This window comes from Coprococcus sp. AF16-22, assembly GCF_003461545.1.
Taxonomy (GTDB): domain Bacteria; phylum Bacillota; class Clostridia; order Lachnospirales; family Lachnospiraceae; genus Coprococcus; species Coprococcus aceti.
Genome location: NZ_QTXH01000001.1, coordinates 403700 through 461370, shown reverse-complemented (window position 1 = coordinate 461370; position 57671 = coordinate 403700). Strand labels below are relative to the sequence as shown.

Here is a 57671-nt window from a genome sequence, read left to right as displayed (position 1 = left end):
ATCTACTCGTTAATTTCTCTGTGTGCCAGAGCCAGAAGGCTGTGCAGTGGCAATTTCTCAGTAGAGAAAGCAGTTAAGAATCAGAGCGCGTACGTGGTCATTGTGGCAAAGGACGCTTCTGACAATACGAAGAAACTTTTCGACCAGAAATGTAATTATTATGGGATTCCTTATTATGAGTACGGGACAAAGGATGAGCTTGGCAAGTACAGTGGCAATGAGATGAGAACATCCATTGCGATACTTGACGAGGGATTCGGAAATCAGATCATAAAGTACATGAATGTAAATGAAAACATGGAGGTGTAACATTTGGCTAAAATCAGAGTACACGAATTATCAAAACAGTTAAACATTTCAAATAAAGATATCATAGATACACTTGGCGCAAAGGGAATAGAGATCAAGAGTCATATGTCCAATCTGGACGATTCGATGGTTGGAATAATTAAAGCTAAGTTTGGAGCAAAGACTGCGCCAAAGGCCGAGGCTCCAAAGGCTGAGACCCCAAAGCCTGCAGCACCAAAGCAGGAGGCTCCAAAGGCAGCGCCTAAGACAGAGCAGCCAAAGCCTGAGACAGCAAAGCCTGCTGCAGCGCCAAAGGCGGACGCGCAGAAGCAGAATCCTTCAAGGAATGACAATTCAGCAGCCAGACAGGGTTCTGGCAATCATGTAAGATTTGCCAGGGAGGACAGAAACGGCGGCAAGATGAATAACAACGGTAACAGAGTCAGATTTAACAACGACAGACAGGGCGGTTCAGACAGAGCCAGATTCAGCAACGACAGGAACCAGGGCGACAGAAATCAGGGTGACAGACCAAGATTCGGCAGAGATGGCCAGGGCGACAGAAATCAGAGTGACAGACCAAGAGTAGGCAGAGACGGTCAGGGCGACAGACCAAGGTTTAACAGAGATGGTGACAGAAACCAGGGTGACAGACCAAGATTTAACAGAGACGGCCAGAATGACAGACCAAGGTTTAACAGAGATGGTGATAGAAACCAGGGTGACAGACCAAGATTTAACAGGGACGGCCAGGGTGACAGACCAAGGTTTAACAGAGACGGAGACAGAAACCAGGGTGGCGGACGCTTCGGCAATGGCGATAGAAACCAGGGCGGAAGAGGCTTTAACAGAGATGGTGGCAACCGTTTCAGCAACCGTATCAATATGCCATTTGGCAAGGATGACGAGGATGACAGCCCAGCTCAGAAGAGAGCACCATTCAAGAGAGACCGCAAGGACTTCGATGCGAAGGAGATGCCGGGTAAGGATTTAAAGAGCCAGAACAGAGATAACTACAACAGAGATAAGAACAAGCCACGTAAGGGCAACAGAAGATCACCTGAGGAGGTCGAGGCTGATATCAGCAGACTTGCGAAGAATGTGAAGAACAAGCCACAGAAGAAGCAGCAGGCACCACAGGAGGATCCGGATGCAATCAGAACCATCACACTTCCTGAGGTTGTAACACTCAAGGAGCTGGCTGATGCGGTAAAGACTCCTGTAACAGCACTTATCAAGAAGCTGTTCCTCGCAGGTAAGATGGTCAATGTGAACTCAGAGCTTCCATTTGACGAGGCTTCAGAGATCGCACTTGAGTACAACTGCATAGCTGAGGAAGAGGAGAAAGTTGATGTGATCGAGGAGCTCCTTAAGGAGGATGAAGAGGACGAGAAGGATATGGTTTCAAGACCTCCTGTAGTCTGCGTTATGGGTCATGTTGATCATGGTAAGACATCACTTCTGGATGCCATCAGACAGACAAAGGTAACATCAGGTGAGGCTGGTGGAATCACACAGGCCATCGGTGCATCAGTTGTCGATGTAAATGGCCAGACTATAACATTCCTTGATACTCCTGGACATGAGGCGTTCACAGCAATGCGTATGCGTGGTGCACAGAGTACAGATATCGCTATCCTTGTTGTAGCTGCCGATGATGGAGTAATGCCACAGACTATCGAGGCTATCAACCATGCAAAGGCTGCTGGGATTGAGATCATAGTAGCGATCAACAAGATCGATAAGGAAAGTGCCAATATAGAGAGAGTTAAGCAGGAGCTTACAGAGTATGAGCTTATCCCAGAGGATTGGGGTGGTTCAACAATATTCTGTCCTGTATCTGCACATACTAAGGAAGGTATTGACAATCTCCTTGAGATGATCCTCCTCACAGCGGATGTGCTTGAACTTAAGGCAAATCCTAACAGAAAGGCAAGAGGTATCGTCATCGAGGCTGAGCTTGACAAGGGACGTGGACCTGTTGCGACAATGCTTGTACAGAAGGGAACACTCCATGTTGGAGATTACATCGCTGTCGGAGCGTCACATGGTAAGGTACGTGCCATGACCAACTCAAGAGGTGAGAGAGTTACAGAGGCTCTTCCATCAACACCTGTACAGATCCAGGGTCTCAACACAGTTCCTGATGCAGGCGAGATATTCATGGCAGTTGACAATGAGAAGGAAGCAAGAACCATATCAGAGACATATATCTCGCAGGGTAAGGAGAAGCTTCTTGCAGATACAAAGCAGAGAATGTCACTTGACGATCTGTACAGCCAGATCCAGGCCGGCAACCTCAAGGAGCTCAAGATCATCATCAAGGCAGATGTACAGGGTTCAGTTGAGGCCGTTAAGCAGAGTCTCTTAAAACTCTCAAATGACGAGGTCGTTATCAAGTGCATACATGCAGGTGTAGGTGCTATCAACGAGTCAGATATAATTCTTGCATCAGCATCAAATGCCATCGTAATCGGTTTCAATATCAGACCGGATGCGAGAGCAAAGGATATGGCTGACAGCGAGGGGGTAGATGTTCGTCTGTACAGAGTCATTTACAATGCAATAGAGGATATTGATTCAGCAATGAAGGGTATGCTTGATCCTATATATGAGGAGAAGGTCATCGGACACGCAGAGATCAGACAGACATACAAGGCTTCTGGTATCGGTGTCATTGCCGGTTCATATGTTCTCGACGGAACAATCAACAGAAACTGCAGCGTAAGGATTACCAGAGAGGGCAATCTTATATTTGAAGGAAAGCTTGCTTCACTCAAGAGATTCAAGGATGATGTCAAGGAAGTTAAGTCCGGCTTTGAGTGTGGTATGGTATTCGAGAACTTCCAGGACGTTGCAGAGGAAGATCAGATAGAGGCATACGAGATGGTAGAGGTGCCTAGAAAGTAGTAATAGATATGAGAAAAAACAGTGTAAAGAATAACAGGATCAACGGTGAGGTCCAGAGAGAACTCAGCAGGATCATCAGCCGTGAGATCAAGGATCCAAGAATATCACCTATGACTTCGGTCGTTGATGTGGTTGTCACACCTGATCTCAAGTTCTGTAAGGCATATATCAGTGTCCTGGGTGACAAGGATGCTGTTGATTCCACATTTGCAGGGTTGAACAGCGCAATGGGATATATCAGAAGAGAGCTTGCTCATTCTGTAAATCTGCGCAATACACCGGAGATAACATTTATCATGGACCAGTCCATAGAGTATGGTGTCAGTATGTCCCACAAGATAGATGAGGCTCTCGGAAAGCATGGCGATGCTGATGAGAGTACAGATGAAAACTCAGAGAGTGAAGATGAGTTTGAAGAGTAGGATATAATATGAGAATTTAAAAGGAGGTATATCATGAACGATCTTATAAGGGAGATAGAGAACGCAGACAGCATAGCCATAACAGGACATATCAATCCTGATGGTGACTGTATAGGTTCAACACTTGGAATGTATAACTATATTACAAGCAATTACCCTGACAAGAGGGTTCAGGTATATCTTCAGGAATTCCCGGATGTATTCATGTTCCTGAATGGTGCATCTACTGTAAAGCATGAGGCAGATGACGAGACCTATGATCTGTTTATGTCGCTTGACTGCGGAGATATGGACAGATTCACACCATTTGTCAGATATTATGAGACTGCGAAGAGAACTCTTTGCATAGACCACCATGTGTCTAACAAAGGCTTTGGTGATGTGTGCTATGTGGAAAGTGATGCATGCTCCGCTGCGGAGGCTATATTCAAGCTCCTGGATGAGAAAAAGATCAACCAGCAGTGCGCAGAGTGTCTGTATACCGGTATAGTCCACGACACAGGAGTGTTTAAGCACAGCAATACCACCAGAGAGTCCATGACCATAGCGGGAATCCTGATAGAGAAGGGAGCGAGACCAAGCTTTGTCATAGATGAGACATTTTACAAGAAGACGCTCACACAGAATAAGCTTCTGGGCTATGCGCTTCTCAACATGAAGCAGTTTGCAGATGGAAAGATAACCCATACACTTCTGACAAAGGAGGACTTCGACAGATTTGGTGCCAGCAAGATGGATACGGATGGAATAGTGGATCAGCTCAGACTGACATCAGGTACTGAGGTTGCTTTCTTCATGTATCAGGCTGGTGAGGATAATTACAAGATATCCCTCAGGGCAAATGATATCGTGAACGTGAGTGAGATCGCGTGCAGCCACGGCGGTGGCGGCCATGTGAAGGCTGCGGGATGCAATATGTCAGGTGATCCGGAAAAGATAGTTGCGGAGATAGTTGCGGATATAGAGAAACAGCTTGGCTGATAAATTGCAGAAAAGATGTGATCTGGAACAGGTACTGATACAGCGGACTGATGTAAAAGACTTTGGATTGGATTTGAAATAGTTATGATAGATGGATTTATCAATATATATAAGGAGCAGGGGTTCACGTCATTTGATGTGGTGGCAAAGCTCCGTGGTATATTAAAACAGAAAAAGATAGGTCATACCGGAACTCTCGATCCCATGGCGGAGGGAGTTCTTCTTGTGTGTCTGGGAAGTGCTACGAAGATGTGCGATCTGCTCACTGAGAAGAACAAGACATACACATGTTCCATGCTTCTCGGAAAGACTAGCGACACCGAAGACGTGACAGGAGTCATGACAGACGTGACAGATGTATATCCTGATGAGAAGACAGTCAGGGCTGCGGTGATGAGTTTTGTAGGCGATTACATGCAGATCCCGCCTATGTATTCAGCCATCAAGGTAAATGGTAAGAAGCTCTATGAGCTGGCGAGAGCCGGACAGGTTATAGAGAGAGAGCCGAGACTGGTCACGATACATGGTATCACCATACAGTCGGTAGAACTTCCGAGGGTGACATTCGATGTGAGCTGTTCCAAGGGAACATATATCAGAAGCCTGTGCAGGGATATAGGAGAGAAGCTTGGCTGCGGTGCGGTGATGGAGAAGCTTGTCAGAACCGAGGTGAAGGGCTTTACTATAGAAGAAAGTCTGACGCTTGATGAGGTGGAGAAGGCAAGGGATGACGGGACACTCATGCAGCATGTGCTCACAACAGACAAGCTTATGCCGGATATTCCAGAACTCCATATATCAGCAAAGGGTGAGAAACTTCTTGCAAATGGAAATAAGCTCAGTGCGGATGCATTTGCCGAGAATAAGATACACAGGGATACCTATGTCAAGGTGTTCGATGAGAATGGAAGATTTGCGGCACTGTATGAATACAGCGATGAGAAGAGGCAGTATGTGCCGTTCAAGATGTTTCCGGTGAGCAATTAAGGACAGACAGTTATGATTCATATAAAGGACACGAAGAAGGTAAAACTGAATAGCACAGAGCGCACGGCGGTTGCCCTGGGCAAGTTTGATGGTATCCATCAGGGACACATGCTGTTGATAGAGCAGGTGTTGAAGCTTCAGAGACAGGGATATATGGGCGTTGTGTTCACATTTGACATGAGGGAGAATCATGTGTTTGATGTGAGCAATATGAAGACCATATACACATCTGACGAGAAGGCACAGGTGGTATCGGATACCGGAGTTGACGTCCTGGTTGAATATCCGTTTGACGATGCATTTGCGGCTACAGAGCCGAAGGCGTTCATCAGAGATGTTTTGGTGGACATGATGCGGGCCGGATATGTCGTGGTTGGAAGCGATTACAGATTCGGCAGAGACAGAAAGGGCGATGTGGATACCCTCAGAAGCTATGCGGACGAGTATGGATATAAGGTCATAGTCATAGACAAGCTGGAACAGGATGACGAGGTGGTCAGCTCAACTGTCATCAGGAAGAATATTTCTGAGGGAGATGTGAGGTCGGTCATTCCGATGCTCGGCAGACCGTACAGTATGACAGGTGAAGTGGTGTCCGGTAAACAGCTTGGAAGGACAATAGGAATACCGACTGCGAATATGCTGCCGGAGGAGCGCAAGCTGTACCCGCCGGCTGGTGTGTATGCTTCAAGGATCAGGATAATCCGGGGGAAGCATACGGGACATGAGGATCCTTTCAGAGTCTATATGGGAATCACCAACATAGGAGACAATCCTACAGTTAACGACAAGGGAAATATCACCATAGAGACGAATATCTTTGACTTTGACAGGAACATATATGGACAGGTCATCAAGGTGGAGCTTATCGAGCAGATCCGAGGTGAGAAGAAATTTGGAAGCCTGGATGAGCTCAAGGCCCAGATGGCAAATGACATAGAAACTTCAAAAAGAATACTTGCTAAAAAAGTATTGGTAAAATAGCACAGAAAACATTGGTAATTATGCGCATAAATAATGACGGATTATTGGGTCGCATGAAGATGTTTTCTGTGCTATATTTTTAATAATAGGGTATTTTTTAGGAGGAAAAAGGAAGTACAAGGAGGAAAAGTAAAATGAGAAAGAAAGCAGCGAGCAGGATCCTGGCATATGTTCTCACCTTATGCATGATCATCGGCAGTATAACCTGGCCGGAGATCACAGCTAAGGCGGAGAGCATCACGCTGGATCTGAAACCGGACACCGGCTGGAAGACGGTGACTGCGGCAACAGATGAGTGGAGTGATTATGGAAAGGCGGAGATCAGATTTTCGCCTTCATCAGATCTGGCATCCATGAAGGCTATTGCGGATGCGGGATACAAGACGCTCAAGATCACATATGCGGTTGACACATTTACCGCTGCAAGTGGACAGAATGCGGGAGTTATGCCATTTGCATCATATGGATCTTCATGGTCGAATAATGACAAGTGGATAGATCTGTCCAAGAGCGGTCAGTTTGAGACCGTACTTGATCTGTCATCTATCAGCACAACAAGCACGGAGAAGGTGGCATTTGGAATACAGGTTGCCAATCTTCAGGAAAACAGCACGATCAAATTCAGGATCGTGTCAGCGGTTCTCTCAGGAACAAAGAGCACCTCTGGTGGTTCATCAGGGGAGTCAGGCGGTTCAGGCGACAGCGGATCAGGCAGTGCGGACCTTGATTCAATTGGAAACACAAGTTCAAGCGTAACCGCAAGTCTTGCTGATGGAGATGGAACAGCCAAGGGAGACGGCTACTACGAGACAGAGATAACGATAAATAACAAGAGCAATTCATACATAGCAGACTGGATAGCGGTGGCTGATGTGAGTGGCTCTGTAACTGCAGTTAAGGATTACAGCAGCTGGTCAGCCCTCAAGGGTGTATTCAGTGATGGAAAGCTGTACATATATCCAAACACATCCAAGAAGTCAGGTGCAGTAAATGCAGGTTCGAGCGTGAGCTATTCAAAGCTTGGCTACACAGGTACGGCAAACGGTGTGTCTATAACAGGTGTCAAGGTGTACTACAGCTCACAGTCAGGTGCATTTGACTCATTTATCGGTTCACTTTCATCATCATCTGGCGGAGCCGGGGACAATACAGGTGAGATCAATACGGATGTTGAGTACAACTATGCAAAGCTTCTTCAGGAGTCACTGTATCTTTATGATGCGAATATGTGCGGAAGTGATGTATCTGCAAAGAGTGAGTTTTCTTGGAGATCAAACTGCCATACTGAGGATGCAAAAACAACATATAATGGAAAGACTGTGGATGTCAGCGGTGGATACCATGATGCGGGAGATCATGCCAAGTTTGGTCTGCCACAGGCATATTCGGCTACAGTTCTAGGACTTGCGCACATGGAGTTTGCCGAGGCATTTGCGGATACTGCTACAGAGGCACACTATAAGAGGATCATGGACAGATTCGTTGCTTATTTTGAGAGATGCACAGTCCTTGGAAGTGATGGCTCGGTTCAGGCTTTCTGTTATCAGGTCGGTGATGGAAATGTCGATCATGGATACTGGGGAGCTCCGGAAAAGCAGTCATCAAGAAGTGGACAGGCAACATTCACATCTGATTCGGATACGTGTACAGATATCGTTTCAGAGACAGCGGCGGCACTTGCGGCATATTATATAAATTACAAGGATAAGAAAGCGCTTTCCTATGCGGAGAAGCTTTTCACATATGCGGATACTAAGGCTAAGAAGAACAGCTCGGGTCCGGCATCAGGTTTCTATAGCTCAGATTCATGGGAAGATGACTATGCCCTTGCGGCGGCTCTTCTGTACAAGGCTACAGGTAAATCGGCATATGCAACAAAATACAATAATGTATATGGTGGCAGAACAAATCCTAACTGGGCTCTTTGCTGGAACAATGTGGCTCAGGCGGCTCTGCTTTACAGTCCTAACTCATCAAAGAAGAGTGTGTTTGTAGAGAACCAGTCAGGACTTATAGCGAGCAAGACACAGTCAGGAGATAACAACTTCTGTCTGATAGATAGCTGGGGATCGGCGAGATATAACACCGCTCATCAGATGACAGGTCTCATGTATGACACGATATATGGAAAGACTGATTATTCATCATGGGCAAATGGTCAGATGAAGTACATACTTGGCAACAATGCTGGTTCAAAGTGTTTCGTTGTAGGTTACAACAAGTATTCATCAAAGTACCCTCATCACAGAGCCTCAAGCGGATATCAGGGTTCTGTAACTGGAAATGCATATACAAAGCAGGCACATGTACTAGTCGGCGCTTTGGTTGGCGGACCGGCGGGTTCGAGTACAACCTATGTAGATAGCTCAGAGGACTATAACCAGAACGAGGTTGCACTGGACTATAATGCAGGCCTTGTGGGTGCAGCAGCCGGACTTTATCTGTATGTGAAGAACAGCGGAACAGATGAGGAGAAGGCAGCACAGAAGGTAGTTCCTAAGAGCGAGGTGTCGTCAGAGCTCAGGACGATAAGCGGGGAGTCAGGTGGAGGCATGACAACAGAGGACGACACGAAGGATCCTTCAACTGGCTCAACCGGCTCAACCGGATCGACTGGCTCAACTGGATCAACAACGGGTTCAACGTCTGAGAAAGACACAGAGACTCCGTCAGAGCCCCCAGCCGTAAAGGTTACAGGAATCTCATTTGACAAGACATACATAACACTTAATGTGGGCGACAGTGATGAGATCAAGGCAACGATAACACCTGCTGATGCAAAAGATACATCCCTTGTGTGGTCAAGTTCAGACAAGGCTAAGGTATCCGTACAGAATGGCAAGATAACAGCCCTCGCAGCCGGAACGGCGACTATCACAGCTACGGCTAAGGATGGCTCGGGAATAAAGGCGGCGTGTGTTGTCAAAGTGCTCACTCCTGGAAAGCTGTCATGTAGCAGTGCTGACAAGTCATGGACAGACCTCGTATATGGCTATTCAAATGCGAATCATGCAGCTATTGAACTGTCAAACTCCGGGGAGACAACCCTTACAGATGTAAAGGCCAAGCTTAAGGATGGAACGGCATTCCAGATCGTTTCATCACCGGCAGGGCAGATTTCTGCAGGAAATAAAACAACAGTAGTTGTAAAACCGGTAAATGGACTTGGTGCCGGAAGCTACAGCGATACACTGGTTATATCATCAGCAAATGGCTCAGCGAACATAACACTCAAGGCGACAGTGGCAAAGAGAGAAAATACCGCAGTTGTCACTGTGACAAAGACATCAGTAACATCTGATGCGGTGACTGTCAGCGGCAAGGTGTCAGGTATAGTGGGTGAGATCGAGTATGCAATATCCAGTGAAAAGGATGCTGATGCATCAAAGCTTGTATGGCAGAATGGTGCTCAGTTTACCGGATTCAAGGAATTTACTACATATTATGTATATGGCAGGGTAAAAGAAACTGCAAATGTCAAGGCTGGTCAGATCAGCCAGGCACTTGAGGTGACTACACCTTTATCAGATCCTTTCGTAATTGACATCGGAAGACTGAATGACAGCAGATATGTTGGAGCATTCACAGACAGTGAGGAAAATCCAACTGTAAAGGTATCACAGTCTGGTGGAATCATATCAGTTTCATTTACCGAGAATAAGGATTACACGATCACAGGAAATGGTGAGGATGTAATTGTAGATACCGGAAATGCAAGTGGAATAACCGTGGACAATGCTACTGTAAAGAAGATCACGGTTCGTCCGGGCAATTCTGAAACATTTGTCATAAAGGTAAGCGGAGAAAATAAGATTGCTGATGGTATAACATGCGTCAGCGATAACAGTAACGCAGCGGATGTAAAGGTATCTGGAAAGGATACATCTTCCAAGATATCAGCGACAACCCCGGGTGCGTCTGCGATCAAGACAGATGGAAATCTTGAGATAGACAACATACAGATAAAGTCCGATGGTAAGGGAATCGAATCTGCGGGAACTGTGAAGATAGCAGGTGGAAGCAACAGCATAGATTCTGTATCTTCGGCAATATTGGCATCGGATGTGGAGATCACAGGAGGCTCTGTTGATGCAAAGTCATCAGGACTTGGCGATGGGGAGTCGGTAATCTCAGCAGACAATTCTATCAAACTGGTTGGTGGAAGTGTTACGGCGGATGCATCCGGATCAACCGGTGGAAATTCATTTGGCGTAAAGTCAGATGATGGAACGATCATTGTTGATGGCGATGTGTCAATAGGTGGAGATCCAATTTATTCCAAGGATCCGGTAGACAGCAAGGGCGACAGTGTAACCATGGTAAAGGTTGTGTTCACAGATGAGAATGGCAACCAGTTGTATGCGTCATCTGTAAACAAGGGATCAACTCTTGATCTGTCGAAAATAAATATCACCATGTCTGATGGTACTGATTACAAGACATCGAGGGCTGGATATGCGCTGGCATGGCAGGATGAAGCCGGAACAAGCTATAATGCTGATTCTGCATACGGCGCTGTATCAGAGGATATAACATTTAAGGCTGTATGGACATGGATAGTTGTGGATATAAGCGTTGATGCAAATATTACATTTGCGGCAACTGGAAATGCTTCGTACAAGACTACATATACAGGCGCAGCGATAAGACCGGCCGTAAAGGTTGTATCACGTGGAAGAACACTTGATGCGGGAACTGACTATATAGTTTCATATAGCAGCAATACCAATGCCGGTACAGCAAAGGTAGTTGTCAAAGGTCATGGCAGATATAAGGGCTCAAAGACTCTTACATTTGCAATAAACAAGCAGGCGATAAGTAAAGCCTCTGTGACAATCACAAAGTCGGCTGTATATACAGGCAAGGCTATAACACCAGCGGTGAAGGTGACTAGCGGTAAGCGGACACTCACAGCGGGCAAGGATTACAGAGTTGCATATTCGTCAAATAAAGACTTTGGCAAGGCAAAAGTTGTGATAATGGGAATCGGTAATTACAGTGGAACACAGACAAAGTATTTTGACATAACTGCGGCTGTTGGCAAGATCTATGCAAATGGAAATTACAAGTACAAGATCACAAATGCATCCCTGAATGGCAAGGGAACGGTAACTCTCGTATCTGTTGTCAAGAAGACCAAGACAGTTGTGGTTCCTGACACTATAAAGCTTGGTGGCAAGACATTTAAGGTCACAGCGATAGGAAAAGCGGCGTTCAAGAAGAATGTAAAGGTTACAAAGGTGACCTTGGGCAAAAACGTCAAGACTATAGGTGCCAAGGCGTTCTATGGATGTAAGAAGCTCAGGACAGTAGTGATAAAGAATACACAGATGACAGGAAAAACAGTTGGATCTGGTGCATTTACAGGGACATACGCCAAGATGACCGTCAAGGTTCCGTCGAAGAAGCTTAAGAGCTATAAGACAATCCTTCTGAAAAGAGGAGTGTCAAAGAAAGCAGTCATAAAGAAATAAAGGCTCAATAAAATAAAGAATAATTGGAGATCCGGGGTGGTTCATATGATCCCGGATCTTTTTTGTGCGTATGGGGGTGACCGAAGTTCGATTTGACATGGGTAAAAATATGTGTATAATATCGTTAGTGTTCTAATAATTAGAATTATAACTATCTGGAGAGGAGAATCCATATGGACGAACATACAAAATCCATACATTATCTGCTGATGGCGGATCATTTCATGGTGCAGAAGGCATTGCTGAGTCAGATAAAGGATACAGAGCTCACCATGGGACAGCCCAAGGTGCTGGACTATCTGAAGGATCATGATGGGGCGTGTCAGAAGGATATCGCGGCGGGATGTCATATAGAGCCGGCATCGATAACCGCTGTGTTGAGTGGCATGGAGAATAAAGGATATATACAGAGAAGTACAAAGTCAGGGGACAGAAGATCCCTGTACGTGTATTTGACAGATAAGGGCAGAGAGTATGTGGAGATGCTCAATAAGAAGTTTGACTTAGTTGAATCTGTGGCGCTGAGGGGATTTACAACGGAAGAGACGGAAGAATTGCAGTCACTTCTTGTAAGGGTGTACGATAATATGAAGGGCAGCGAAAAAGACAACAGAAAAGAGGAACGTAAGAGATGAAGAACATGAAGGTAAGAATTCCAATGTATTTCGTTGGATTGTTTATTATGACTATAGGAATTGCACTGTCGGTAAAATCCAATCTCGGTGTGTCGCCGGTGAGTTCCATACCATATACCATGACCTGTGTATGGGGAATAGAGATGGGAAAGGCTACGATCATATTCCATGCGGCACTTGTGCTTATACAGATCCTATTACTCAGGAAGCGGTTCAAGCCGATCAATCTGCTTCAGGTGGTCGTGGGAATCGTGTTCGGATATTTTACAACATTCTGCAATTACCTGGCTACATTTCTGCCGAGCACTGATAATATAGCGATGAGAATTGTGCTTATGCTTGTGAGTACTGTATTCATAGCGGTTGGAATCTTTTTCTATCTGCCGGCCAATCTTATTCCGCTTGCCGGAGAGGGTGTCATGCAGGCTGTATCAGAGGTCACACACATTGAATTTTCAAAGGTAAAGATCGGATTTGACTGTTCTATGGTGGCTGTGTCGGTCGTAACATGTCTGATCTGCATACATAGTCTTGGAAGTGTGGGAGCCGGTACGGTTATTGCCGCATTCCTTGTTGGATTCAATCTGGGTAAGTTAAATAAGGTATTTGGCGGAAAACGAGACAAACTTCTTGGAAAGCACACATACACTGAGAAGGAAGTTCTCAGGGAGAGAATTGACGGAACGAAGTAGCAAGAGATGTGTATGTTCCAGGGGACAAGGTGTTCCATATCTGATATTTTCCCTTCATAAATGGCTAGCCTGGTGAGTTTTATTTGTTTGCTTTTGATATTACGTGGTGTATAATTTATAGCATACAAATTTTGGTTTGTTGTACGTGTAAAGGAGAATGCAAATGATAACAGGGGATTTGAAGAATAAAATAGACAGTTTATGGGACATATTTGCCGCAGGCGGACTCGTCAATCCACTTGAGGTTATAGAGCAGATAACATATCTTATGTTTATCCATGATCTTGATGATGTGGACAACAAAAAGGCTAAGGAATGTGAGATGCTAGGGCTTCCATTTAGCAGTATATTTGCTGATGAGGTGAAGATAGGAGACAGAAACATTGATGGAAAGCAGCTCAAATGGTCTGCATTCAGGGATTTCCCTGCTGAGAAAATGTACAGTGTCATGCAGGAATGGGTATTCCCATTCATAAAAAATCTGCATAGTGACAAGAACAGCGCATATTCAAAATATATGGATGATGCCATATTCAAGCTTCCGACACCGATTCTTCTTTCAAAGGTTGTTGACTCGCTGGATGAGATATATAAATTGATGAATGAAATCCAGTCAGTTGACGTGAGAGGCGATGTATATGAATATTTGCTTTCAAAGATAGCACAGTCTGGAAGAAACGGTCAGTTCAGGACACCAAGACACATCATCCGTATGATGGTTGAGATGATGGATCCGGCAGCGGACGAGATGATATGTGATCCTGCGTGTGGAACATCCGGTTTCCTTGTTGCGTCAGGGGAGTACCTCAGAGAAAAGAAGAAAGAAGACATCTTTTATAACAAAGCAAATAGAGATCACTATATGAATCATATGTTCTATGGATATGATATGGATAGAACGATGCTTCGTATAGGTGCCATGAATATGATGACACATGGTATAGACAATCCATGTATTGAATATAGAGACAGTTTGTCAGATCAGAATAGTGATAAGAATAAATATACACTTGTTCTTGCAAATCCGCCATTCAAGGGAAGTCTCGATGCCGAATCGGTTTCAGCAGATCTTCTCAAGATGTGCAAGACAAGGAAGACAGAATTGCTGTTCCTGACATTGTTCATACGAATATTGCAGGTAGGCGGCAGATGTGCATGTATAGTTCCGGATGGAGTTTTATTTGGCTCGTCTGCAGCACATAAGGCAATCCGTAAAGAAATAGTGGAAAATCAGAAACTTCAGGCGGTCATATCCATGCCATCGGGAGTGTTTAAGCCATATGCGGGAGTGTCAACTGCGATACTGATATTCACAAAGACAGATCACGGCGGAACAGATAAAGTTTGGTTCTATGATATGACGGCAGACGGATACAGTCTGGATGATAAGAGAACACCGATAAATGATAACGATATACCTGACATAATAGAGAGATTTGCACATCTTGACAAAGAAAATGACAGAAAGCGAACGGACAAGTCATTCTTTGTGTCAAAGGAAGAGATAGTGGACAATGCTTACGACCTCAGCATCAATAAGTACAAGGAAGTGGAGTATACACCGGTAGAGTATCCACCTACATCTGAGATAATGGCAAATATAAGAGATCTGGAGAGACAGATAAGTCAGGAAATGGATGAACTTGAGAAATTACTGGCTGATGATAACCAGTAATTGATTGAAAATATTAGGAAAGGGGAAAACAAACTCGACTTTAGCAAATTCGTATTTGTATGAGTAAATGACAATCGAATATATGTTTGACATGAAAGCGGTTGGATGCTAATATATTATTAAAAGGTGCTACCGATAGACGGTTAGCCCTGATATTACGCTTACAAAAAAGTAACCGCCAAGTTTTGTCAGGACAGGGCGGTTACTTTTTTGTCTTATTTCTTATCATTGCTCTTAGAGCCAACGGCATAACCAAGAGCAAAGCATGTAATGCATAAGCTGATGATGGCTATAAAAAGTTCCGTTGTAAGCATAAGCACAAACCTCCGTATAGATTTCCACAAGTGGATTTATCTATGTTAACACAGGCTATAAACTCCTGTGGCGAAGGCTAACCGCCTACCGAATAGGGTAGCACCAAATATACTATAACAAACATATGTTCGGCATACAACATAAAAATAAATGGCGAGCTTGTGGAATAGTGTAGATGAAATTGAAATTAGAAGATGTATGTGAAAGAGGTTCTTCTAGTTTAAAACAATCAGATATTTTGGGGATGACAGGTGATTATCCAATTTATGGGGCCTCGGGTTATATAGGAAATGTGGATTTTTATCATCAGGAAAAACCATATGTTGCTATTGTTAAAGATGGGGCAGGAATTGGAAGAACTACGTTTCATACGGCTAAATCGTCTGTTATTGGAACAATGCAATATCTTTTGCCAAAAGATAATGTGTTGCCAAAATATCTATATTATGTTGTAGGGCATATGCATTTGGAAAAGTATTTTTCTGGTGCGACAATACCTCATATTTACTTTAAAGATTATAAAAGTGAAGAGTTTAATTATGATTCACTCGATAAGCAAAAAAATATCGTGGAAATCTTAGGACGATGTGAAAAAGTAATTAGTGCAAGAAAAAGGGAGTTAGAGTTATTAGATAGCCTTATCAAAGCCCGATTTGTAGAGATGTTTGAAAACGAAATAGAATATAATAAAGTTAAATTGGAAGAAATTGCAGATATTGTTTCAGGAATAACTAAAGGAAGAAAAACAAAATGTGGGGAATTGCGAGAAGTGCCATATATGGCTGTTTCAAACGTAAAAGACGGATATATAGATTGGACAACTGTTAAAACAATATTAGCAACAGAAGATGAAATAATTCAGTATAAATTATTGCCAGATGATGTCTTAATGACTGAGGGGGGAGATCCAGATAAATTAGGAAGAGGAGCTATTATATCTTTGCCACCGAAAGATTGTATCCATCAGAATCATATATTTAGAGTACGATTAGATGAAACGCAAATATTGCCACGATATTTTGCTGCATATTTACAGAGTTCACAAGCAAAGACCTATTTTTTAAGAGCAGCAAAACAAACGACAGGTATAGCAAGTATAAATATGAGTCAATTAAGGGGATTGCCTACAATTGTACCACCTATAGAACTTCAATTAAAATACTCATTATTTAGTGAGCAAGTCGACAAATCAAAATTGCTCTCTCTCATCAAACTACTGGAACAACTGATTACTTACCTATATAATGTGTTTATAATATACCGACAAGACAAAGGGGAGGAGGTAGAAAAATATGAATAATTTCGACTTCTTAAGGGATGAACCAAGATTTGCCGCATTTGCTGGGGTTGCAATATCGGCTGAGAGAATAATTCTTATAGATCCTGATGTGTGTATACTCAATTGCCGCAGGGCTATGGAGTTTGCAATAAAATGGATTTATTCAGTTGAGACTTCACTTGAAACGCCGTATCAGGATAATCTTCACAGTTTATTGAATTCAGAGGACTTCAGAGATTATGTGGGAAATGACCTGTGGAGACGATTGGATTATATACGAAGAAAAGGCAACAGTGTGGCTCACAATAACAGGCGTCAGGGATTTGACGAGGCTATGCTTTGCCTGGAGAATCTGCATATATTTATGGACTTTATTTCATGTTGTTATGTACGGGGATATGAGCAGAGAGAATTTGATAGAAATGCCATATTGAACAGACGTGAAAATGCCAAGAAATTCAGGGAGAATGCTGAGAATGCAAAGAGCCAGCTCAAAGAACAGGAAGAGTTGATTCGCCAGAATCAGGAAGAGATTGAAAGACAGAAGATAGATCTAAAGACATTGGCTGAGGAAAATGCAGATCTCAAGGAGAAGTTATCTGCACGCAGTCAGGTACAGAGGCAGCGTTATAAGCAGCATCCGCTTGATATATCTGAGTTCGAGACAAGGAAACTCTATATAGATGCTATGCTTGAGGACGCAGGATGGGTACAGGGATCAGACTGGATCGATGAAGTTGATGTTGATGGTGTTCCTAGCAGGTCAGGAAATGGACGGGTGGACTATGTGCTTTACGATGATACACAGATACCACTTGCTATTATAGAGGCAAAGAAGACATGTGTCGGAGTTGAGGCAGGCAGATATCAGGCGAAGGAGTATGCAGACAGCATTGAGAGAAAGTATGGCAGAAGACCTGTTATCTTCCTTACAAATGGGTTTGAGACGCATATTATTGATGGACAGTATCCGGAGAGAAAGTGTTCGTGCATTTACTCCAAAAGGGATCTGGAAAAGTGGTTTAATCTGAGGTCTATGAGGACAAGTCTCAGAAACGTAACGGTAGATAAGACAATTGCCGGACGTTATTACCAGGAGGCAGCGATAAAAGCAGTGTGCGATGCATTTGACCAGAAGAACAGAAGAAAAGCATTGCTTGTCATGGCTACAGGTTCTGGTAAGACACGAACAGTAATCGCACTTTGCAAGATACTGATAAATGCCGGATGGGTGAAGAATATTCTGTTTCTGGCAGATAGAAATTCGCTTGTTACGCAGGCTAAGCGTAATTTTGTGAATATGCTGCAGGATTTATCCTGTACGAATCTGGTGGAGGAGAAGAATAATTATAATGCAAGGTGTGTATTTTCCACATACCAGACCATGATCGGATGCGTTGACAGTGCAAGTGACAAGGGTGGAAGAATATTTACCTGCGGACATTTTGATCTGATCATATGTGATGAGGCGCACAGGTCAATATATAACAAGTATAAAGATATATTCACTTATTTTGATGCACCGCTTGTGGGACTTACGGCGACACCGAAGGATGAAGTGGACAAGAATACTTATGATATATTTGAACTTGCAAATGGAGTTCCTACATATGGCTATGATCTTGCACAGGCTGTTGAGGATGAATATCTTGTTGATTATATGACAATTGAGAGCAAGGTAAAGTTCCTTGATGAGGGAATTGTATATGAAGAACTTTCGGACGCAGATAAGGAAGAGTATGAGAAAACATTTGTGACAGAGTCTGGGGATGTACCGGATAAGATAGAGTCCGCTGCGCTTAATTCCTGGTTATTCAACAAGGATACAATAAGAAAAGTCTTACGTGTATTTATGGATAATGGAATCAAGATAGATTACGGGCAGAAGATAGGAAAAACAATAATATTTGCAAAGAATCATACTCACGCAGAGAAGATATTTGAAGTATTCAATGAGGAATATCCGCATCTTGTTGGGTACGCGGAAGTTATAGATAATCAGACAAAATTTGCGCAGAAAGCAATAGATGACTTTTCTGATCCTAACAAATTGCCACAGATAGCCATATCAGTTGATATGCTTGATACAGGAATAGATGTTCCAGAGATACTCAATCTGGTATTTTTCAAGAAGGTAATGAGTAAGGCAAAATTCTGGCAGATGATAGGAAGGGGAACCAGACTTTGCGAAGGACTGCTGGACGGTAAAGATAAAGAGTTGTTCTATATATTTGATTTCTGTAGTAACTTTGAGTTCTTCAGGGTAAAGAAAAAGGGCAAAGAGGCTGTAAATGTGATGCCTATACAGGGTGCGATATTCCAGAGAAGATTTGAGATAGCGTATAAGCTGCAGTCACTTACTGATAGGGACGGCAGGGTGAATTTCTTCTTGGAAAAACTGATATCTGACATGAGCAGTGAAGTGCAGAGATTGTCGAGGGATAACAGGGATAATTTTATAGTAAAGCAGCATCTGAGATATCTGGACAAATACTCGGATGAAGTTAACTACCAGAAAATAACGTTCCCTGATGTCAATATCGTAAAGGAAGAGGTATCGCCTTATATCATGGCAGATGGTGATGAGCCGAGTGCTTTGAGATTTGATGCGCTTATATATGGCTTGGAGCTTGCACATGTGGCGGGAAAGAATGACGAGAGAGCAAAGAGAGATCTTATAAAAAGGGCTAATGCACTTTCAAGACTTATAGGAAAACATATTGATGAGATTGATTGCAGAAAAGAAATCATAGATAAAGTATTGTCGGATAGCTATGTAGATGGTGCTGGAATTATAGAGTTCGAAGAGATAAGGACAGGACTTAGGGATATCATGAGCTTTATAAAAAGCACAGTACAAACATACGACACTAACTTTGATGATGATATCCTATCTACTGACTGGCATGAATCAGAACTTGAGAACGATGATCTGAAGAATTATAAAGCAAAGGCTGAATTCTATATAAAACAGCATCAGGATAATATTGTAATTGCAAAACTCAAGACAAATAAGCCACTTACTACTGGGGATGTGAAGGCACTTGAGGATATCCTTTGGAATGAGATTGGAACGAGAAAGGATTATGAGGGTGAGATCGGTGACAAGCCTCTTGGTGAATTTGTCCGTGAGATAGTAGGGCTTGATATGAACGCTGCAAAGGAGGCGTTTAGTGAATATCTGAATGAAACAAATTATGACAGCAGGCAGATATACTTTGTCAATCAGATAGTTGAGTATGTGGTGCACAATGGAATGATAAAGGATATGTCAGTGCTGATGGAGTCGCCATTTACAGACAGGGGAAGTATAACGGATATATTTAACGCGTCTGTATGGATGGGCATAAAGAAAGTAATAGATCAGATAAATGCAAATGCTAATGTGGCTTAACAGACGCTATTATTCAATATGTGCAATTTTGCACAAGTTGAACATTTATTTCAGTATGTGCAATTTCTGCACAATGTGAATATACATATAACAAGATTTCGGGGGAATCACATGACTTTATACATGAACATAAAACAGCTTGGCAAGCGGAAAAACACAGTGCACAAGGTCCCATTTGAATATGACACAGCACCGAGCACGCTGCGGGAACTCATAACAGAGACAGTAAAGATCTGCGTGGCACAGTACATATCCCACATGGATCGCGGCGATGCAGTGCTGACAGATGAACAGATCGATGATATGGGAAGAATAGGAAAGATAGCGTTCGGGATCGTCTATGGGGAGAAGAAACCGGATGTGGATGAAGCAGTGAAGACAGCCATTCAAGGATTTGAGGATGGACTGTTCAGAGTGTTCCGCGGTATGGATGAATTAACGGAGCTGGACAGGGAAGAGAAGTTTAACGAAGGGGATGAGATCACATTTATCCGCCTCACAATGTTGGCGGGCAGAATGTGGTAGAACATAAAGAAAGGGGTTACAATGGCGGTGGACAAGAAGACAAGGTTTGAGCTTGAGGAGCAGAAGAAGATCGCAGATGAAGTGAGAGAGGCATTTGACGAGAATTCCACGAAGCTCAGAAAGAGCTACAGTGCGGATGCGCAGAAGCTTCTTAAGGAGATGGATAATTACTATGGAGATGTAAAAGAGTCAACGATCGGCAAGAGACTTGAGACATTTCTTGAGAATGAAAAGAATGTTCCTTCGGAATTCTTCAGGAACGAGCTGAAGCATTTGCCGGGGTGGGTGCCAGATCATCTGATGGAAGATTTCTACACTTCTATAGACAGCATAATCAAGTGGCAGACAAGCCAGTATTATTACAGAAGAACCATGCGTACGAAGAGGTATGGGGCATTTCTTGACAGATATTTCAGGATCATGAATGAATATCACTCCATGGGGATATACGGATGCGACATAGTATCTCTCTACAAGGAGAAATTACCGCAGGATATATTGTGCTATTACAGGGATGGCAACAGCAATGGGTATAGAATAGTATCTGAATATTGGATACAGGCGGAGCTCGACAGGGGAAATGCAGAGCTTGAGGAAGTGCTCATGGACATCATGTTCGGTGAGAGTGCGCAGACAAGGCTCACGACTAATATCCTCAGGGGAATATATATGAGCTCCAACACAAGACTCCATGAGGCTGTAGGCAAGCTGCTCGTTGCGGCAAAGCTTCAGGAGGGACTCAGGCAGGCGATATGTGAGAATATGGATTATGGAACGGCAGGTGCATTTATGACCCTGTTCCATGTGATAAAGGAGAATGATCTTCTGAGATTCTCATCTGTCATGAGGGCTGTAGCCACCTGGACAGGACTTGTGACTGACGAGGAGAGCAAGCTTGACCGTATACAGAAGAAACAGCTGCTTCTTATAGATACATATCTGAATGATGAAAATGCAAGGCGTGAAGCTTTATCCGGCGAGGATGCCATGCAGATCTATCTTGCGCTGTGGAGCTATGGTTTCTTTGATGTGGACGAGGCATGCCATGTGATGAACAAGCTGGCGCTTGATGGCAGCAGACACCAAAGACTGGTATTTGGCACGTATATCAGGGCAATGAGTCTGGGAAAGGTGTACACACACAGCGTTGCAAAGGAATTTATCAAGAGATTCCCAGACGAGATGGACACCATGGCGGTCATCATGCCAAGCTTTATGTCGGATTACCAGCCTTATATGAATAGTCTCATATATAAAGACGGCAGATCGTACAACAATGAACTTAAGAAAATGACATTTGCCGAGGTGGACAAATATTTTGACAGCAGGAAAGAATGTCATGAGATGTACGATATCCTCATGGGCATACTTGAGCGCATGCCGAAGAAAAGGCTTGAGTTTGATCCGTGTGTATTTCCATGGAATGCCGAATATCTGGACAGATCCGCAATCATCATGAGACTTGCGGTCTGCGCAAGCGCTCTAAAGGATGAGGACAAGATCACTTACATAGCGGAGATGGTTCCTGAGATAGATTCCGCAAGGTATAGCAGAGATGCGCTTTTGCTTCTGCTTGTAAGGCAGCCGGCAAATGACAGACAGCGTGCCATACTGGTGGATGCGGTTGCCGACAAGGAGACATATACCAGAAACAAGGCGGCGATGATCGTTAAGGATATGAAGCTTTCGCCGGAGAATTATGTACAGCTTGAGAATATGCTCAAGTACAAGAAGTCAGACATAAGGGAGACTGTACTGTCTATATTATATAAGCTTGATGGTGATGACATGGATGATCTCATCGGAAGACTTCTCGCAGATTCCAAGGAGGAGAAGAGAACAGCGGGACTTGACCTGCTGCTCCAGCTCAAAAATGATGAGAACAGGCAGAAACTTTTTGCAGATTGTGTTGGTCATATAGACGCTATGCAGAGGGAGTCTGCGAATGGAAGATCCAGTGTTACAACTAAGGAGCAGATTCTTATACGTGAGATTAAAAATGTTGGCACAGACCGGGCTGGTGCAGATGAGGGGTATGGACTTTATGATGTAAATGCGGACTATGAGCCGGTATTTGACAAGAGTTATCTGGCTGAGTGCCTTGAGCTGTACAAAAAGTATTTCCCTGAAAGCGGGATTGCAAATGATAATGTGTGCAGGACTGCCAAGAGCGAGGGTGCATTTGCAAAACTCAAATCAAAGATTGTGCCTAAAAAGAAAGACACGACATCTGATTCAGAAGTTATAAATATATTAAGAAAATTTGATGCATTTGTGGATGAGCACAAAAATGATGAGTATGAGATGGCTGACGGAGAGATCGGCCTGCTTGGTGAGGCAGGTGGGAACATATATGTGAGCTGTGACAAGGTGGCATGTGAGGAATTGTGGGTAGATTTCTACGAGAAAAATATTCAGACTCCGTATATGTGCATGCAGCTATACGTGTATCTGAATGGCTACAACAGTGACAAACAGGATTTCAAGAAGTACTGCGAGAGTTTTATGGCGGATATGTTTGGAAATATATATATAGAAGAATGTCCGGCATTCGGATATCTTGCCATTGTCAGAGCTGTAATAGGATTCCTGTATAGAAGATATGTGATGGATAGTGACAAGATGAGACTTGCCGTTGTGGCAGCAGACTATCTGCTTGGAAGAAACGATGAGCTCATATATACATTTGGCGGGAATAAAGGTGGCAGCAGTATATCTGGTGATGATTCAAAGGTATATCACAGAAGTGTGCTCACAAATGAGCAGATCATGATAATAACAAGGTGGCTTGCAATCGATGGTGACAGCGATATATTGGACGTAAAAGAGGATTCTGACGAGGCAAGGCAGAATGAAGAGAATTTCAGGCATTTGTTCCCATACAACTATGCCCTTGCAAAGTGTCATAACTTTAATATACCTTCAGACGTTGTAAATGATAGAAATTCATATTACTGGATACACACAGGAAGTGTCATGCCGGTTCCTGGTCTCCTGAACTATATTGCCGCATACAGTCGTGGCATTATATCCAGGGATTATATGTACAAGATGGCATTTGAGGGGAATTCCCTGGATAGGAGCCTCAAATGTGTATCTGACGTGATGCGTTTTATAACGGAGCGCAACAGGAAGGTGCAGACCAGAGGCTATGAGTGGGGATATACTGAGCGTGAAAGGCTGAGAAGTGTGCGGCAGATACTTCTTCACAGTCCGGAAGGAGAGTTCTCAGAGACGGACGAGAAAAGGCTGGATATAGCTAAGAAGCTGTACACTGATATGTCAGAGCTTGTGCTTTCTGCAGAGCTCACAAGGGGAGACACGGAGACAGAATTCTCTCCATATATATATGGGCTTACAAGAATATTCGGAGCGGAGTATTTTGTCAGGATACTGTCAGCCCTAGGCAAGGAGACGTTGGAGAGATCAACGTATTTCAATACCGGTTATTACTATAATCGTCAGAAGGTCAGCAAGAAGAACAGTATGTCTCATCTTCTTCAGGCGTGTGTGCCTGATGCAAATGACAGTGCGGAGACTTTGAAGGCCTATCTTACAGGTACGGATATAAGTGATGCCAGGCTTATAGAGGCGGCTATGTATTCTCCAGAGTGGATAGATATAGTTGGAGAGTATCTTGGATGGGATGGATTTACTGCGGGATGCTATTACTTTATGGCGCACATGAACGAGTCATTTGATGACAAGAGAAAGGCTATGATAGCGAGATTTACACCGCTTGAGGTGGATGAGCTGAACGACGGCGCATTTGACAGGACGTGGTTTACCGAAGTCTATGAAAGGTTGGGTGACAAACGTTTCCAGCTCATATACAAGGCGGCGAAATACATTTCGGACGGTGCAAAGCATACCAGGGCGAGAAAATACGCGGATGCGGCACTTGGCAAATATGATGAGCCCGAGCTGATGGCTGAGATCGAGGCAAAGAGAAACAAAGATCTGCTCATGGCGGTGGGAATCCTGCCGATAGAGAATGAGGAGCAGATAAAGGACAGATACATGTTCCTTCAGAAGTTCAAGAAGGAGAGCAGGCAGTTCGGAGCACAGAGGAGAGCCAGCGAGGCGGCAGCAGTTTCTACAGCTATGCGCAATATGGCGATCAATGCCGGATATCAGGACGTGACGAGACTTACCCTACGTATGGAAAGCCTTGTGGTTCAGGGCATGACAGAATATTTTCAGCCGCATGAGGTCGGAGAAGTGACCGTATGGCTTGAGATGGAGAACGGCGGCAAATGCGCTGTCATCTGTGAGAAGAACGGCAAACAGTTAAAGTCCGTTCCGGCAAAGATCAAGAAGGATGAGTATGTATTGGCTCTGATGGATGCCAAGAAGCAGATGGCGGAGCAGTCAAGGCGTACAAAGGCGATGCTTGAGGATGCGATGGAGAGTCAGGAGGAATACACCTGGGCTGAGATCAGGGGCATGCTGGAGAATCCTGTTATACATGACATGGTAGCTGCGCTGGTGTTCAAGGTGGCGGAGCCGGATGGCGTGAAGGCAGAGCTTGATAATGCGGCTGGCAGTATTATGTCAGGGGCAAATGAACTTTATGATAGCAAGAATGTTGTGCTGGGATTTGCGACTGAGGATGGATTGAATGTGTTTGGTGAAAATATAAAGCTGTCAGATGACACAAAGCTCACAGTTGCACATCCATTTCACATGTACAAGACTGGCAAATGGCATGATATACAGAAGTATGTATTTGACAACAAGATCGTTCAGCCGTTCAAGCAGGTGTTCAGAGAACTCTACGTGAAGACCGAAGAGGAAATGAACATGGAACATTCCCTCAGATACGCGGGCAATCAGATCCAGCCGAAGAAGACACTTGGCTGCCTGAAATCAAGACACTGGGTAGCTGATATAGAGGATGGACTTCAGAAGGTGTACTACAAGGAGAATATAGTGGCGCAGATCTACGCTCTTGCAGACTGGTTTTCACCTGCGGATATAGAATCTCCGACACTTGAATGGGTGGTATTTTCGGATAGAAAGACAGGAAAGAATATGAGAATCAAGGATATCCCAGATATCATATTCTCTGAGGTCATGAGGGATGTGGACATGGCTGTTTCCGTGGCGCATGCAGGAGGCGTGGATCCTGAGACCTCACACTCAACTGTTGAGATGCGAAAGGCGATAGCAGAATTCACCATGCCGCTTTTCAGGCTGACAAATGTTACATTTACAAAGAACCATGCAGTGATAGAGGGCAAGCGCGCCAATTATACAGTCCATCTTGGAAGTGGAGTGGTACATCAGGAGGCAGGTCCTATGATAAATGTACTTCCTGTACACTCACAGAGGAGGGGCAGAATATTCCTGCCATTTGTGGATGATGATCCAAAGACATCGGAGGTGCTCACGAAGATACTGTTCTTTGCCGAGGACAATAAGATCAAGGATCCATATATACTGGAGCAGATCGAGGCGTAATGTCAGCATAATGATAAGATGGTCTTGCCATGCTGTCGTATCGGATTATGTGTCTGAGGCGTAATGTTAGCATAATGATAAGATGATGGTTCAGAATGTATATTGTCAGTTGTTTACATGGTATGTATAGAGGTGGATATAGTGACTGGAAAAAGTTTTATTTCAAAATTAAAGTCAAAACACAAGGGGAACGCAAAACTGTTCCCTTATGACGAGGCAAAGCATGAGGCTGTCATCAGATGTTCTATCTGCACCGGAGAACAGGTAGCTGGATTCAGGAGCAGAGAGGACGGGAACTTTGTGGGTGTGATGGTGATACAGTCGGAGAAGGATCTGGAGAATTTTAAGAGACTTTACCGGGTGGATGATGTGAAGAAGATATATTGAATACAGTTTGTAAAACTATCGCTGTAGCGATATAACAAACATACAGGGTTTTGTGTTGTAAGACGGAGGATTTGCTACAAATATAAATATAATTCACTTTGTCAAGAAAAAACACTTGACAACCCACCCTGCCTGTATTAGAATAGCCCATGGTAAAGCAAAAACACTTTACATGCAAGTGCGTTACGGAGAGTTTGTTATGGAGAAGATAGTCAGACAGTCTATGTTATATGATTTTTATGGTGAGCTGCTCACAGAGCATCAGAAGAGCGTGTACGAGGATGTTGTGAACAATGACATGTCTTACTCAGAGATAGCGAGACTCAACAACATAAGCAGACAGGGCGTATATGATATGGTAAGGCGCTGTGACAAGATTCTCGAGGAGTATGAGGAGAAGCTTATGCTGGTACATAAGTTCATGAAGGCACAGGAACAGGTTCAGAAGATCAAGGAATGTGCGGATGAGCTCAAGGCGATGAACTCGGATGAACGGCTTGCGGGCAGAATTGAAGATATAGTGAATTATTCAGATAAGATACTCGAAGATTTCTGATGATAGATAATATCAGAAGGGAGAATGTCTATGGCATTTGACAGTTTATCAGATAAACTGCAGAACGTTTTTAAGAAGCTGAGAAGCAAGGGCGTACTTACTGAGGATGATGTCAAGGAGGCTATGAAGGAAGTCAAGAGAGCACTTCTCGAGGCGGATGTCAACTTCAAGGTCGTAAAGTCATTTGTCAAGTCGGTGAGTGACAGAGCTGTAGGAGAGGAAGTCCTCAAGGGTCTGAATCCTGGACACATGGTCATCAAGATCGTAAAGGAAGAGATGGATAAGCTCATGGGCTCTGAGATGACAGAGATCAAGCTCAGACCATCCAATGAGATCACGATCATCATGATGTGTGGACTTCAGGGAGCAGGTAAGACCACCACGGCGGCAAAGCTTGCATATCAGTTCAAGAACAAAGGCAAGAAGCCACTTCTTGTGGCATGTGATGTATATAGACCGGCGGCTATCAAGCAGCTGCAGGTGAATGGTGAGAAGGTTGGAGTTCCTGTGTTTGCCATGGGAGACAACAACAAGCCACTGGATATTGCGAAGGCGGCTGTACAGCATGCAGCCAAGAACAATATCAATCTGGTGTTCCTTGACACCGCAGGACGTCTTCATGTTGATGAGGACATGATGAACGAGCTTGCAGAGATAAAGGAGAATCTGGACATTGCCTACACCATACTGACTGTGGATTCCATGACAGGTCAGGATGCAGTCAATGTAGCGACAACGTTCAATGACAAGATAGGTATAGATGGTGTCATCCTCACAAAGCTGGATGGTGATACCAGAGGCGGTGCCGCACTGTCGATCAAGGCAGTAACGGGCAAGCCAATCCTGTACTCAGGTATGGGAGAGAAGCTTACCGATCTGGAGCCATTTTACCCGGATCGTATGGCGAGCCGAATCCTCGGAATGGGTGATGTAGAGTCACTTATTGAGAAAGCCCAGTCGGCCATCGACGAGGAGAAGGCCAAAGAGATGGAACAGAAGTTCCGCAAAGCAAGTTTTGATTTCAACGATTTTCTTGATCAGATGGCTCAGCTCGAGCAGATGGGCGGCATGCAGGAGATCCTTTCGATGATGCCTGGCATGGCAAGTCAGATGAAGAATGTTGAGATAGATGAGAACGCTGCTAAAACACCAAAAGCAATCGTTCTGTCCATGACACCTAGAGAGCGTTCACTCCAGGATCCGATATCGCCGTCAAGAAAGAAGCGTATCGCAGATGGAGCAGGTGTCCAGATAGCAGATGTGAATCGCTTCCTTAAACAGTTTGAACAGTCTAAGAAGATGATGAAGCAGATGTCAGGCATGATGGGCGGAAAGAGAAGACGCGGTGGTTTTAAAATGCCTTTTGGCTTAAGATAATTAATATTTAGGAGGAACAAGAACAATGGCAGTAAAGATTAGATTAAGAAGAATGGGTTATAAGAAGCATCCTTTCTACAGAGTGATCGTAGCAGATTCAAGATCACCAAGAGATGGTAGATTCATCGAGGAGATCGGAACATATGATCCTAACCAGGAGCCATCAGTAGTAAAGATTGACGAGGAGGCTGCTAAGAGGTGGTTAGCTACTGGAGCACAGCCAACTGAGTCAGTTGCAAAGTTATTAAAGCAGGCAGGTATCGAGAAGTAATTTTACGGATGTATCAGCTTTTCTATGAAAAGCTGATATGCAGCGCCAGCCATCGACGAAGTCGATTTTGCATGGCTGGTGTTCCATTTGGGAGGTATAGAGATGAAAGATTTAGTAGAAATCATTGCAAAGTCCCTAGTAGATCATCCTGAGCAGATAGCTGTAACCGAGACTGAAGAAGACGGCATAATAAAGATAGACCTTACTGTCGCACCAGAGGACATGGGTAAGGTAATCGGCAAGCAGGGCAGAATAGCCAAATCCATCCGTACAGTTGTCAAGGCAGCTGCTTCAAAGGGTGATAAGAAGGTTGTCGTTGATATTAAGTAGAACTGCATAGGCAGGATAAGTGGTATTTCTTAATCTTCATATGACAGAGGATTTATTACCGAGTTAAGAGGGGGAGTTTATACTCCCCCTTATATTATATATGAGTTATATATAGGAGATAGAATGGAACACAACACAGAAGACAGACTCAGAGTAGGAGTGATAACCTCAAGCCATGGTATAAAGGGCGAGGTTAAGGTATATCCGACAACGGATGACAATGATCGTTTCAAGACCTTGAAGAAGTGCTATCTGTCAAATGGCAGAGAGACTTTGGCGGTCAATTGTACATCTTGCAAATTTTTGAAAAATATGGTTATTCTAAAGTTCAAAGAATACGATAACATAAATGATATAGAGCGTTTTAAGAACTATGACATACTTGTTGACAGGGAGGATGCAGTCTCTCTCATGGATGGAGAGTTCTTCATCTGTGATGTCCTTGACGCTGATGTATATGATCAGAATGACGAGCACATAGGAATCCTTGACGACGTGCTGGAGACTCCGGCAAATGATGTATTTGTCGTTAAGAAGGATGATGGCAGCGAGATCCTTATACCTGTAGTACCGGATTTCGTGTTCGATGTTGACACAGAGAATAAGAAGGTCAAGGTCAGAACATTTGAGATGGTAGAAGCAGATGATTCAGATGACGAGGATTGATCGCATACAGACGTTTGGTGAGATGATGAACATATACTAGGAGCGGACTATGAATTTTTATATTTTGACACTTTTCCCCGAGATGGTTATGAAAGGACTTTCAACGAGTATCACGGGAAGGGCCATAGAGTCGGGAAAACTTCATATAGAAGCTATAAATATAAGAGATTACACCCAGGATAAACACAATCATGTGGATGATTACCCATATGGGGGAGGTGCAGGCATGGTCATGCAGGCGCAGCCTGTGTATGATGCATACACGGCACTGGTGGAGAAGCTTGGCAGAAAACCATGGGTCATATATATGACTCCGCAGGGAAGAACCTTCAATCAGGGTATTGCACAGGAGCTCTCGGAGAAGGAGGACATAGTTCTTCTGTGTGGCCATTACGAGGGAATAGATGAGAGGGTCCTTGAGATGATAGTCGATGACTATATGTCCATAGGCGATTTTGTGCTGACTGGCGGAGAACTTCCAGCCATGGCTATCGTGGATGCTGTATCCAGACTTGTTCCAGGTGTGCTGAACAATGAGGACAGTGCTGAGATAGAGACATTTTATAACAATCTGCTTGAGTATCCGCAGTACACCAGACCTCCTGAATTCATGGGGAAGAAGGTTCCGGATGTACTGCTTTCGGGCAACCATAAGCTCATAAATGAGTGGCGACTTGAACAGTCTATCACCAGGACGAAGGAGCACAGGCCGGACATGTACGAGAAGTATATGATCGAGAATCCTCCTAAGGAGAAAAAGAAACGAAGAAAATAGCAGGTTGCCACCTGTGGTCTTAAGGTGGTATACTAAGAGATGGCAGAATTCGAGGTTATTCGAATTCTGCCATAACCTTGTGGAGACGCGACTGCAGGGCATACACAAATACAAGGAAGAACAAGGAGACAAAAGATTATGAAACGCAGATTACTTATGACTATGATGGCTATGGTTCTTGCATTCTCATTTACAGGATGTGGAAACAAGAAGGCAGACGAGACGACGGCAACCACAGAGGCTGCATCAGAGGTGAAGGATGAGTTCATCAAGTTTGTTGGAACAGATATCCCTAAGATGGATACAGAGGAAACGGAGATCATGAAGAAGTTCAACTCATATTTTGCTGAGGGAACTGCTGTTGATACAGATGCTCTGCTCAAGGATTTGACAGACAATCTGCTTCCAGATTATAAGACATTTCTTGACAACGTACAGGCTATAGAAGTCAAGACCGACGAGGTGAAGGCGCTCAAGGATCAGTATTATGATGCCATGAATGCACAGTATGAGGCTATGCAGAAGGTTGAGGCTGCTGTCAAGGATAAGAACAAGGACATCCAGACAGAGGCACAGAAGCTTCTCTCAGACGCCCAGAGCAAGTATACAGCATACAATGACGCGGTATATGCACTTGCCCAGAAGGAGAATGTAACGTTGAACGGCGAGATAGCAACAACTGCAACCAGTGAGGCAGGAAGCACAACAGAGGCCAACACAGAGGCTATAGATCCAAGCGAGGCCATGACAGATGAGGTTGAGACAACAGAGGCAGCGCAGTAGTATTTAAGATATAGAAGAATATTTTGAAAAGCAGTGGATACATGAGTGTGTTCACTGCTTTTTTGCTGTGGTATACTGTAAAAAATATGCTCAGTTCACATTTTTTACAAATATCAATGTTATATTGAGATAAATTGGATATTATTCTATATGTGGAGGTACGATATGGATTCAATAAAGGTTCTTATGGTTGATGATGAGAGCAGAATGAGGAAGCTTGTCAAGGACTTCCTCACAAGAGAGGGGTATATGGTTCTTGAGGCCGGAGATGGTGAACAGGCCCTGGATATATTCATGAATGACAAGAATATATCTCTTGTAATACTTGATGTCATGATGCCTAAGATGGACGGATGGGAGACTCTTAAGGAGATAAGAAAGTTCTCACAGGTTCCGGTTATCATGCTTACCGCGAAGGCAGATGAGCGCGATGAGCTCCAGGGCTTTGATCTGGGAGTAGATGAGTACATAACGAAGCCGTTCAGTCCCAAGATACTTGTTGCCAGAGTTGCAGCGATACTCAGAAGAACAACGGATGCCGCTTCAGATGAGAAGCTTGTAGCCGGAGGTATTGAGATGGATCTGTCGGCTCATGTGGTGACTATAGATGGCAAGCCTATTGAACTCAGCTTCAAGGAGTTCGAGCTGCTGCAGTATTTTATCATGAATAAAGGTGTGGCACTGTCGAGAGAGAAGATACTTAACAATGTGTGGAATTATGATTACTTTGGCGATGCCAGAACCATAGATACTCATGTCAAGAAGCTCAGAAGCAAGATGGGCGATAAGGGCGAATATATCAAGACCATATGGGGAATGGGCTATAAATTTGAGGTGGAGTGATGACCGGATCAAAGAGAACTTCTATCAGAACAAAGATAACTTTATCGCTTGCGGCGACTATACTATTTATGGTTGTCATGTCGTGTGCCATAACCATGCTTTTTATCAAGAAGTATTTCTATCACGGCATGGAACAGATGCTGCTGGATACATACAATTCCTGCAATGAACTGTTCGGCCGGGATGAGGATATAGACAGTAAAGAGCTGGCAAATGATGTGATCAATCAGTCAGGTGCGATGATATTTATCTTCGACAGCGTGAATATGCATGTGTACACGACGGTGAACGAGGAGGCTGCGGTATATAACAACCTGTCATTTATAGCGGACTACTTCAATTACAGTGGTGGCAAAAATCCGGATAATCCGAAGATAAAGAGAAAGCAGATTGAAAAGACAGATAAATATGATATACAGATCACAAATGATAAAAATACCGGAAACAGCTATTATGACGTGGTAGGATTTCTTGACAATGGTTTTGTGGTTGTAATCAGAAAACCAATCTCCAGCGTAGACTCAACGATAATTATATCACTAAAGTTTTTCTTTTTTGTATTCTCGGTTGTTGCGATACTTGGATTTGCCGTGATCTATTTTATCAGCAATGCGGTTGCAAAGCCGATAAAGAATCTTGCGTTGGTTGCCAATCGTATGGCACAGCTTGATCTCGATGTGAAGGTGGATCACGCATCCAACGATGAGATTGGTGAGCTGGCGGACAGTATGAACGAGATGTCATATCAGCTGAGAAACACGCTGACAGAGCTTCAACAGGCAAATGCTAAGCTGCAGACGGATATTGATGAGAAGGTACAGATAGATGAGATGAGGAAGGAGTTCCTGTCCCATGTGTCCCATGAACTCAAGACTCCTATAGCTCTCATACAGGGATACGCCGAGGGCCTTAAAGACAATGTTATAGAGGATGATGAGAGCAAGGAGTTTTACTGCGATGTCATTCTGGACGAAGCTGGCAAGATGAATAAGCTTGTCAGACAGTTACTTGATCTGAATGAGCTTGAATTTGGGGTGGACAGGGTTCATCCTGTGGTATTCGATATAGATGCACTCATAAAGAATGTAGTGGATTCATCATCCATTCTGGTGGAGCAGAACCATGCGGAAGTTGAGCTGGCGGATGAGCTGAATGATGTGTGCAACGTATATGCAGATGAGTTCATGATAGAGCAGGTATTCACCAATTATTTTACAAATGCACTTCATTACTGCAACGATGGAGGCAAGGTCAGAGTGTGGACTGCGAATAAGGACTATGATCAGCCGAGGAGGACTGAGGATGGACTCGTCACAGGCAACTTGAGAGTATTTGTATATGATGAGGGACCAAACATTCCTGACGATGAGCTTGATAAGGTATTCATTAAGTTCTACAAGGTGGACAAGGCGAGGACGAGAGAGTATGGTGGAAGCGGTATTGGACTTTCTATAGTTGCGGCGTCCATGGCGGCTCACAACAAGAACTATGGTGTTTACAATGTGGAGAATGGAGTGGTATTCTACTTCGACCTTGATATCATACAGCAGGATGATGGCGAACCGGAAATGATACCGGAGAATAGCGCAGATAACACGTCAGAACAATAAATACTTTGCAAGAAGGAAACTTTTAGGCTATAATTCTAAGGGTTTCCTTTTTCTGTTGGATTCTGGCATCTGCAAATATATTTATAAAATGGGAGAAGATTATGTCATACAGTGCAAAAAACATTGAGGTGTTAAAGGGCCTTGAGCCGGTAAGACTGAGACCGGGAATGTACATCGGCAACACAGGGCGAAGCGGACTGAACCACCTCATACAGGAGCTTATAGACAACTCGGTGGATGAGCATCTGGCGGGGTATTGCAACAATATATGGGTGAGCATCAACGAGGATGGCTCGGCAACCGTGTCTGACGATGGACGAGGCGTTCCTGTCGATATACATGAGCAGGAGGGAATTCCTGCGGAGCGTGTTGTATACACAGTATTGCATGCAGGTGGTAAGTTTAACAGCTCCACCTACAAGATAAGCGGCGGACTTCACGGAGTAGGTTCTGCAGTTGTAAATGCACTGTCTAACAAGCTTATAGTAGATGTTGCCAGGGATGGCTATCTCTATCACGATACATACGAGAAGGGAATACCGACAACTGAACTTGTTGACGGTATGCTTCCAAAGACAAAACTCAAGGAAAAGAGAACAGGTACAACTGTGACACTCTATCCTGATGATACAATATTTGAGACAGTAAAGTTCAAGGCGGACGCCATCAAGCAGAGGATCAAGGAGACAGCATATCTGAATCCGAATCTTACGATCACATTCCAGAACAAGAGGGATGGCGAGGAGCCTATAGTGTTCCATCAGCCAGGGGGACTTGCAGCATTTGTTGAGGATATATCCCAGGGACTCACACATACATCACCGGTTGTCGCCATATCGGGTGAGAAGGACGGAATCGCCGCAGATATCGTATTTCTGATGACGGAGGACGGTGAGGAGAATATCATAGGATTTACCAACAATATCACGAATCCTGAAGGTGGAACCCATGTGACAGGATTCAAGTCAGCATTTGCCAAGCTTATCAATAATTATGCGAGAAATGAGCTTGGAACTCTGAAAGAGAAGGATTCCAATCTGACAGGTGCAGACATAAGATCTGGCATGCAGGCTATCATATCCGTGAAGCATCCGGATCCTCAGTTTGAGGGACAGACAAAGACAAAGCTTTCAAATACGGACGTGTCAAAGGCCGTTGACGATATCGTGAAGGAACAGCTCACAGTTTATTTTGACAGAAATTATGATGTGCTGAAGGATATAGTGGACAGGGCGGTGGCTCTCTCCAAGAGAAAGGCGCTTGAGAAGTCCAAGATCAATATAAACAAGTTTTCATTTGAGGGAAATGGCAAGCTTGCAAAGCAGGAGTCCTCAGATTCGTCTAAATGCGAGATATTCATAGTCGAGGGAGATTCGGCGGGAGGTTCAGCCAAGACCGCGAGAAACAGAAAGTATCAGGCAATACTTCCACTTAGAGGTAAGATACTCAACGTGGAGAAGAAGCCTGTTGCAAAGGTGCTTGAGAATGCCGAGATCAAAGCGCTCATCAATGCGTTTGGCTGTGGCTTCATGCAGGGCTACGGCAATGATTTCGATATAAGCAAGCTGAATTACGACAAGATAATCATCATGACGGATGCCGATGTGGACGGTGCCCACATAGCGACACTTCTGCTTACATTCTTCTATAGATTTTATCCTGACCTTATCAGCGAGGGACATATATACATAGCTATTCCGCCTCTCTACAGAGTTGGCGAGGGCAAGAACATCAAATATCTGTACTCAGATGATGAGCTTGCAAAGTACAGAAAGACACACACGAACAAGTTCACGATCCAGAGATACAAGGGACTCGGTGAGATGGATGCAGACCAGCTCTATGAGACGACCATGAACCCTGAGACAAGACTTTTAAAGCAGGTATCAGTGAACAGCCGTGTTGAGGCAAATCAGCTCACACAGACGCTCATGGGAACTGAGGTTGCGCCTAGAAGAGAGTACATAGAGACACACAGTGCGGATGCGGTGCTGGATATATAAAAGTTATATTGGAGAATACTTAGCAGCGCGTTTTCACAGTTTGTATTATGAAAGGGATAGATCATGTCGGAAAAGATATTAAATGTAGATTATGAGAGCGAGATGGGACAGTCCTATGTGGATTATTCCATGTCGGTTATAACAGAGAGAGCGCTCCCGGATGTAAGGGATGGATTAAAGCCTGTCCAGAGAAGAATACTTTACTCACTGGATGGTCTTGCAGGTTCCGACAAGCCACACAGAAAATGTGCGAGAATAGTCGGAGATACAATGGGTAAATACCACCCACACGGAGACAGTTCCATATATGAAGGACTTGTAAATATGGCACAGAACTGGAAGCTGCCGATACCACTTGTTGACCCACACGGAAACTTTGGTGCGGTGGACGGTTCCGGTGCGGCTGCCATGCGATACACTGAGGCGCGTATATCTAAGTACACAGAGGATGTGTGTATGAAGGACCTTCCATTCTTTAAGGATCAGTTCATACCAAACTTTGACGGAACGGAGACAGAGCCGACCTTCCTGCCATTCCAGGTGCCAAATATCCTGGTGAGCGGTTCAACTGGTATCGCTGTAGGTATGGCGACAAATATTCCTACACACAATCTCGGTGAGGTCATAGATGCCACAGTTGCATATCTGAATGATCCTGAGATACAGCTTGAGGATCTGCTTGCGCTCATGCCGGGACCGGATTTTGCCACAGGTGGAATCATCAATGCAACACCTGAGGAGTTGTATAATGTGTATGCCACAGGACTTGGCAAGATCAAGGTGCGCGGTAAGGTAGAGGTCAGGGATATCGGATACGGAAGAAAGAGTATATGTGTCACAGAGCTTCCATATACAATGATCGGAGGTACTGCCAAGTTCCTTGATACTGTCGCAGAGCTTGTCAGAAACAGAGAGCTTCCAGCGGTCGTGGATATCGCGGACAGAGGAGACAAGAACGGTGAATGCCTGTGTATAGATGTGAAGAAGGGAACTTCTGACGAGGAGATACAGAACATCATCAATATATTATATAAGAAGGCAGCCCTTGAGGATACATTTGGCGTGAATATCAACTGCATCAACAACGGCAAGCCGGAGGTCATGGGACTCAAGAAGATACTGAAGGTATACACAGATTTCAAGTACGGTCTGTATGACACGAAGTATAGAAAGCTTCTGGCACAGCAGGAGGAGATCAGGGAGATCAAGATGGGACTTCTCACAGCGGTTGACTGCATAGACCTGATCATAGAGATACTCCGCGGAAGTACAAAGGTTGCAGATGCAAAGGCGTGTCTCATGCACGGCGATACATCGAATATCAAGTTCAGATTCAAGGGCTCAGAGGCGGACGCAAAGTTCCTGTGCTTCACAGAGAAGCAGGCGGATGCGATACTTGCCATGAGACTTCAAAAGCTCATTGGTCTGGAGATCAATGCCTTAAAGAAAGAGCTGGCAGACGCTGAGAAGCTCATCAAGAAGTACACAAGGCTTATGGAGTCCAGGGATGCCATGAAGCAGCAGATGATAGATGACATGCTTGAGATCAAGGCAAAGTATGCCATACCTAGAAGGACTCAGATTCATAACTATGGAACTGTTGTTGTGAAGAAGGCTGAGGTCGTGGCTACAGATGTGGCTGTACTTCTCGACAGATTCTATTACATCAAGGTTGTAGATGCAAATGTATACGAGAAGAACATCGACCAGATCACGAAGGATTACAGATTTGCGGTTAAGTGTCAGAATCTTGACAGGATAGCGGTATTTGCTGACAATAATCAGGTGTATACGATCAAGGTTGCAGACATCATTAAGCTTCAGGCGAAGAAGAACACCAGCAAGAAGGGCGGAGGAAGCCTCATAGGACGTCTTGCCGACAAGGGAATCCAGGTGTTCGAGTTCTGCAACATGAATGGTGACGAGAATATCCTGTTCATGGACTGCATAGAGCATTTTGTGACTGACAAGCTGCTGTTCGTCAGTAAGCAGGGGCTTGCCAAGGTTGTTGACGGCTCCGCATTTGACACCACAAGGCGTGCTGCAAATGCTTCAAAAGTCGGTGATGATATCATATATATCGGCAAAATCTCCGAGGGCGACTTCATAATCGCACAGTCAGAGAAGGGCTATTACATAAGAGTTGACGCAGCGGAGATTCCTGAGAAGGGCAAGGGCGCAGCGGGAGTCAAGCTCATCAACTTAGAGGGTGACGATGTCCTTGAGTCGGTATTTGTGGGAAGCACAAAGGATACCTTCAAGGTTGGAGATAACGAGATAATCTTTACCAGAGTTAAGCCGGGCAAGCGCGGCGGCAAGGGAAGCAAGCTGAGGTTCTAAAGAATTACATGCGAGAGCAGAATATCTATTATAACATAGGCATAAGATAATACAGGTACTTGACGTACGGTTTTCTGTACAGTACAATATAAGTACAGAAAACTGTACATGAATTTGAGGAGGTGTTCTTATGTTAGCTGTTAATTATACAAACTTACGCGACAATATGAAAAAGTATATGGATAAAGTTACAGATGATTATGAAACCATGATTGTAACCCGTAAGGATAATAAAAATGTTGTTATGCTTTCAGAAGAGGCATATAACAATCTGATGGAAAATGTATATGTGATGGGAAACAAAGCAAACTATGACTGGCTTATGGAGTCAAAGACCCAGCTTGAGAAAGGAAATTTTGCTGTTCATGATCTGACGGAGGTATCTGCCGATGAATAAAGTCTTTACTGATAATGGATGGAAAGACTATGTCTATTGGCAGACGGAGGATAGAAAGACACTAAAGAAAATAAATAGTCTGATAGAAGATATATGCAGAAATGGAAATGAAGGCATTGGGAAACCCGAACCATTAACTGGAAATCTGACTGGCTTCTGGAGTAGACGAATAAATGATAAAGACAGAATAATATACAAGATAGATGATGATAACGTATATATTCTTGCTTGTAGATATCACTACAGTGACAGATAGAAGTTGTGTGCCAGTGAGAAGAGATATAATATAGATCAAAAGATGTTAGACTTGAAAGGACAGAGACAGATGATTTCAATTTTGGATTACGATGCAGGTAACATAAAGAGTGTTGAGAAGGCAGTCCAGTATCTCGGCGAGGAGGCTGTCATCACAAGGGACAGAGATGTGATCATGGCGAGTGACAAGGTTGTCTTACCTGGAGTTGGAAGCTTTGGGGACGCTATGGGAAAGATCAGGGAGTACGGCCTTGAGAATGTCATCTATGATGTTGTGGATGCAGGCAAGCCGTTTCTTGGGATATGTCTTGGACTTCAGCTTCTGTTCAAGACCAGCGAGGAGTCGCCGGAGGCAACAGGACTTGGAATTCTTGACGGTGAGATACTCCGCATACCGGATGCACCGGGACTTAAGATACCACAGATTGGATGGAACAATCTTGAGATAAATCCTAAAGCAAGACTTTTCAAGGGACTTCCTGAGAATCCATATGTCTATTTTGTTCATTCATATTATCTGAAGGCAAAGAATCCTGAGGATGTGGCAGCGTCCACATTCTATTCAACACAGATTCATGCATCTGTGGAGCACGGCAATGTATTTGCATGTCAGTTCCATCCTGAGAAGAGCTCAGAGGTTGGACTTAAGATACTGAAGAATTTTATAGAGCTGGAGGTGTAGGACATGCATACAAAGAGAATAATACCTTGTCTTGATGTGAAGAACGGACGAGTTGTAAAGGGCGTAAATTTCGTAAATCTTATAGATGCCGGGGATCCGGTTGCCGTCGGTGCAGCGTATGACAAGGCGGGCGCTGATGAGCTTGTTTTCCTTGACATAACAGCTTCATCAGACCAGAGAAATATAGTTGTCGACATGGTAAGAAGAGTTGCTGAGACAATCTTCATTCCGTTCACAGTCGGCGGTGGAATAAGAACTGTCGATGATTTTAAGGCAATACTCCGTGAGGGTGCAGATAAGATTTCCGTAAACTCGGCAGCCATAGACAATCCGACGCTTATAGCTGATGCCGCTGACAAGTTTGGCAGCCAGTGCGTAGTTCTTGCAATAGATGCCAAGAGACGTGATGATGGTTCAGGCTGGAACATATACAAGCACGGCGGACGTATCGACTGCGGAATAGATGCGGTTGAGTGGGCTATGAAGGCCGCAGAACTTGGCGCAGGAGAGATATTACTTACCAGCATGGACTGCGATGGTACAAAGGCGGGATATGACATAGAACTCACCAGAACCATAGCAGACAACGTGAACATACCGGTTATAGCTTCAGGCGGTGCGGGAACAAAGGATCATTTCTACGATGCCCTGACAGAGGGCGGTGCGGACGCAGCACTTGCGGCATCTCTGTTCCACTATAAAGAACTTGAGATAGGAGATCTGAAGAGATACCTTCAGGACAAGGGAATTCCTATGAGACTGTAGAGAGAAATTCCTTTAGTGTATTTAGCTTGGAAGATTTTCTCTAGGAACATGATTTTCATAAAAAAGGATACATAATTATCGGCTTTTTGTCTCAAATCTTAAAAAAGATACAATTTCAAAATAAGTTGTATCTTTTTTTATTTTAACGTCAAATTGGCGATAATTTTGTGTCCTTATTTAAATAAAAAACTCTTCAGGGGAGGTCCCCTGAAGAGTGAAACTAGCTTAGAGTAGACAATTTAAACTTATTACTGTTCAATGTAAGTGGCATTTCCTGATGCTGTATTGTCATCATCTGAGTTGGAGATACCGTAAGAGGCAGCATCCTCGGATGCAAGGTCATCCAGGTAAGGATTGCCTGTGTCAACACCCTCGGCATGCAGGGCGTCATTAAGCCATGGGTCGTTGTAGTCTTCAACGTTCATGTTGTTAAATACATATTTTCCATTCTTGTCGAAGAAGAGCTCGCACCAGCCGCAGCTATCAGGTGTACCTCCGATAAGAATGACGCTGTGTGAGCCGTCCGCATTCTTGATCTCATGACGGAAATATTTGTCAGGACCGCATTTGTCGGTGATATCTTCCTTGGTATCTCCGAGAACAAGGTAGAGACGGCCGTTTTCAACTTTCGTGTAACCGTTGACATCATCTGTAGATATGGTGAACTGTATGGAGTTTCCCTCACTGTTTTCCTCGTATGTCACTTCGGTACCATTTGCCAGGTGGAAGGTCTGCTTTATGTAGTCTATGGCTGCTGAGACGGTTGTTCTTGTCGCCGGGATGCACAGAAGAACTGCGCACACGGCAGCGGCGATGGCGGCATATTTGCCGACGCGGGCGAGTCTGTGACCAGATCTGCCGGTTTGAGCCTGTTCGGCAAGCTTTGCCCTGAGATCGTCTTTGTCATCCTGGGGCATGGTCACATTGTCCATGGTAGCTTTGTATAATTCGTTTATATCTTTATTATTCATGATCTATTCCTCCTTTAAAAATTCTTTTAGCTGATCCCTTCCGCGGGATATCCGCATGGAGACTGCTGAGACTGACAAATGAAGCATCTTAGCGATCTCCTTGAATGAATACCCCTCGTAGTAGTGCAGATACAGGGCCGTGCTGTATGTATCGGGCAGCCTGTTTATGGCTGCAAACATTGACTGTTCCTCCATATTGAAGCCACTTGTGAGATCATCGTTTGCCAGCTCTTCATAGCTGCTGTTCAGTCTGTTTGCCGCTGATTTCAAATGGTTTCTGCACATATTTGCGGTCATGGTGAGAATATAGGACTTCTCACATCCCTTTGATATGTGAGGACTTTTTTCTATAAGCTTGGTATATACATTCTGGACAATGTCTTCGGAATCCACTATATTGCCAAGAAAACTCATGGCCAGACGGAATGCATTGTCCGAGTAATTGTCATATAGTTCAAGCAGTTGCTGCTGCTTCAAGTGTCATCACCTCCGTGGTTTGTATGTATGAGAGAATCAGGAATCTTGTTCCTTCTCAATTGAGTTCTCATATATAAAACAAATCAAAGTATCAAAATAGCACATGGATACGAAAATTTCTATCCCAAAAATCAATATTGAAAATTGCTTCGTAATTTGTACGGGACAAAACATAATCAGGTGTAAAATCAACAAAAACATGATATTGATAACAGACGGGAAATTATATTATACTTTATTTTGTTGACAGAAAAGCTGTTGATCGGAGGAATGAAATATGATACTCAGTGCCAGTAGAAGAACGGACATACCGACATTTTACTCGGAATGGTTTTTTAATAGAATAAAGGAAGGATTTCTGTATGTGAGGAATCCTATGAATGCGCATCAGATAAGCAGGATAGACCTCTCACCTGAGGTGGTTGACTGCATTGTGTTCTGGACAAAGAATCCCATACCGATGCTTCCAAGGCTTTCGGAACTGGATGCTTACAAATACTATTTCCAGTTCACTCTGACAGGTTACGGCAAGGATATGGAGACGAATCTGCCTGATAAAAAGGGACAGCTCATTCCTGCATTTCAGGAGCTTGCCGGAAAGATAGGGAAAAAGCGGGTCATCTGGAGATATGACCCGATAGTATTCACGAAGAAATATACGCCAGATTACCACATAAGGGCATTTACACAGATTGCGGAGGCGTTAGATGGCTGCACTGAGAAATGCGTCATCAGCTTCGTCGATATATATGCCAGGAACAGGAAAAATATGCAGGTTGTGGACAGCTATGAGATGAGTCACGACGATCTGGAAGCATTTGCAAAGGCGATAGCGGACATTGCAAGATCACATGGAATGTCGATGGCTACTTGTGCAGAGGTGGTGGATCTGGAGAAGTGCGGAATTGAATACAACTGCTGCATAGACAAGAAGCTCATAGAGGAGATTATAGGTTGTGACATAAAGGTGGCAAAGGATAAGTCCCAGCGCCCTGAGTGCGGCTGCATGGAGAGCGTGGAGATTGGTTCATACAACACCTGTCTGAATGGATGCAAATACTGTTATGCGAATTACTCGCCGGATGCGGTGAAAGCCAACTGCAAATGTTATGATCCCGCGTCACCGCTTCTCTGCGGTTCGGTCTGTGAGTACGACAAGATCACAGAACGAAAAGTGAAGTCACTGAAGCAGACTCAGCTCAGCTTCAGATTTGACGGTCAGGAATAACAGAACGGATAAATATAATTAGGAGGCGTAGATAATTGAGGATATCTGAAAAGGAATGGGAAAACATTGATTTCAGAAAAAAGAAATACAGACAGCTCAAGGAGGCGCTCGATGAGGCTGACAAGATGTTCGAAGATGCAGACGACAGGCATTACAGCTACATAGTCCAGAATGAACTGCTGAAGGTTCTTGAGGGTGACCTGGTCCATTTCGATGGCAATCCATCGGGCAATGAACCCACCCTTGATATAGATACATCAAATGTAAGCTTTGTATTTCTAGGATCATTTGATTCTATGGTCAGAGCAAAGAATATGGCGGTGAACAAGAGCAGACCTATAGGGTTTGAATCTGCCCCCGCTGACGAATCATTTGATGGTTATAAAAGCACATTCACTCAGGAAGACCTGGTACAGTATGCAAATGTCAGAAGTGAGGTCGCGGGACGTATAGCCACTATAGTGCAGCTGCGTGAGATGACAGAAGATGATTTCTACGCCATCTTAAATACCAAGGGTATCAGCCCGGTTGACAAGCTTGCCGACTATTACGGGGTGCGGCTGAAATTGTCGGCAAAAACAAAACACAGGCTTGCAAAGGAGGCAGCCGAAAACCGGATGGGAGTACGTTTTATCCGCTCGCAGATACAGAGAAAGCTTGATGACGAGCTTTTCAAGGATTGCAGCAGGAAGGAGTACACCATAGCATAAAATAATATATATAAATCTAGTATCAGTGGGAGAACTGCAATGTGATTATGCATTGTGTTTCTTTTTTTATAGTGTTTCATAAAATGGTCTGTAAGAAATCATATGAAAAACCTCCATTAAATGATAAGCTTAGAGATATGTTGATGATAGCTGGGGAGAAGCCGGATATATTTGCAAGGGCAGTCAGGGAATGCTTTAGATATGAAGGAGTGGTTTCTGTTTCTGATATATCTGCCAAATTCTACGACATGGGTTTCAGACAGATCAGGAGAGATGTGGGCACAGGACGTATCGATAATCACCCTGAGATAGAGAATCTGGTTCCCAGGAAAAGGATAAAAGCCTGGATCTAGTAGATCAGTTGTTCATGAACTAAGAGATTGAATAACCCCATTTACAGGAAGCTCGTGTAAAGGATCACAGCGGGATGAGAATAAGCTGGAGGAGGAGAGCGTAAAGCCTCTGGGTATAACTTGAATTAAAACGTGAAATGGCACATCGTATACGGAATATTATTCTGTATGTGATGTGCCATTTTAGCATTATATAAATTATAATATGAGATTATTTATTTCTTCATGTTCTTGTTCGCAGCGGCAAGCATGAGCTTGATTCTGTTTACCTGATTGACCTCAGATGCACCAGGATCATAGTCGACTGCCACGATGTTTGCCTCAGGATATGCTTCACGCAGATGCTTGATAACACCCTTGCCTACGATGTGGTTAGGCAGACATGCAAATGGCTGAGCGCACACGATGTTAGGGGCACCGCTCTTTATGAGCTCGATCATCTCGCCTGTAAGGAACCATCCCTCACCATTCTGGTTTCCTATGGATACGATAGGCCTTGCATACTCGGCAAGTTTTTCAATATGAGCTGGGGCCTCGAAACGCTTACTCTTCTCAAGTGCATCCCTAGCAGGTTTTCTGAAAGACTCCAGAACCTTTATAACAGTGTTGCTGACTATGGCGCCCTTCTTGGTCTTGCCGAGGAACTCATAGTTGTAATTGTTGTTGTAGAAGCAGTACATGAAGAAGTCCAGAAGATCCGGCATAACTGCCTCTGCACCTTCTGCCTCGAGCAGGTCAACCAGATGGTTGTTGGCTGATGGCAGGAACTTTACAAGTATCTCTCCAACAATTCCGACTCTAGGCTTCTTGACATCAAGGAGTGGAAGAGTATCGAAGTCGTGGACGATTCCCTGTATATTCTTCTTGAATACTGCGTTGCTTCCGGTCTTTGTAAGGCTCTCCAGACAAACCTTCTTCCATTTCTCATGGAGTGCATTTGCTGAGCCCTTTTCCTTCTCGTAAGGTCTTGTCCTGTACAGACATCTCATGAATACATCACCGTATATCAGAGCCTGCATTGCACGCTTTACGACCTTGTAGCTTATCTTGAAACCTGAGTTCTTCTCAAAGCCCTGGGCTGACAGTGCTATTACAGGTATCTGACCGTAGCCTGCCTTGGAGAGGGCACGTCTGATAAATCCTACATAGTTTGTTGCACGGCATCCGCCTCCTGTCTGGCTCATGATGACAGCCAGCTTGTTCACATCGTACTTTCCTGAAGTGATGGCGCTCATCATTTGTCCGACAACGATCAGAGATGGATAACATGCGTCGTTGTTTACATATTTCAGACCAACATCTATCGTCTCCTTGGTTGCATCCGGCAGGATCTCAATGTTGATTCCCATGCACTTGAATGCAGGTGCAAGAAGATCGAAATGGATAGGAGACATCTGAGGTGCAAGAACTGTATAGTCCTTCTTCATCTCCTTGGTAAATTCTATTCTGTTGATGGCACTGCTTGACGGACATGTCTTGTAGTGCTGTTCATGTCTTGAGTTGACCGCGCTTATGAGGGATCTGATTCTGATCCTTGCTGCACCTAAGTTGCTGACCTCATCGATCTTGAGGACAGTGTATATCTTGCCTGACTTGGTAAGTATATCGTTGACACAGTCAGTTGTTACAGCGTCCAGACCACAGCCGAATGAGTTGAGCTGTATGAGCTCTAAGTTGTCACAGGTCTTGACGTAGTTGGCTGCCTTGTACAGTCTTGAGTGGTACATCCACTGGTCGGAGACAATAAGAGGTCTCTCGACCTTGCCAAGGTGTGCGACTGAATCCTCGGTAAATACAGCAATCTTGTATGAGTTGATGAGCTCTGGGAGACCATGGTTGATCTCAGGGTCCAGATGATATGGACGACCAGCCAGAACTATGCCGAGCATATCGTGTTCATCAATGTATCTGAGAGTTTCTTCGCCCTTAGCACGCACATCCTCCTTGACCTTCTCTGCCTCTGCGTACGCCGCATGTATGGCGCTTCCAATCTCGTCCATTGTCACATCATAGTACTTGGACATCTCACGATACATACGTTTTACGAGAGCTTCCTCGTTGTCCAGGGCCACAAATGGTCTGATGAATGTTATGTCGTCAGCCTTGAGCTCCTCCATGTTGTTCTTGATGTTCTCAGCATAAGAAGCAACGATAGGACAGTTGTAGTGGTTGTTTGCCTCCGGAGTCTCGTTCATCTCGTAAGGTACGCATGGGTAGAAGATGGACTTGATTCCGTTCTTCAACAGCCACATAACGTGTCCGTGTGAGATCTTGGCAGGGTAACACTCTGACTCACTAGGTATGGATTCGATACCCAGGCTGTATATGTTTCTCGATGACTTTGGAGACAGTACAACTGAGAATCCAAGCTTTGTGAGGAATGTGTGCCAGAAAGGATAGTTCTCGTACATGTTGAGTACACGAGGAACACCTATCACGCCACGCTTTGCCTCCTCAGGCTTAAGTGACTCATAGCCAAATATTCTTCCAAGCTTATATTCAAAGAGGTTAGGAATGTTGTCTGCGTTCTTCTTCAGACCGACACCCTTCTCACATCTGTTTCCGGTGATGAACCTCTTGCCGTTTGAGAATTTGTTTATTGTAAGGAGACAGTTGTTTGTACATCCTTTACATCTTGTCATGGAGCTCTCATATGTGAGCTTTCTTATCTCCTCGATAGGGAGCATAGTCGTGACAAATCCCTCTTTGTACTTGTTCCTAGCGATGAGGGCAGCACCAAAAGCACCCATGATACCTGAGATGTCAGGTCTTATGGCTGTTCTTCCTGATATGACCTCAAAGCTCTTTAAGACAGCATCGTTGTAGAAGGTACCACCCTGTACCACAATGTTCTTGCCGAGATCCTTAGGATCTGTGAGCTTTATAACCTTGAGCAGGGCGTTCTTGATAACAGAGTATGCAAGTCCGGCTGATATATCAGCCACGGATGCGCCCTCCTTCTGCGCCTGCTTAACCTTTGAATTCATGAAAACGGTACATCTTGAACCGAGGTCTATAGGTGTTCTCGCTGTGATGGCGATGTGCGCAAAATCTGCTATGTCATAGTTCAGTGACTTCGCAAATGTCTCTATGAATGATCCACATCCTGATGAACAGGCCTCGTTCAGCATAACGTTATCTACAACGCCGTTCTTGATCTTGATACACTTCATATCCTGACCGCCGATATCAAGAATGCAGTCGACCTCAGGGTCGAAGAATGCTGCGGCTGTGTAGTGGGCTATTGTCTCAACCTCACCGAAATCCAGAGAGAGAGCCTGCTTGATAAGAGCCTCACCGTAACCAGTAGAACATGAGCCTGCGATCACTGCGCCCTCAGGAAGCTTGCTGTATATATCCTTTATAGCTCTGATGGTGGTGTTAAGTGGACTTCCGTTGTTGCTGCTGTAGAAGTCGTAGAGCAGTTCACCGTCAGAACCGACAAGTGCAACCTTTGTGGTGGTTGAACCGGCATCGACACCGATGAAACAGTTTCCTTTATATGTTGCGAGATCACCGCGCTTTACGGCGTACTTGTTGTGATCTGCCTTGAATTTCTCGTAATCTTCATCGCTCTCAAAGAGTGGCGCAAGTCTCTCTACACCTGAGGAGAGGTTGAGCTCCTGTGAGAGTGCATGTATAAGCTCTGAAAGTGTCATGGATACCTCAGGCTTGGAGTTCATGGCGGCACCTACGGCTGCAAACAGATGTGAGTGTCCCGGATCTATGATGGCATCACCTGTCAGGTTAAGAGTTCTGATAAATGCATTCTTCAGCTCCGGGAGGAAGTGAAGAGGACCGCCCAGGAATGCAACATTGCCCTTGATAGGTTTACCACATGCAAGACCGGATATAGTCTGGTTGACAACGGCCTGGAATATGGAAGCGGCCAGGTTTGGCTTTGTAGCTCCCTCGTTGATGAGTGGCTGTATATCTGTCTTGGCAAATACACCACATCTTGCAGCGATAGGGTAGATGGTATCGTAATCCTTTGCATAGTCGTTAAGACCTGATGCATCGGTCTGCAGAAGTGTAGCCATCTGGTCGATGAATGAGCCTGTACCTCCGGCACAGACACCATTCATACGCTGCTCTATTCCGTTTGTAAAATATATGATCTTGGCATCCTCACCGCCGAGCTCTATGGCAACGTCGGTCTGTGGTGCATAGTCCTGCAGTGCCTCTGATACACAGACTACCTCCTGTGTAAATGGCACACCGATGAGCTGGGCGAGAGCCAGTCCACCTGAACCGGTTATACATGGATTGACCTCGTTCTCGCCGAGGGCATCCTTTGCTTCCTGTACAAGATCTTTAAGTGTTTCTTTGATATTTGCAAAATGTCTTTTGTAATCGGAGAAAAGTATCTTGCCCGCCTTATCAAGGACAGCAACCTTAACTGTTGTTGATCCAATATCAATTCCTAATGTGTACATAAAACAACCCTTCCAATTTCTTTTGTGTGTTGAATGTGTTTGATTTCGACATTTCTGCCGATAAAGCTACTTTATTATAGTGTAGGGTTTAAAAAAATACAATGACTTTATAAAAACTTAACCATTACCAGAAAATGTAAAAATAAAAGTTTTTTGCAGGTAACTATATCATCGGAGGTGAATATATTATAAAAAAGCCTTTCAGGGGTAAGCTATGAATTTTGATACCTGTAACGGAGTTATCCATGTAGTGAAGAGAGGGGACACACTGTATAAGCTGTCCAGGATATACAAGGTAAAGCTCAGCGACATCATATCAGCAAACCCGTACATCAACGTATACAATATGCAGCCGGGGGATGAAGTGTGTATTCCCGTGATCATGGAGGAAGATTTTCTTATATATACAGTGCAGGATGGAGATACATTTGAGGATGTCCTTAAGAATACCGGAGTATCTCCGGATGATCTGTTCAAATTCAATCCGGATCTCTACAAGATGGCCCTTGCCGCGGACATGGAGATAAAGTATGTGGACTTTCAGAAGTAGATGGATGCACATGGCTGTATGATATCTGTCCTGGCTGCCGGTTTATAGCTGGCAGCTATTTTGCTGTTATCCGCCAGGTTAGAAAAACTTAATTATTCTACTGTTGTAAACTCATTTTTTATATTATATAATTCAAAAGGTGTAGTTTAAAAAAGTATGACAGGAGTTTTTCTATGAATATAATAAGTAAGATCGAGAAGAAGTTTGGCAGATACTCCATTCGAAACCTCACATTATACCTCATCATAGGCTACGGTATAGGATATCTGTTGTTCATGTTCCAGCCAAAGATACTGTTCATGTTGACACTTGATCCGGCGGCGGTAATGCATGGACAGGTGTGGAGACTTTTCACATGGATAATCACACCACCGGTATTCGGTGTCGATATATTCACGATAATCATGCTGATATTTTACTACAGTCTGGGATCTCTGCTGGAACGTACTATCGGAACATTCCTTTATAATCTGTACATGTTCAGCTCCATGCTGTTTACCATGATCGGTATAATGCTTGCACACATATTCTGTACCTATATCATAAGGTATGATTACGCGAGCTCGACAGGTTATTTCGCATATGCATCGACATATTATATATTGATGTCCATATTCCTTGCTATAGCGGTATGCTATCCTGACATGAGCGTGTTATACGCCATGATCATACCGATCAAGATGAAGTATCTCTCGATACTGTATATCGTCATTATAGCGTATTACTTCATCAATGAGACATTTATGGGAAGAGTGAACATAGCCATGTCACTTGTGAGCTTTGTGATATTCTATCTGAGCACGAAGAACTTCAGAAAGTTTTCGCCAAAGCAGATGAAGAGGCGGCGGAATTATAACAGGCAGGTGCGGACAGCAAAACAGGAGAATATCGGACACAGATGCGTTGTGTGTGGAAGAACGGACAAAGATTATCCTGATCTGCAGTTCAGGTACTGCTCAAAGTGTACAGGTAACAAGGAGTATTGTCAGGATCATCTGTTTACTCATACACACAACTAGGATATATGATCAAAGATTTATAAAGAAGATAAAAGAGGAAGTTTATTATGTATAATGAAGAGAAGAAGCTTATAACCGATATACAGAGAAAGAAGGATCTGGACAGGAATCTTGCACTGTTTGCAGGGGTGGCATCGAAAGCAAATTATGAATATGCATGCCACAAATTCACCTTGAATTACCTGACACTCAAGGACATGCATATGGATGGGGATGTCCCTGATGATCCATATATCGCTCAGTGCCAGGCTGTGATCGACAAGCTGATAGGCGACTTTGTTGTGGGAGATAAGACGGTGTGCGAGGATGCTGACATGAAGCTTATATCGGATGTCAGGAACACCATAACAGCCAAGATGAAGGTGCTCACATCATACACGGATGCATTTGAGATGTATGAGTATATTTTAAACAGGAAAGAATACAGTTATTCGGAGAATGTTGACGAGGAGATACAGAAGGAGCTTAAGGAGCTCGATGAGGCGGGCGTCAGTGACTTTGCAGAAGAGATATACAGATTTGTGTTCGCAGATCAGGACAAGGTTGCCATCAACTCCAAACTGCAGTCCATCATAGGACAGCTCCCGATACGTATGACAAAGAACAGATTCTATGACATTCTGGGAGAAACTCTTGATATATATAATGGAGTGGAGAAAGAGTCTCTTGACCAGTTTATTGAGATGATCGAGAATACTGCTCTCATAAGACTTCCAGAGGGATTTGAGACAGAGTACCATGAACTACATGAGGCGCTTGAGGTCTTAAAGGCCGGTGATTACACTGCTCTTGATTACGATGGTTACAGAAAGCTCACTGATGTGCTGGACAGAAGTGCAGCATTCCTGAATTCGGTTGTGACTGAATATATGCTCATCATAGAGCTTGTAAACGATCTCTATGTTATGATGCTTGCGCTGGATTCAAAGAAAGGTGTATCTGAGAGTTGTAAGAAAGCGATGACTGTCATAGAGAAGGCTGTCGCTGACGACGGAGAGCATCTTGAGGATGTATATGCACTCCTTGACGATATCGTCGGAGAACAGGAGCTGGCAGGAGAGCATAAGGTAATGCTTGAGTCTGCTGTGTACGACATCTCAACCGGTTACACCGATGATATTGCCGCAAATGAGCTTCAGGATACATACAGAGATCTGGAGATCATGGATAAGCTTCTCTCGGGAAGTATGTTTGTGGATATAGACAATATAGCTGTGATGGGCGTACTCAATGTGGATACTGATTATATAGCTGCATGTAAGGAGAAGCTGACAAATGAGTTTGCAGATCTGTTTGCAGCCAACTCAATGACAGTCAACAGAGCCATCATGGCAAAGATACTCTCCAACATACCTGTTTTCTTCAACACCACTGATGAGATCAGGGAATATGTAAACGGATCTCTTTCGAGATGCAGGGAAAAGAGTGAACTTCTTGCGGACTATATTGTTATAAAGCAGATGATGGAAGAATAAACTGTTTATTACAGGTGATTGAATATGGTCATTGATGATAAGTTTTATGTTGGTGGAGCCCGGGACCGGCAGATCATAAGGATGGTCAGAGGAATAAGGCGCTTCCACAGAGTAAAATATGTGCCTGGAGTGTTCGTTATCACACTTCCGTTGTTTGGAGATGGGATTCTGGAGATATATGAGTTGAATGAACTCAGGCAGAAGATCTACACTGACATGGGCGATGCTATACATATTGTCGGTGCAGCTCCAAGCAGATTCCAGGCTGTACTGCTTGTCAGGGATATAATAGATGATATATATAAGAAGACCGGGGATGTTGATGTGGAGAGATTTTTTGCATCGTGACCAGATAGTCTCTGGGTCTAAGGGGATGGAGCATGCATATTGTTTGGTTGATATTGAAGATACTGCTCATAGTTATCCTGTCGCTGGTGGGACTGGTAGTGCTTCTTGCACTTCTCGTATTGTTTGCGCCGGTGAGATACAGGGCGTACGTGAAGAAGGATGATGACATATTTGCGAAGTTCTCTGCCAGATGGCTTGGTTTTGTCCTGTGTTTTAAGGTTTTGTATGATTCGGACGGCCTTCGGTACAGGCTGAGGCTGTTTGGCGGAACCATCATGGGCAGCGAAAAAAGTGCCATACCGGAGCCGGAAGAAGAGGTATATTCTGAACCCGGGGAATACAGTCGGGCTGAGACAGAGGAAGAAGCTTCTGACAGTCCGGGATATGAAGACTATCCATCGGTGGAGCCGGAGGACAGGCAGTTTCTTCTTGAGGACAGCGAATTTGAGGAGCCCGTACCGGGGCCGCTCATCAGGCTGGGCAGAAGGATAGACAGTATGGCAAAGACGGTTGTATCGAAGTTCAAAGATCTGTCAGAGAAGTTTGCCAGTCTGAAAAAGAAAAAAGATGGCTATACTAAGCTTGTACACAATGTCAGAACAAAGGAAGCCATGAGAGTTTTCAAGGTTGAACTGATAAAGGTGTTAAAGCATCTTAAGCCCACAAAGCTTAAGGGGCAGATCATATATGGTGCGGATGACCCGGCAACAACAGGTGAGCGCCTGGGGTATATGAGCCTGCTTTTCCCGCTATACTATGATAATATAGATATAACACCGGATTTCTCTGAAGCCCGGCTGGAAGGAGACCTGTTCATGAAGGGCAGGATAAGACTTGGAACAATCGGCTGGAGCGTGCTGAAGGTGATCTGGAACAAGAATGTCAAGATAACTATTGCTCGATTAAAAAAGATATCAGGAGGAAATTGATATGGCAAATATGAATATTGAGGGAACACTTGGTTCTATGTTTAAGGGAATGGATGGCTTTATATCATCGAAATCGGTGGTTGGAGAGCCTGTGTATGTCGGTGACACGATCATTATTCCTCTTGTAGATGTCAATTTTGGTATGGCTGCCGGAGCGTTCAATAAGCAGGACGGCAACAAAGCTGCCGGAGGAATCGGAGCAAAGATGAGCCCGTCTGCTGTTCTTGTCGTCTCAGGAGGAAATACGAGACTTGTAAATCTCAAGAACCAGGATGCCGTAACAAAGATCATAGACATGGCCCCAGAGGTCGTAGATAAGGTCGTGGGTCTGTTCAAGAAGGACAAGACAGAGGAAGAGAAGAATGTTGACAAGGCGATAAATGATGTCGCACAGTCAGAGGAATCTGTCACAGAATAATAAATATCAGAATATATAATATAAGTAAGATTCAGTGCGTTGGGAAATGCATTATTAAAAAGTCACCACATATAATGATAATAAATCATTATGGTGGTGATTTTTTATCTGGAAAAAATTCACAGGATTTGCGTTTTTCTTCACAGCGGTGGGAGTGGTTATAGGATATTTCATAAGTGGATTTGTGGAATTTCTCATAATCGTTATATTATTGCTGTTATCTTATATATTCTCCTGCAGATAAAAAAATAAGAGTGATGATCCTTGAGGATCATCACTCTTATTTATACCAGAACTGAATCGGTGATATTATGCAAATATTATGCACGCTCGACCTTACCAGATCTTAAGCAAGATGTACAAACATAGATCTTCTTTGGTGTACCATCAACTACAGCCTTAACAGCCTTAACATTTGACTTCCACATCTTGTTTGCTCTTCTATGAGAGTGGCTCACTTTGATACCGAAATGAGCACCTTTATCACAAATTGAACATTTTGCCATAATAGCACCTCCTTCAATGAATAAACTAACTTTCTTCCTAAGTTCACAACAAGACATATAATAGCAGATTATTTTTCCATATGCAAGCAAAATATTTATTTTTTATTGGAAATGAAGAAATACTATAGAATAAAATTAGATTTATGCTATAATTGATGAGTAATTGTGTTTATAAGTCGGTAGATATGATGAACACTGGTGACTTTGTTAGAAAGGAGTCGTGTATGAAGGAATATATTAATAGCGATAACGGTAAAGTAAGTATAGATGAGAGTGTTGTTGCACAGGTTGCAGGACTTACAGCCCTTGACTGTTTTGGAATAGTAGGAATGGGAATAGTCAGTGTCAAGGACGGAATTGTAAAGCAGCTCCGCAGAGACAATGTTTCTAAGGGTGTAAATGTGCGTTTTGATGAGAATGGTGATATAGTTATTGAGCTGCACATAGTTGTTGCTTATGGCGTTAGTATAAAGGCTGTCACAGACAATCTTATGCAGTCGGTAAAGTACAAGGTAGAGGATTTTACGTCGTTTAAGGTCAGCCATATCAATGTCTATGTTGAAGATGTTAAAGTACTTGATTAGTTTGGAGGATAGAGTAAAGTGAGTAATACGATTGATGCGCTTGCACTGAAGAAAGCATTTATTGCCGGTGCCAATAATCTTGATAAGAACAAGGAATATATCAATGAACTTAATGTGTTCCCTGTGCCTGACGGAGATACAGGAACCAATATGACGCTGACAATCCTGTCTGCAGTGAAGGAGGTTGAGGCGGCACCTGATGATATGAAGTCCATAGCAAAGGCCATGTCCACAGGTTCGCTCAGAGGCGCCAGAGGTAACTCAGGTGTAATTTTGTCACAGCTTTTGAGAGGCTTCAGCAAGAAAGTGCAGGACGCAAGGACCATAGATGTTCACGTTATAGCAGACGCTTTTCAGAAGGCTGTGGAGACTGCATATAAGGCTGTCATGAAGCCTAAGGAGGGAACGATTCTCACAGTTGCCAAGGGCGTGGCGTCCAAGGCAAGGGAGTGTGCTGATGCAGATATGTCCCTTGCACAGTTCTGTGACGAGGTTATTGAATATGGAGATGCCGTTCTTGATTCCACTCCTGAGATGCTTCCGGTTCTGAAGGAAGCCGGCGTGGTCGATTCAGGTGGACAGGGACTCATGGTGGTGCTCAAGGGTGCTGTCGACTGTCTCATGGGCAGAGTTACAGTTGAACTCAGCAAGAACACAGGAACAGTGAATGTGGCAAGAACATCCACAGGCGCAGGCAACGATTCCATATCCACAGCGGATATAAAGTTTGGATATTGTACAGAGTTTATTATCAATCTTGAGAAGCCATATGGCGAGGCTGAGGAGGATGATCTGAAGAGCTTCCTCGAGTCTATAGGTGACTCGATAGTATGTGTATCTCTTGATGATATAGTTAAGATACATGTGCATACCAACCATCCTGGTCAGGCATTTGAAAAGGGTCTTACACTTGGATACCTTACTAATATGAAGATAGACAACATGAGGATAGAGCATCATGAGCGTGTTATCGGTCAGGCAGAGCGCGATGAGGCCGAGAAGCAGGAGGAAGAGAGACAGCACAGAAAGCAGGAGCATAAGGAGCCTCGTAAGAAGTATGGATTTATTACGGTATCCATGGGTGATGGTCTCAAGACTCTTTTTGAAGAGCTTGGAGCAGACCGTGTTATAGAAGGCGGACAGACCATGAATCCAAGCACTGAGGATATGCTCAATGCGATCGATGATGTGAATGCCGAGAATATATTTATACTTCCGAACAATAAGAATGTTGTTCTTGCGGCTAATCAGGCTGCAACTCTGTGTGAAGATAAGAATATAATTGTGATTCCAACCGCGAATGCTCCTCAGGGCATAAGCGCCATGATCGCATTCGACAGTACAGTCGATGTGGACGAGAACAGATCTGCCATGAAGTCGGCTGTCAAGAATGTCAAAAGCGGACAGGTAACTTATTCCGTAAGAGATACCTCGATCGATGGAAAGGCCATCAAGGAGGGCGATATCATGGGTATCGGCGATAAGGGGCTTGTCAGTGTTGGAAATGATATAGAGAATGTAACATTTGAACTGATCGCAGATGCGGTCGATGAGGATTCAGAGGTTATAAGCATATATAATGGTGCTGATGTGTCTGAGGAGGATGCGCAGAAGCTTGCTGGCAGAGTGGAGGAGGCATATCCGGACGTTGATGTGCAGTGCTACTATGGCGGACAGCCGATATACTATTATATAGTATCTGTGGAATAACTTTCTGTGTATCTGTGAGATCCGTTGTGAAGAGGTGTATGTATGGAATTGAATGACTCCATAAAGACAATAAAAGGCATAGGTGACAAGACTGCGTCGGCATTTGCCCGGCTTGGGATAGAGACGGTGAACGATCTGCTTCTCAATTACCCCAGGACATATGTCACCTATGAGGATCCGGTGGATATATCAGATCTGCAGGCGGGAAGCAGGCAGTCCGTGAGGGCTGTTGTGAACAGCCGTGCGGAGGTCAGAAAAGTACATGGACTGACCATAGTAATATTGTATGCAAAGGATTTCTCTGGGACAATTAAACTTACCTGGTTTAATTGTCCTTTTTTGCGTAATTTCTTTCATATAGGTCAGGAGTTTGTGTTTGTAGGAAATGTGGCTTATAAGGGCGGTATGATGACCATGACGCAGCCGGAATACTACACTGATGATAAATATGGCGAACTTACGCATGTTTGGCAGCCGGTGTACACGGTAACGCCCGGTATAACCTCAAAGACCATACAGAAGGCTGTGAGAGGCGCAGAGGAAGCCATAGACAGGCTTGAGGATTACCTGCATGACAATGTGCTTGATGAGTACCATATTATGGGTATACAAAAGGCTATCCACTCGATTCATTTTCCTCAGGATGAGCAGAAGCTCAAGGGGGCTGTGAAGAGGATGGCATTTGATGAATTTTACAGCTTTATATCAAACCTTCACAGGATAAAAGACGACAATGTGTATGCAGAAAATACATGTATAATAAACTGTGATGAGGAGGTCAGGACGTTTATTGAGAACTTGAGGTTCAGGCTTACCGGGGCGCAGATGAATGCGGTGCGTGATATGCTTGACGATATGCGCTCTGAACATGTCATGAACAGGCTGGTTCAGGGGGATGTCGGATCAGGAAAAACCATAGTTGCAGCAGCCGGATTATACGCAGTGGCTGCAAGTGGCTATCAGGGAGTGATCATGGCACCGACTGAGGTTCTGGCGGTTCAACATTACAAGGAGCTCAGTTCGCTGTTTGAGCCATACGGAATATCTGTGGGACTCCTGACGGGTTCCATGACAGCGAAAGAGAAAAGAGAGATGTACAGCCGCATCAAGAATATGGATGTGCAGGTTGTGGTCGGAACACATGCCCTCATACAGGACAAGGTGGAGTATGGAAGACTGGCGCTCGTTGTAACTGATGAGCAGCACAGATTCGGTGTAAAGCAGCGCGAGAGACTTGCGTCAAAGGGAGAAGCTCCGCACACGCTTGTTATGAGTGCCACACCTATTCCGAGAACCCTTGCGATCATCATGTATGGCGATCTTGACATTTCAGTTATAGATGAGCTCCCGGCGGGAAGAATCCCGATCAAGAACTGCGTTGTGGATGAGAGCTATAGGAAGACGGCTCTCGGCTTTATCATGAAGGAGGTCTCACAGGGGCATCAGATATATATAGTCTGCCCGATGGTGGAGGCCAGCGAAGTTCTGGACGATGTTGCAAATGTGACCGAGTATACGGAGGATCTGAAGAAGTCCATCAGGGATGGATATGGCGCTGACACTTCGGTGGTATGTTTGCACGGTAAGATGAAGGCGGAGGAAAAGAACAGGATACTCCAGGACTTTGCGGATGGTAAGATAAGCATTCTTGTCTCAACTACGGTCATAGAGGTTGGAATAAACAATCCAAATGCCACAGTTATGATGGTGGAGAATGCAGAGCGTTTTGGCCTTGCGCAGCTCCATCAGCTCAGGGGACGTGTAGGAAGAGGAAATCTCCAGTCGTACTGTATTTTCATGAGCGGAAAAAAGGATAAGGATACTATGGAGAGACTGAATGTTCTGGAGAAGTCAAATGACGGCTTCTATATAGCCGGTGAGGATCTCAAGATG

Annotated in this window: 46 protein-coding genes (2 of these 46 running past the window's edge); 42 read left to right on the top strand and 4 right to left on the bottom strand. The window is 44.1% G+C overall.

Annotated features, from left to right (window positions below; genetic code table 11):
- The 30 genes from DWW60_RS02020 to hisF form a co-directional block, all read left to right on the top strand.
- Positions 1-309, top strand: the 3' portion of a protein-coding gene (locus tag DWW60_RS02020; RefSeq protein WP_082418050.1) for a L7Ae/L30e/S12e/Gadd45 family ribosomal protein. Its footprint begins 21 nt before the window's first position; 309 of the gene's 330 nt are visible here — the last part of the coding sequence; its start codon lies beyond the left edge, outside the window; its stop codon occupies positions 307-309.
- A gap of 3 nt (positions 310-312) precedes the next feature.
- Positions 313-3198: a translation initiation factor IF-2 gene (infB, locus tag DWW60_RS02015; protein WP_055144669.1), complete on the top strand. Its 2886-nt coding sequence runs from the start codon at positions 313-315 to the stop codon at positions 3196-3198.
- An 8-nt stretch (positions 3199-3206) separates the two neighbouring features.
- Entirely contained in the window at positions 3207-3620 is a 414-nt protein-coding gene (rbfA, locus tag DWW60_RS02010) for a 30S ribosome-binding factor RbfA (protein ID WP_117874263.1), read from the top strand.
- Between the two features lie 33 nt (positions 3621-3653).
- The gene (locus tag DWW60_RS02005; protein WP_015534839.1) at positions 3654-4601 is read left to right on the top strand and encodes a DHH family phosphoesterase; all 948 of its coding nucleotides are present in this window, start codon (positions 3654-3656) and stop codon (positions 4599-4601) included.
- A gap of 84 nt (positions 4602-4685) precedes the next feature.
- On the top strand, positions 4686-5588 hold the full coding sequence (truB, locus tag DWW60_RS02000) for a tRNA pseudouridine(55) synthase TruB (protein ID WP_055144666.1): 903 nt from the start codon (positions 4686-4688) through the stop codon (positions 5586-5588).
- Between the two features lie 12 nt (positions 5589-5600).
- The gene (locus DWW60_RS01995; RefSeq protein WP_055144663.1) at positions 5601-6572 is read left to right on the top strand and encodes a bifunctional riboflavin kinase/FAD synthetase; all 972 of its coding nucleotides are present in this window, start codon (positions 5601-5603) and stop codon (positions 6570-6572) included.
- 134 nt (positions 6573-6706) lie between these two features.
- Entirely contained in the window at positions 6707-12046 is a 5340-nt protein-coding gene (locus DWW60_RS01990) for a glycoside hydrolase family 9 protein (protein ID WP_117874262.1), read from the top strand.
- Between the two features lie 173 nt (positions 12047-12219).
- Positions 12220-12681 (top strand): MarR family winged helix-turn-helix transcriptional regulator, encoded by a 462-nt coding sequence (locus DWW60_RS01985; protein ID WP_055273486.1) that lies wholly within the window; start codon positions 12220-12222, stop codon positions 12679-12681.
- Positions 12678-13373 carry a YczE/YyaS/YitT family protein gene (locus DWW60_RS01980; RefSeq protein ID WP_055273484.1) on the top strand — a complete coding sequence of 232 codons (696 nt, stop codon included), beginning with the start codon at positions 12678-12680 and terminating at the stop codon, positions 13371-13373. The genes DWW60_RS01985 and DWW60_RS01980 overlap by 4 nt, the downstream gene beginning before the upstream one ends.
- Before the next feature lie 163 nt (positions 13374-13536).
- Positions 13537-15048, top strand: a complete 1512-nt coding sequence (locus tag DWW60_RS01975) for a class I SAM-dependent DNA methyltransferase (RefSeq protein WP_055222499.1) — start codon at positions 13537-13539, stop codon at positions 15046-15048.
- 490 nt (positions 15049-15538) lie between these two features.
- The gene (locus DWW60_RS01970; RefSeq protein ID WP_117874261.1) at positions 15539-16663 is read left to right on the top strand and encodes a restriction endonuclease subunit S; all 1125 of its coding nucleotides are present in this window, start codon (positions 15539-15541) and stop codon (positions 16661-16663) included.
- A complete protein-coding gene (locus DWW60_RS01965) occupies positions 16656-20036 on the top strand; it encodes a DEAD/DEAH box helicase family protein (RefSeq protein ID WP_117874260.1) in 3381 nt (1126 codons plus the stop codon). Before DWW60_RS01970 ends, DWW60_RS01965 begins: the two co-directional genes overlap by 8 nt.
- A 111-nt stretch (positions 20037-20147) precedes the next feature.
- On the top strand, positions 20148-20561 hold the full coding sequence (locus DWW60_RS01960; RefSeq protein ID WP_117874259.1) for a hypothetical protein: 414 nt from the start codon (positions 20148-20150) through the stop codon (positions 20559-20561).
- A gap of 21 nt (positions 20562-20582) precedes the next feature.
- Positions 20583-26024, top strand: a complete 5442-nt coding sequence (locus DWW60_RS01955) for a DUF4132 domain-containing protein (protein WP_117874258.1) — start codon at positions 20583-20585, stop codon at positions 26022-26024.
- A 141-nt stretch (positions 26025-26165) separates the two neighbouring features.
- Positions 26166-26411: an aspartate dehydrogenase gene (locus DWW60_RS01950; RefSeq protein WP_243002897.1), complete on the top strand. Its 246-nt coding sequence runs from the start codon at positions 26166-26168 to the stop codon at positions 26409-26411.
- A 199-nt stretch (positions 26412-26610) separates the two neighbouring features.
- Positions 26611-26967 (top strand): YlxM family DNA-binding protein, encoded by a 357-nt coding sequence (ylxM, locus tag DWW60_RS01945; protein WP_022059475.1) that lies wholly within the window; start codon positions 26611-26613, stop codon positions 26965-26967.
- Positions 26968-26997: 30 nt separating this feature from the next.
- Positions 26998-28344 (top strand): signal recognition particle protein, encoded by a 1347-nt coding sequence (ffh, locus tag DWW60_RS01940; protein WP_015534850.1) that lies wholly within the window; start codon positions 26998-27000, stop codon positions 28342-28344.
- Between the two features lie 25 nt (positions 28345-28369).
- The gene (gene rpsP / locus DWW60_RS01935; protein WP_117874257.1) at positions 28370-28615 is read left to right on the top strand and encodes a 30S ribosomal protein S16; all 246 of its coding nucleotides are present in this window, start codon (positions 28370-28372) and stop codon (positions 28613-28615) included.
- A 102-nt stretch (positions 28616-28717) separates the two neighbouring features.
- A complete protein-coding gene (locus tag DWW60_RS01930) occupies positions 28718-28945 on the top strand; it encodes a KH domain-containing protein (protein WP_004851223.1) in 228 nt (75 codons plus the stop codon).
- A gap of 123 nt (positions 28946-29068) precedes the next feature.
- A complete protein-coding gene (gene rimM, locus DWW60_RS01925; RefSeq protein WP_055273474.1) occupies positions 29069-29611 on the top strand; it encodes a ribosome maturation factor RimM in 543 nt (180 codons plus the stop codon).
- Positions 29612-29660: 49 nt separating this feature from the next.
- Entirely contained in the window at positions 29661-30386 is a 726-nt protein-coding gene (trmD, locus tag DWW60_RS01920; protein ID WP_055273472.1) for a tRNA (guanosine(37)-N1)-methyltransferase TrmD, read from the top strand.
- A gap of 138 nt (positions 30387-30524) precedes the next feature.
- Positions 30525-31169 carry a hypothetical protein gene (locus DWW60_RS01915; RefSeq protein WP_055273470.1) on the top strand — a complete coding sequence of 215 codons (645 nt, stop codon included), beginning with the start codon at positions 30525-30527 and terminating at the stop codon, positions 31167-31169.
- 165 nt (positions 31170-31334) lie between these two features.
- Positions 31335-32012 (top strand): response regulator transcription factor, encoded by a 678-nt coding sequence (locus DWW60_RS01910; RefSeq protein ID WP_117874256.1) that lies wholly within the window; start codon positions 31335-31337, stop codon positions 32010-32012.
- Positions 32012-33622 (top strand): sensor histidine kinase, encoded by a 1611-nt coding sequence (locus tag DWW60_RS01905; RefSeq protein ID WP_117874255.1) that lies wholly within the window; start codon positions 32012-32014, stop codon positions 33620-33622. The genes DWW60_RS01910 and DWW60_RS01905 overlap by 1 nt, the downstream gene beginning before the upstream one ends.
- 101 nt (positions 33623-33723) lie before the next feature.
- Positions 33724-35625 carry a DNA gyrase/topoisomerase IV subunit B gene (locus tag DWW60_RS01900; protein WP_055273466.1) on the top strand — a complete coding sequence of 634 codons (1902 nt, stop codon included), beginning with the start codon at positions 33724-33726 and terminating at the stop codon, positions 35623-35625.
- Between the two features lie 63 nt (positions 35626-35688).
- Positions 35689-37965, top strand: coding sequence for a DNA gyrase/topoisomerase IV subunit A (locus DWW60_RS01895; protein WP_117549035.1), 2277 nt, complete (start codon positions 35689-35691; stop codon positions 37963-37965).
- Positions 37966-38095: 130 nt separating this feature from the next.
- A complete protein-coding gene (locus DWW60_RS01890) occupies positions 38096-38362 on the top strand; it encodes a type II toxin-antitoxin system Phd/YefM family antitoxin (RefSeq protein ID WP_117549034.1) in 267 nt (88 codons plus the stop codon).
- The gene (locus DWW60_RS01885; protein WP_117874254.1) at positions 38355-38618 is read left to right on the top strand and encodes a Txe/YoeB family addiction module toxin; all 264 of its coding nucleotides are present in this window, start codon (positions 38355-38357) and stop codon (positions 38616-38618) included. The genes DWW60_RS01890 and DWW60_RS01885 overlap by 8 nt, the downstream gene beginning before the upstream one ends.
- 69 nt (positions 38619-38687) lie before the next feature.
- Complete coding sequence (hisH, locus tag DWW60_RS01880; protein ID WP_117874253.1) at positions 38688-39299, top strand: imidazole glycerol phosphate synthase subunit HisH; 612 nt, start codon at positions 38688-38690, stop codon at positions 39297-39299.
- A gap of 3 nt (positions 39300-39302) precedes the next feature.
- Positions 39303-40064: an imidazole glycerol phosphate synthase subunit HisF gene (hisF, locus tag DWW60_RS01875; protein ID WP_004851206.1), complete on the top strand. Its 762-nt coding sequence runs from the start codon at positions 39303-39305 to the stop codon at positions 40062-40064.
- Positions 40065-40312: 248 nt separating this feature from the next.
- Here hisF and DWW60_RS01870 read toward each other — a convergent pair whose 3' ends face one another.
- Together DWW60_RS01870 and DWW60_RS01865 are read right to left on the bottom strand one after the other, a co-directional pair.
- The gene (locus DWW60_RS01870) at positions 40313-41035 is read right to left on the bottom strand and encodes a hypothetical protein (RefSeq protein WP_243002896.1); all 723 of its coding nucleotides are present in this window, start codon (positions 41033-41035) and stop codon (positions 40313-40315) included.
- 3 nt (positions 41036-41038) lie between these two features.
- Positions 41039-41512, bottom strand: coding sequence for an RNA polymerase sigma factor (locus tag DWW60_RS01865; RefSeq protein WP_117874252.1), 474 nt, complete (start codon positions 41510-41512; stop codon positions 41039-41041).
- A gap of 277 nt (positions 41513-41789) precedes the next feature.
- Here DWW60_RS01865 and DWW60_RS01860 point away from each other — a divergent pair, with 277 nt between their 5' ends.
- The 3 genes from DWW60_RS01860 (at position 41790) to DWW60_RS01850 (ending at position 43803) form a co-directional block, all read left to right on the top strand.
- Positions 41790-42740: a DUF1848 domain-containing protein gene (locus tag DWW60_RS01860; RefSeq protein ID WP_117874251.1), complete on the top strand. Its 951-nt coding sequence runs from the start codon at positions 41790-41792 to the stop codon at positions 42738-42740.
- Positions 42741-42775: 35 nt separating this feature from the next.
- Positions 42776-43450 (top strand): hypothetical protein, encoded by a 675-nt coding sequence (locus tag DWW60_RS01855; protein ID WP_117874250.1) that lies wholly within the window; start codon positions 42776-42778, stop codon positions 43448-43450.
- A gap of 143 nt (positions 43451-43593) precedes the next feature.
- Positions 43594-43803, top strand: a complete 210-nt coding sequence (locus tag DWW60_RS01850) for a hypothetical protein (protein ID WP_117874249.1) — start codon at positions 43594-43596, stop codon at positions 43801-43803.
- A 215-nt stretch (positions 43804-44018) separates the two neighbouring features.
- Here the strand turns inward: DWW60_RS01850 and DWW60_RS01845 are convergent, their stop codons facing one another.
- Positions 44019-48239 carry a 2-hydroxyacyl-CoA dehydratase gene (locus DWW60_RS01845; RefSeq protein ID WP_117874248.1) on the bottom strand — a complete coding sequence of 1407 codons (4221 nt, stop codon included), beginning with the start codon at positions 48237-48239 and terminating at the stop codon, positions 44019-44021.
- A gap of 214 nt (positions 48240-48453) precedes the next feature.
- Between DWW60_RS01845 and DWW60_RS01840 the strand changes: the two genes are divergently transcribed.
- The 6 genes from DWW60_RS01840 to DWW60_RS01815 all read left to right on the top strand — a co-directional run bounded on the left by DWW60_RS01840 (position 48454) and on the right by DWW60_RS01815 (position 52978).
- Positions 48454-48789, top strand: a complete 336-nt coding sequence (locus DWW60_RS01840) for a LysM peptidoglycan-binding domain-containing protein (RefSeq protein ID WP_022216550.1) — start codon at positions 48454-48456, stop codon at positions 48787-48789.
- A gap of 173 nt (positions 48790-48962) precedes the next feature.
- Positions 48963-49808 (top strand): hypothetical protein, encoded by an 846-nt coding sequence (locus DWW60_RS01835; protein WP_022216549.1) that lies wholly within the window; start codon positions 48963-48965, stop codon positions 49806-49808.
- A 47-nt stretch (positions 49809-49855) separates the two neighbouring features.
- The gene (locus tag DWW60_RS01830) at positions 49856-51283 is read left to right on the top strand and encodes a hypothetical protein (protein WP_117874247.1); all 1428 of its coding nucleotides are present in this window, start codon (positions 49856-49858) and stop codon (positions 51281-51283) included.
- Positions 51284-51307: 24 nt separating this feature from the next.
- Complete coding sequence (locus tag DWW60_RS01825; protein ID WP_015534869.1) at positions 51308-51631, top strand: hypothetical protein; 324 nt, start codon at positions 51308-51310, stop codon at positions 51629-51631.
- A gap of 32 nt (positions 51632-51663) precedes the next feature.
- Positions 51664-52560, top strand: a complete 897-nt coding sequence (locus DWW60_RS01820; RefSeq protein ID WP_117549020.1) for a DUF2953 domain-containing protein — start codon at positions 51664-51666, stop codon at positions 52558-52560.
- Position 52561: 1 nt separating this feature from the next.
- Positions 52562-52978: a GerW family sporulation protein gene (locus DWW60_RS01815; RefSeq protein ID WP_117549019.1), complete on the top strand. Its 417-nt coding sequence runs from the start codon at positions 52562-52564 to the stop codon at positions 52976-52978.
- Positions 52979-53298: 320 nt separating this feature from the next.
- Here the strand turns inward: DWW60_RS01815 and rpmB are convergent, their stop codons facing one another.
- A complete protein-coding gene (rpmB, locus tag DWW60_RS01810; RefSeq protein ID WP_022059057.1) occupies positions 53299-53484 on the bottom strand; it encodes a 50S ribosomal protein L28 in 186 nt (61 codons plus the stop codon).
- Between the two features lie 224 nt (positions 53485-53708).
- On the opposite strand from rpmB, the gene DWW60_RS01805 reads away from it, so the two are divergent.
- The 3 genes in view from DWW60_RS01805 to recG are tightly spaced (at most 42 nt apart) and all read left to right on the top strand, a layout consistent with a single transcriptional unit that may run on beyond the window.
- On the top strand, positions 53709-54068 hold the full coding sequence (locus DWW60_RS01805) for an Asp23/Gls24 family envelope stress response protein (RefSeq protein ID WP_015534873.1): 360 nt from the start codon (positions 53709-53711) through the stop codon (positions 54066-54068).
- Positions 54069-54086: 18 nt separating this feature from the next.
- Entirely contained in the window at positions 54087-55778 is a 1692-nt protein-coding gene (locus DWW60_RS01800; RefSeq protein WP_055144575.1) for a DAK2 domain-containing protein, read from the top strand.
- A 42-nt stretch (positions 55779-55820) separates the two neighbouring features.
- Positions 55821-57671, top strand: partial view of an ATP-dependent DNA helicase RecG gene (recG, locus tag DWW60_RS01795; RefSeq protein ID WP_117874246.1) — the 5' portion only. 186 nt of this gene lie beyond the right edge of the window; 1851 of the gene's 2037 nt are visible here — the first part of the coding sequence; the start codon lies at positions 55821-55823; its stop codon lies beyond the right edge, outside the window.

Coding starts and splice junctions, on each gene's coding strand:
- DWW60_RS01985 (WP_055273486.1), top strand. CDS start 12,220: ATGGACGAACATACAAAATCCATACATTATCTGCTGATGGCGGATCAT.
- DWW60_RS01870 (WP_243002896.1), bottom strand. CDS start 41,035: ATGAATAATAAAGATATAAACGAATTATACAAAGCTACCATGGACAAT.
- DWW60_RS01910 (WP_117874256.1), top strand. CDS start 31,335: ATGGATTCAATAAAGGTTCTTATGGTTGATGATGAGAGCAGAATGAGG.
- DWW60_RS01895 (WP_117549035.1), top strand. CDS start 35,689: ATGTCGGAAAAGATATTAAATGTAGATTATGAGAGCGAGATGGGACAG.
- hisH (WP_117874253.1), top strand. CDS start 38,688: ATGATTTCAATTTTGGATTACGATGCAGGTAACATAAAGAGTGTTGAG.
- DWW60_RS01995 (WP_055144663.1), top strand. CDS start 5,601: ATGATTCATATAAAGGACACGAAGAAGGTAAAACTGAATAGCACAGAG.
- DWW60_RS01965 (WP_117874260.1), top strand. CDS start 16,656: ATGAATAATTTCGACTTCTTAAGGGATGAACCAAGATTTGCCGCATTT.
- DWW60_RS01905 (WP_117874255.1), top strand. CDS start 32,012: ATGACCGGATCAAAGAGAACTTCTATCAGAACAAAGATAACTTTATCG.
- ylxM (WP_022059475.1), top strand. CDS start 26,611: ATGGAGAAGATAGTCAGACAGTCTATGTTATATGATTTTTATGGTGAG.
- truB (WP_055144666.1), top strand. CDS start 4,686: ATGATAGATGGATTTATCAATATATATAAGGAGCAGGGGTTCACGTCA.
- hisF (WP_004851206.1), top strand. CDS start 39,303: ATGCATACAAAGAGAATAATACCTTGTCTTGATGTGAAGAACGGACGA.
- DWW60_RS01840 (WP_022216550.1), top strand. CDS start 48,454: ATGAATTTTGATACCTGTAACGGAGTTATCCATGTAGTGAAGAGAGGG.
- DWW60_RS01915 (WP_055273470.1), top strand. CDS start 30,525: ATGAAACGCAGATTACTTATGACTATGATGGCTATGGTTCTTGCATTC.
- rpmB (WP_022059057.1), bottom strand. CDS start 53,484: ATGGCAAAATGTTCAATTTGTGATAAAGGTGCTCATTTCGGTATCAAA.
- rpsP (WP_117874257.1), top strand. CDS start 28,370: ATGGCAGTAAAGATTAGATTAAGAAGAATGGGTTATAAGAAGCATCCT.
- DWW60_RS01830 (WP_117874247.1), top strand. CDS start 49,856: ATGTATAATGAAGAGAAGAAGCTTATAACCGATATACAGAGAAAGAAG.
- DWW60_RS01885 (WP_117874254.1), top strand. CDS start 38,355: ATGAATAAAGTCTTTACTGATAATGGATGGAAAGACTATGTCTATTGG.
- rbfA (WP_117874263.1), top strand. CDS start 3,207: ATGAGAAAAAACAGTGTAAAGAATAACAGGATCAACGGTGAGGTCCAG.
- DWW60_RS01930 (WP_004851223.1), top strand. CDS start 28,718: ATGAAAGATTTAGTAGAAATCATTGCAAAGTCCCTAGTAGATCATCCT.
- DWW60_RS01845 (WP_117874248.1), bottom strand. CDS start 48,239: ATGTACACATTAGGAATTGATATTGGATCAACAACAGTTAAGGTTGCT.
- DWW60_RS01955 (WP_117874258.1), top strand. CDS start 20,583: ATGGCGGTGGACAAGAAGACAAGGTTTGAGCTTGAGGAGCAGAAGAAG.
- DWW60_RS01990 (WP_117874262.1), top strand. CDS start 6,707: ATGAGAAAGAAAGCAGCGAGCAGGATCCTGGCATATGTTCTCACCTTA.
- DWW60_RS01970 (WP_117874261.1), top strand. CDS start 15,539: ATGAAATTGAAATTAGAAGATGTATGTGAAAGAGGTTCTTCTAGTTTA.
- DWW60_RS01825 (WP_015534869.1), top strand. CDS start 51,308: ATGGTCATTGATGATAAGTTTTATGTTGGTGGAGCCCGGGACCGGCAG.
- DWW60_RS01860 (WP_117874251.1), top strand. CDS start 41,790: ATGATACTCAGTGCCAGTAGAAGAACGGACATACCGACATTTTACTCG.
- DWW60_RS01975 (WP_055222499.1), top strand. CDS start 13,537: ATGATAACAGGGGATTTGAAGAATAAAATAGACAGTTTATGGGACATA.
- DWW60_RS01850 (WP_117874249.1), top strand. CDS start 43,594: ATGATAGCTGGGGAGAAGCCGGATATATTTGCAAGGGCAGTCAGGGAA.
- DWW60_RS01815 (WP_117549019.1), top strand. CDS start 52,562: ATGGCAAATATGAATATTGAGGGAACACTTGGTTCTATGTTTAAGGGA.
- DWW60_RS01805 (WP_015534873.1), top strand. CDS start 53,709: ATGAAGGAATATATTAATAGCGATAACGGTAAAGTAAGTATAGATGAG.
- DWW60_RS01890 (WP_117549034.1), top strand. CDS start 38,096: ATGTTAGCTGTTAATTATACAAACTTACGCGACAATATGAAAAAGTAT.
- DWW60_RS01960 (WP_117874259.1), top strand. CDS start 20,148: ATGACTTTATACATGAACATAAAACAGCTTGGCAAGCGGAAAAACACA.
- DWW60_RS02005 (WP_015534839.1), top strand. CDS start 3,654: ATGAACGATCTTATAAGGGAGATAGAGAACGCAGACAGCATAGCCATA.
- DWW60_RS01900 (WP_055273466.1), top strand. CDS start 33,724: ATGTCATACAGTGCAAAAAACATTGAGGTGTTAAAGGGCCTTGAGCCG.
- DWW60_RS01820 (WP_117549020.1), top strand. CDS start 51,664: ATGCATATTGTTTGGTTGATATTGAAGATACTGCTCATAGTTATCCTG.
- trmD (WP_055273472.1), top strand. CDS start 29,661: ATGAATTTTTATATTTTGACACTTTTCCCCGAGATGGTTATGAAAGGA.
- ffh (WP_015534850.1), top strand. CDS start 26,998: ATGGCATTTGACAGTTTATCAGATAAACTGCAGAACGTTTTTAAGAAG.
- rimM (WP_055273474.1), top strand. CDS start 29,069: ATGGAACACAACACAGAAGACAGACTCAGAGTAGGAGTGATAACCTCA.
- DWW60_RS01980 (WP_055273484.1), top strand. CDS start 12,678: ATGAAGAACATGAAGGTAAGAATTCCAATGTATTTCGTTGGATTGTTT.
- DWW60_RS01835 (WP_022216549.1), top strand. CDS start 48,963: ATGAATATAATAAGTAAGATCGAGAAGAAGTTTGGCAGATACTCCATT.